Source organism: Pseudomonas sp. Ga0074129 (assembly GCA_001465025.1).
Classification (GTDB): Bacteria; Pseudomonadota; Gammaproteobacteria; order Pseudomonadales; family Pseudomonadaceae; genus Aquipseudomonas.
Window position 1 is genome coordinate 113812 of the sequence record LNDO01000079.1, and the last position, 57671, is coordinate 171482.

Genomic DNA, 57671 nt, shown 5'->3' on the forward strand with positions numbered 1-57671 from the left:
CTACGCCGTCGCGAATCCGCGCCAACTCATGCGCGGCTTCCTCTGGCGTATGCGCATCGGCATAGCGCCCGGTGTGCAGCTCGATGGCCGGTGCACCAACGCGTTTTGAGGCCTCGATCTGCAGCGGGTCCGGGTCGATAAACAGCGACACTTCGCAGCCGATCTTGCTCAGGCGCTCGACCGCTGCACGAATCCGCTCTTCCTGCCCTGCCACATCCAGGCCGCCTTCAGTGGTCAGCTCCTGGCGGGTTTCCGGCACCAGGCAAACGTGCTCAGGGCGAATGCTTTCGGCGAAAGCGAGCATTTCCTCGGTCACGCCCATCTCGAAGTTCATGCGGGTTTGCATGAGGTCTTTGAGCAGGCGTACATCGCGCTCCTGGATATGCCGGCGGTCTTCACGCAGATGCACGGTAATGCCGTCGGCACCGGCTTCTTCTGCATCCAGCGCGGCTTTCACTGGGTCCGGGTAACGCGTGCCACGGGCCTGGCGCAGGGTGGCGACGTGGTCGATGTTCACACCCAGCAGAATACGATTGGCATCAGTCACGGCTTGGCTCCTTGAGCGTCATAAACAATTCGCGGCTGACCAGTGGCCGACCGCCTAAATGAGGGGCAAGTGCTTGGCGCATAAGGCGTTTGGCGGCAGCTAAAGCACCAGGTACGGCCCAATCGGCAGCGGCCATGGCCAGCAACTCGCCCCCCTGAAAAATCCCCGGCTGCAACTGGCCAACCGGCACCAGCCCGGTTTCAGCGTGTAGGCGGTACAACCCCTGCTCGGCAATGGGTTGGCCTTGGCTGTCCAGATCCAGAGCGAAACCATAGCCCAGCTCATCGAGCAAACGCCATTCAAAAGAACGCAGTAAAGGCTCAATCGCACGGCCTTCGGCCAGCGCCAAGACTGTCAGGGCGTAGTGCTGGAAAATCGCCGGATGCGGATCTTCGGCGGGCAATACGCGAATCAGCAACTCGTTGAGGTACAGGCCACTGAACAGCGCTTCACCCATCAACAGATTGGGAATACCACCCGCCTCGAGGCGGCTGACATTCTTCAGTTCGCCACGGCCACGAAACTCAGCTTCCAACGGAATAAAGGGCCGCGCCAGGCTGCCAGCTTTTCCTCGCGCCCCACGCATGACTGCACGAAGGCGACCCTGCGGGGTGAGGAAGTCGACCAGCGCACTGCTTTCGCGATAGGCACGGCTGTGCAGAACATAGGCAGGCTGACTGGGGGCAAGCATTGGCTTACTCGCAAAACGGGCGCAAGAACGCGCCCGAAGGTAACTCAGATGTTGTCGTAACCCAGGGAACGCAGGGCGCGCTCATCATCCGACCAGCCGCTTTTGACCTTAACCCAGAGGTTGAGCATGATTTTGGAGTCGAACATCACTTCCATATCCTTGCGCGCCTCTTGGCCAATGCGCTTGATGCGCTCACCCTTGTCGCCAATGATGATTTTCTTCTGCCCGTCGCGCTCTACCAGAATCAGCGCGTGGATATGCAGGATGCGCCCGTCGCGCTTGAATTCCTCGATTTCCACGGTGATCTGGTACGGCAGTTCGGCACCCAGCTGACGCATGATTTTCTCGCGCACCAGTTCGGCGGCGAAGAAGCGGCTGGAGCGGTCGGTGACCTGATCTTCCGGGAAAAAGTGCACACCTTCAGGCAAACGCTCACCGACCAGTTTTTCCAGGGTGTCGAGGTTATGCCCGTGCTGAGCGGATACCGGTACGATCTCGGCATTCGGCAACTGGGTGGCCAGCCACTCCAGGTGCGGCATCAGTTCGGCTTTGTCTTCGATGCGATCGGTCTTGTTGATGGCCAGAATGACTGGGCCTTCAACATACTGGATACGCTCCAGAACCATTTGGTCTTCATCAGTCCAGCGCGTGCGATCCACCACAAAAATCACCACATCGACGTCTTTGAGGGCCGACGAGGCGTTCTTGTTCATGTAGCGGTTCAGCGCTTTCTCGTTGTTTTTATGCAGGCCGGGGGTGTCGACGTAGATGGCCTGCACCTCACCCTCGGTCTTGATGCCGAGCATGTTGTGGCGGGTGGTCTGCGGCTTGCGCGAGGTGATCGCCAGCTTCTGACCGAGAATATGGTTAAGCAGTGTCGACTTGCCCACGTTGGGCCGGCCGACGATGGCGACATAGCCACAGCGTGTAACGGGTAAATCAGTCATTGCCATTCTCCACACCCAGCGCAATCAGCGCGGCAGCCGCAGCCACTTGCTCAGCAATACGCCGGCTCGCACCTTGGCCCAGGGTTTTGTCGTTCAATAAGGCGATCTGACACTCCACAACAAAGGTGCGGCAGTGCGGTTCACCCTGAATATCCACCACTTCATAGCGTGGCAGTTCACACCCGCGTGACTGCAAGAATTCCTGCAGGCGGGTTTTCGGATCTTTGTTGGTGTCGACCAACGTCAGGCTTTCCAGCTCCGTGGTCAGCCAAGCCAACACGCGCTCGCGCGCCGCCTCCATGCCGGTGTCCAGATATATCGCGCCAATCAGCGCTTCCAAGGCATCGGCAAGGATCGACTCACGGCGAAAACCGCCGCTTTTCAGCTCACCAGAGCCGAGGCGCAGGTACTCGCCCAGATCAAAACCGCGCGCCAGGATTGCCAACGTTTCGCCTTTGACCAAGCGGGCACGTAGGCGTGACAACTGACCTTCTCGCGCTAGGGGGAAGCGCTCAAACAGCGCCTCACCGGCAACGAAGTTGAGAATCGCATCACCGAGAAACTCCAACCGCTCGTTGTTACGACCGGCGAAGCTGCGATGGGTCAGGGCCAGGATCATCAATTCCTGGTCTTTGAAGGTATAACCGAGCTGTCGCTCAAGACGGGCTAACGAAGTACTCACGGCATGCGCACACGAAATTCTTTATCGAAACGCACAACCAGATCGATATTTTCAATCAAGGGCTCGCGCTTTTCATACTTCAAGTGTGCACGAAACTCGTTGTTTTCCATCTTCACTTTCAGCGCGTCTTGCAGGTTCAGGTCACGAATGCTGTTGACCTGCATGCCTTTGCTGACATGGCCATAAAACTCGTTGATCGAACGAACATTGGCAGCCTTATCGGTTTCAACTGAGGTGATCAGTTTCTCCAGCGCCATGTTGTCGAAGTAATGCGGCAGCACTTTAAATGCCGCACTGGCAAAGAACGCCACCAGACCCAGCACAAGCAACCAACTCAGCAGCGACATGCCTTTTTGCGAATGCATAGACTTCATCGATGTCCCCAAATTCGAATGTTATTAACGCCATCAAGGCGTGCGACAGACTCTATGAAAGTAGCCCGCGGCCTTTGATTTGACAGAGGCCGCGGACTGATCAGTCCAATCAGTGGATCAAGCCCACGCGAGAGAAGTTGGGCACGTTGCTCAACTTAGGGCTTGGCCAACTCATCCAGACTGCGAAAGCCTTACCGACAATATTTTGGTCTGGAACCATGCCCAACAACTCTTTAGGAATAGCTGGATCGTTCCAATAGCGGCTGTCGTTGGAGTTATCACGGTTATCGCCCATCATGAAGTAGTGCCCTTGCGGCACCACCCACTCGCGGCCTGGCTCAATACGGTAACGCTGCATTTCTTTGCGAATCTGATGCTCAGCCTCACCGAGCTTTTCGGTGTAAAGCTTAGCGCTGCCGAGCGTGCCAGGCTCATCGCCAATCAATTGCTCTGCAACAGGCTGACCATTGATGGTCAGGCGTTTATCACTGCTGTAGGCGATGCGATCGCCCGCCAGGCCAACCACACGCTTGATGTAGTTGATGTTCGGGTCGCTCGGGTAGCGGAACACCATGACATCGCCACGCTGTGGGTCACCCACTTCGATCACTTTGGTATCCAGCACCGGCAGGCGAATACCATAGGCAAACTTGTTCACCAGAATGAAGTCGCCCACTTCCAAAGTTGGCTTCATCGAGCCCGACGGGATCTGGAACGGCTCGATCAGAAACGAGCGCAGCACCAGCACAATGGCCAGCACCGGAAAGAACGACTTGCCGTATTCCACCAGCAACGGTTCTTTATTGAGCTTCTCGACCACACTCGCATCAGGCGCGCTGACCTGCTGGTGGTAGGTGTCAATAGCTGCCCGCCGGCGCGGTGCCAGGAAGATCAGGTCAAATAAAGCCAGTGCGCCACAGACGGCGACAGCGATAACCAGCAACAGCGGGAAATTGATCGACATAAGCCTTAGCTATCCAACCTCAGTACAGCAAGGAAGGCTTCTTGTGGAATTTCCACGTTACCCACTTGCTTCATCCGTTTCTTACCGGCCTTCTGCTTTTCAAGCAGCTTGCGCTTACGGCTAACGTCGCCGCCATAGCACTTGGCCAATACGTTTTTACGCAACGCTTTGACGGTTGTCCGCGCCACGATTTGCCCACCAATTGCAGCTTGAATAGCCACATCAAACATTTGCCGCGGGATCAGCTCTTTCATTTTTTCGGTCAACTGGCGCCCTTTGTAGTGCGCATTGTCGCGGTGCACGATCAGCGCCAGGGCATCGACCTTGTCACCATTGATCAGCACATCGAGCTTGACCAGATTGGCCGACTGGTAGCGATCAAAATGGTAGTCCAGCGAAGCATAACCGCGGCTGGTGGACTTCAGACGGTCAAAGAAGTCGAGCACCACTTCGTTCATCGGCAGGTCATACGTTACCTGTACCTGCGAACCGAGGAAAAGCATGTCATGTTGCACGCCGCGCTTCTCAATACACAGGGTAATCACGTTACCCAGATGCTCCTGCGGCACCAAAATATTGGCGCGCACGATTGGCTCGCGCATGTCCTCAATCGACGACAAATCTGGCAGTTTCGACGGGTTATCGACGTAGATAGTCTCGCCGGTTTTGAGCAGCAACTCGAAAATCACCGTTGGCGCGGTGGTGATCAGGTCAAGATCGTACTCACGCTCCAGGCGTTCCTGGATGATCTCCATGTGCAACATGCCAAGGAAGCCGCAGCGAAAGCCAAAGCCCAACGCATCAGAACTTTCCGGGGTGTATTGCAGGGACGAATCGTTCAGCGTGAGCTTTTGCAGCGCATCGCGAAAATCTTCGAAATCATCGCTACTGACCGGGAACAAGCCGGCATACACCTGCGGCTGAATGCGCTTGAAGCCCGGCAGCACTTCCACATCCGGGGTGGCTGCCAAGGTCAGCGTGTCGCCCACAGGAGCGCCATGAATGTCCTTGATACTGGCGATGATAAAACCCACTTCGCCGGCTTTCAGGTCAGCCGTGGCGGTGTGCTTGGGGTTAAACACGCCCACGCTATCGACCAGGTGGATCTTGCCGGTGGATTTCACCAGCACCTTGTCGCCCTTCTTGATCCGACCATGGCGAACACGCACCAAGGAAACCACACCCAAGTAGTTGTCGAACCAAGAGTCGATGATCAGCGCCTGCAGCGGCGCTTCGATATCACCGGTCGGGGCCGGAATCGTGTGCACCAGACGCTCAAGCACTTCATCCACGCCCAAGCCAGTCTTGGCGCTGCAGGTCACGGCATCCGTGGCGTCGATACCAATGATCTTTTCGATTTCTTCCTTGACCCGATCCGGATCAGCCTGGGGCAGGTCGATTTTGTTCAGCACCGGCATGACCTCAAGGCCCTGCTCGATGGCGGTGTAACAGTTAGCCACCGACTGCGCTTCCACGCCCTGACCGGCATCCACCACCAACAGCGCACCTTCACAGGCCGCCAGGGAACGGCTGACTTCATAGGTGAAGTCCACATGCCCGGGGGTGTCGATGAAGTTCAGCTGATAGGTGATGCCGTCTTTGGCCTTGTAATACAGAGTGACGCTGTGCGCCTTGATGGTGATCCCGCGCTCGCGCTCAAGATCCATGGAATCCAGCACCTGGGCTTCCATTTCACGATCAGCCAGGCCGCCACACATCTGAATGAAACGGTCAGCCAGGGTCGACTTGCCGTGGTCAATGTGGGCGATGATGGAGAAATTGCGGATATGACTCAAATCACTCACGGATCAACACTCAAAAAGGTCGCAGGCGATTGCCCGCCGAAAATAGCCGCGAAGTGTACCCGAAAGCCGACTGACACGTCACCCAGAGCACGGTGTGAGCCCATGTAAAAGGGCGACCGAAGTCGCCCTTATTCGTTACTGATCGCGTCAGTCAGCCAGTTTGAAGGTAATAAAGCTGGCACGCCCCTGGCGCAATACGCGCATGGAGACCGAACGATTCTTCGGCAATGCCTGAGCCACTTCAGTAAAGGTCTTGGCAGAATTGATGGCCTGATTGTTCAGGTGCGTAATCACGTCACCCGGACGCAGACCAATCATTGCCGCCGGTCCTTCCTGCACCTCGGAGATAACAACACCGCCTTTGAGGTCCAGGCTCTTCTTCTGCTCAGCGGTCAACTCGACCACTTTCACACCCAAACGGTTGCTGCTGCGCTCAATCCCTGGCGCCGCACCAGCCACCACTTCGCCGTCTTCGGGCAAGGCGCCAATGCTTAATTTGAGCGACTTGCGCGAACCATCGCGGACAACATCCAACTCAACCTTGCTACCCGGCTTGAGCGCGCCCACCAAGTGCGGAAGGTCCGCTGACATGATGATGGGCTTGCCATCGAGGGCAAGAATCACATCACCCACCTGCAAACCGCCTTTGGCAGCTGAGCCCTCCTCCATCACCTGAGCCACCAGCGCGCCAGCGGGCTTATCCAGGCCAAAGGATTCGGCCAAATCTTTATTCACTTCCTGTATCACCACACCCAACCAACCGCGGCTGACCTTGCCATCAGCTTTGAGTTGATCAGCCACATCCATGGCTACGCTCATAGGAATGGCAAATGACAGCCCCATAAAGCCGCCAGAGCGGGTAAAAATCTGCGAATTGATGCCGACCACTTCACCTGCCAAGTTGAACAGGGGGCCACCGGAGTTACCGGGATTGATCGCCACATCAGTTTGAATAAACGGCACATAGCTTTCATTGGGCAGGCTGCGGCCCTTGGCACTGACAATGCCGGCGGTTACCGAGTGATCAAAACCAAAGGGCGAGCCAATGGCCAATACCCACTCACCCACCTTCAACTCTTCAGACTTGCCGAGCTTTACGGTTGGTAAGCCTTTGCCTTCTACTTTTAGCAAAGCCACATCGCTGCGGGGATCAGTGCCAACCAGCTTGGCTTCCAATTCACTGCGATCCGATAGACGCACGATGATTTCATCGGCATCGGCAATCACATGGTTGTTGGTGAGCACATAACCATCTGCCGAGATGATAAAGCCTGACCCCAACGACTGCGCTTCACGCTGGCGACCGCCGCCGGGGGCACGCGGCATCTGCGGAATACTGCGCTCGAAAAACTCTCGGAACATTGGCGGCAGACCTTCAAGGTCTGGCATGTTCTGCTGGCCATTGCTGGCAACGCTGCCCTCCGGCATTTTTTGCCGGGTACTGATATTCACCACCGCAGGCGAAGCCTGCTCAACCAACTCGGTGAAATCAGGCAGGCTTGCCTGAGCAACCAGCACCTGCCCTAACAGCAATACGGCAAGCACTGCAGACAACGACGATTTCAATCCTAGCTTCGACATATAACTCCCCATCAGGCCAGCAAAAATCTCAAAAGGCAGCAGCAGTACCGGTAAGCAAGGCCCGCAACACCACCGGTTGCAAAGAAGGGTCAGTTGCCACATTACGACTGCGCCAGCGCACACCCATGCACGTCACTGCAAAACCAATAAAAGCACTCACAATCACCCAAGGCTCAGTGAGGCCGAACTGCTCTGCTACTATCGCAGCTGCGAACAAGCCCAGCAAGGGTAATAGATAAACCAGCAGTGAGCCTCGTACCAGCAGATCTTCACGTACGCCAATCACCACGCTGTCGCCCACTTTCAGGTGCATATCGCAAAGTGCGCGAATCAGGCCGCGCCGACCACTCGCACCCAATTGTTCAAGCAAGCCCTGACCGCATCCTGCCTTAACGGAACAACTTGAGCAGGTGCTTTTGCGCACCGTTTCAACCCACACGGCACCGTGTTCGACTGCTACCACTCGCCCCTGCTCTTCGATCATGGCATTGCTTCGTCAGGCGAGCGAATGGATAGCGCAATACGTTCAGCCGTGCCCAGCGGAATCTCACCGATTACCGTCACCATCACATCGCCATTGTTGGTTTTCAGGCGACGTGACACAGCCACGGTAGGGCCGAGTTGGCTGCGCACATCTTCAGCCGTCGCGTCATTCAGCGGCTCAATGAACACAGAGAAACGCGCCAAGCCATCGTCATAAACCTGGCAGGCAACCGATTCATCAGAAGCAGGGCTTCGACGCGGCGAGGCAGAACTCAGGGTAAAGCCTGGTGGAAGCCACTGCGATGACCATACCTGAGCAGATTGAGTTGTAGCAGGAGCCGTGCGCACCGGCCGGCAACCCGCACCGGGTAGAAGCGCGTCGGTTGCCACATCACCGACTTGAATATGAGTGAACTGAAAACGCTCCAGCAACTGTCCTTTGTCATTGACCAGCAGCGACTTCACTGCGAGCCCGGTTTGCTGATCCAGATGCAACTCAATGCCATGGCGATATTGATCGCGCGGCACCAGCGCCAGCACCGTTGTGGCGCGCCCAGCCACACGGGACTCGCCCAAAATGCGCAGGTCATACCACTGCGAGAGCTTGGCAGGCTCCAACTCTCGACCAGGCCGCAACTGGGTTTCTGTGAGCTGATCGGCCAACATGCCACTGGCACACTGCACCTGCCCATCGACTCGCACCACTTCCTTGGCTGCGCCATCTAGCTGCAGCAGGCGTTCGCGAACTACGCCATCATTGGCTACCTGATGCCAAACGCTATGGGATGAGAAACTACCGTTACGTTCATAAACAAAGGTGCCACTGAAACTTTGTGTACGCTCGGCCTGCGCCAAGCGCTGCAACAATGCCGCACCATCACTCGCTACGGCAGACAGACTGAACAGCCCGCCCACCAGTAGACCGCCAAGGGATAAAAAGCGCATGCGACTCCTCAACAAGGACAGTTAACGGCTTTCCAGACTAGCAGCACGCGCATAAGGCAGCGCGCCCTCATTGGCGCCCATGGCACCTTGCTGAGCATGTTGGCGTAAGTAAGCCGGCAGACGCTGCTCATGCCAGCCTGGCTGGCCCTGACCGACCGCACTAACCTGTGAGGCGTTTTGCTCAGCGGTCGAGTTGAACCCGGCCAACATGGCAGGACCGCTGACTTGCGGAATGGTCAATACCGGCTGGGCAGCCTGCTGCGCCAACTGCACACCGGTGATTTCATCCTGGTTATAGAACCTCACACCAGCCAGCACCGCCACCGTGACAGAGGCCGCAACGGCCAAGCGGCCCACGTTGCGCCAAATGCCACGTTGTGGCGCCACTGCGGTGGGTACAGGATCGTCCGCCAACGCTGCCGATACAGCCGAAGCAATATCCAGGCGCGGCTCCAAGAGGTCCTTGTGCATGACCGCACGGGCGACTTGATAGCGCATCCAGGTGGCACGCAGCTCTGGGTCGCCATTGGCGGCCAGGACACGTCGCAACTCCAACTCATCTGCTTGGTTATCCATCACCGCGGACAGCGATTCCTGCAGGGTTTCACGACTCATGGTGGTTCCTCTCTTGGCTAACGCCGCTGTCTTAGGCTACTGCAGCAAAGGCTGCAGGGACTTATCGATGGCTTCGCGCGCCCGGAAAATCCGCGAACGCACCGTACCAACCGGACACTGCATAACACTGGCAATGTCCTCGTAACTCAGACCATCAAACTCACGCAAGGTTAGCGCCGTGCGCAAATCTTCCGGGAGCTGCTCAATACTGCGGTGCACCGTGGCTTCGATTTCATCGCGCAGCAGCGCACGTTCCGGGGACTCGATGTTCTTGAGAGCATGATCGCCGTCATAGAACTCGGCATCCTCGGCGCTTACATCGCTGTCAGGCGGTCGCCGGCCGCGCGATACCAAGTGGTTTTTCGCCGTATTGATCGCGATGCGATACAGCCAGGTGTAAAACGCACTGTCACCGCGAAAATTACCCAACGCCCGATAAGCCTTGACGAAGGCTTCCTGCGCCACGTCCTGCGCCTCATGGGTGTCATGCACAAACCGCACGATCAACCCGAGAATCTTGTGCTGATACTTGAGCACCAACAGATCAAACGCTCGCTTGTCGCCACGCTGAACGCGCTCGACCAGCTGCTGATCTTCTTCCTGGGCTAGCATGAAATCTCCTCAATAGGTTCGAAGGAGTGCAACGCCAACCCGTTAAACGGTCTGTAAACATAGACTTGGGCATTGCGCAAAAGTTCTCTCCTCCCAACAAGCTTCCTGCAGAACGCGCTACGAACTGCATGGAACAGCGCAGCAATGGGACTCCACTGTTGCGAAAACCAATCCCAGGCCAGCCATTAAGGCTGCTTTTTAGAACCCTGGTGCAACATATTTCCAATCAAACAACCGCCTATGGAACTTCAAATGCTTAAAAAGTTCCCGAGTAGTGCACTTGGTCATAAGCCAGCTATTGTGCCGCCCACCCCCTCTATATACTAGGGGCCGCTTTTTGCGGAATTCGAACATGAGCCAACATTACCAACACGACGTTCTGGTTATCGGCAGCGGTGCTGCAGGCCTTACTCTGGCGCTAACACTGCCGGGGCATCTGCGCATTGCCGTATTGAGCAAAGGCAACCTGTCCAACGGTTCCACCTACTGGGCCCAAGGCGGTGTAGCGGCTGTGCTGGATGATACCGACACGGTTGAATCACACGTTGCGGACACCCTTAATGCGGGCGGCGGCCTGTGCCGCGAAGATGCCGTGCGCTTCACCGTAGAACACAGCCGCGAGGCTATCCAATGGCTGATCGATCAGGGCGTTCCCTTTACCCGTGACGATCAAACAGCACGCGAAGATGGCGGCTTCGAATTTCATCTAACCCGCGAGGGTGGCCACAGCCACCGACGCATTATTCACGCCGCGGATGCCACCGGCGCAGCCATCTTTAATACGCTGCTGGAGCAAACCCGAGCCCGTCGTAATATCGAACTGCTCGAACAACGCGTAGCCGTTGACCTGATCACCGAGCGCAAACTGGGTTTGGCCGGCCAACGCTGCCTGGGCGCGTATGTGCTCAACCGTGACAGCGGCGAAGTGGACACCTTTAGCGCCCGCTTCGTGATACTTGCCACCGGCGGTGCCGCCAAGGTCTACCTGTACACCAGCAACCCAGACGGTGCCTGCGGTGATGGCATCGCCATGGCCTGGCGTGCCGGCTGCCGGGTGGGCAACCTGGAGTTCAACCAGTTTCACCCCACCTGCCTGTACCACCCGCAAGCCAAGAGCTTTCTGGTCACCGAAGCCCTGCGCGGTGAAGGCGCCTTGCTCAAGCTGCCCAATGGCGAACGCTTTATGCCGCGGTTTGATGAGCGCGCCGAATTAGCACCACGGGACATAGTTGCCCGCGCCATCGACCATGAGATGAAGCGCCTGGGGATCGATTGCGTGTTCCTCGACATCAGCCACCAACCGGCGGATTTCATCAAAGCGCACTTCCCCACCGTTTATGAACGCTGCCTGGAATTTGGCATCGACATCACCCAACAGCCGATTCCGGTTGTGCCGGCCGCGCACTACACCTGCGGCGGCGTGGTGGTTGACCAGAATGGCCACACCGACGTGCCGGGGCTATACGCCATCGGCGAAACCAGTTTTACCGGGCTGCACGGGGCCAATCGCATGGCCAGCAACTCGCTGCTTGAGTGCTTTGTCTACGCGCGCTCGGCGGCCGCCGACATTGTCGCCCAACTGGACCAGATTGAACTGCCAACAGCGCTGCCCGATTGGGACGCCAGCCAAGTGACCGATTCGGACGAAGACGTGATCATTGCGCACAACTGGGACGAGTTGCGCCGCTTTATGTGGGACTACGTCGGTATTGTGCGCACTAACAAACGCCTGCAACGCGCCGAACATCGCGTGCGCCTACTGCTCGATGAGATTGATGAATTTTACAGCAACTATCGAGTCAGCCGAGACCTGATTGAGCTGCGCAACCTGGCGCAGGTGGCCGAGTTGATGATTCGTTCAGCCATGCAACGCCATGAAAGCCGTGGCCTGCACTTTACCCTCGACTACCCGCAGCAACTGGCCGAAGCCCGCGACACTATCTTGCAGCCGCCCACCTATTGCGGCTGAACTTCAAGCGCACCCTGAGCCGTCGATGCTGATCGCGGCTCAGGCTGTCGCGCGCAATGCACAACGAACGCACACGACGCTGCCCAAGCAAACGAAACCGCAGCAGGATAATGGCCGGTAACGCCAAGCTGTCGGCATGCAACTCGATAACCTGCCAGCCAGCGGCGAGGCTATAAACCTGCCACCCCTCCTGATCACAGCGCAAGCCACGGTAAGCAAAAGGCGAGCTGAGCGACAGATAACGTGGCACTACCCACAGTGCATGGGCTATGCAAAACAACAGGCCCAGCGCCAGCGCCCAGAGCGGTAGATCTACCTGCCACAGACTGAGCAGCGCCAGCAACTGGACACCGCCATAGCCAGCCAGCAGCCAACGCGAGGGCTGCCACTGACACTCCAGGCCATCACTTAGGCTGGACACGATCCAGAATCATCCGAACCATGCGCTTGAGATCGTCGTCCTGCGGTTCATCGCGCTGCATAAACCAGCCAAACATGTCCTGATCTTCGCATTCGAGCAATTTGCGATAACGCTCACGATCATCCGCATCGAGGTGCGGATACACCTCACGCACAAAAGGCACCAGCAGCACATCAAGCTCCAGCATGCCCCGGCGGCTGTGCCAAAAAAGGCGATTGAGTTCAACCGAGTCGACCATGAGGTACTCCTTAAAAAAATGGTGCAAGGCCATTTTCAACGTCGCGCAGCGACGGCCCGAAGGGTGACCGCCAAGGATGGCAGGCCATAAATAAGGCCGGCAGTATACCAGCCAGAATTGCCCGCAAGCCTCAAGCTGCAAGGCATTAATCAACCCAGCAAGCATCTTTGCCAACACAATCGGTTTTTTCAGCGCATTTGCTTAAAGCTTGTAGCTTGCGCCGCGCAGCTGCTTTTATGATGCTCACCCTCATCTTTTATCCAGTGATACCCAATTCACCATGGCCGATAACGCGTTTTACTGCCCTCTCAGCCACGAAAGCATCCTTGCGGTGCGTGGTCCGGACGCCAACAAATTCCTCCAGGGTCAAGTCACCTGCAACCTTAATTACCTGAATGAATCTCACGCCAGTCTGGGTGCACGCTGCACGCCCAAAGGCCGTATGCAGTCGAGCTTTGGCATTGTCAGTGTGGCCGATGGCTACCTGCTGGCCATGGCCAATGAGTTGCTTGACGCACAGCTTAATGACCTGAAGAAATATGCCGCCTTCAGCAAGTCCAAACTTATTGACGAAAGCGCTGAGTGGGCACGTTTTGGCCTCAGCGGTGCGGATGACCTGCTGCGCCAACTCGACCTGACGTTACCCGCCGAAGCTGGCAGCGTGGCCCGGCACAACGACCTGATGGCCGTGCGCACCCACGACGGCCGTGCTGAACTCTGGGTGCCTGTAGCTCAGGCGCAAACAATCAAAGCGCAACTGGCCAGCCAACTGCCCGAAGCGCCGCTCAACACCTGGCTCCTGGCACAAATCCGTGCCGGTATTGGTCAAGTGATGGGGCCGACTCGCGAGTTGTTTATCCCACAGATGATCAATCTGCAGGCACTGGACGGCGTCAGCTTCAAAAAGGGCTGCTACACCGGCCAGGAAATCGTGGCGCGTATGCAGTACCTGGGCAAACTCAAGCGCCGCCTGCAACGCCTGGAAATGCATGAAGCCGTATTGCCGGAGCCAGGCACGCCACTGTTCTCCCCTGTGCACGGCTCCAGCGTGGGCGAAGTGGTGCTGGCTGCACACAGCGAGAGCGGCATTGAGTTATTAGCCGTGCTGCAAGATGACGCCACGCAGGATGGTCGCATTCACCTCGGCAGCCCCGAAGGTCCAGCGCTGAATATGCTCAGCCTGCCCTACAGCCTGGACGTTGATCGCGAAATACAGCGCTGACGCGACCACGCGACTGACTACACTCATTAAGCCGAACGCCTACAGAGAATTGCCCATGAGCAAGCTTGCTGAAAAAGTACAAAAGGAACTGATCCAGGCCATCGACAACGATGAACTGGTATTGCCGACCCTGCCGGAAGTCGCCCTAAAGGTTCGCGAAGCGGCAGAAGATCCTGATATCAGCATCCCGCAACTGAGCAAAGTCATCGGTAATGATGCAGCCCTGACAGCCCGCATCATCAAAGTGGTAAACAGCCCGTTGCTGCGTACCAACAAAGAAATCACCGACTTGCAAATGGCCGTCAGCCGCCTGGGCATCAACTACACCTGCAACCTGGCCACGGGCCTGGCGATGGAGCAGATGTTCCAAGCTACCAGCGACGTGGTAGATCGCAAAATGCGTGAAGTGTGGAACAAAAGCACGGAAATCGCCGGCATCTGCCACGTTCTGTGCAAGCACTACACCCGCCTATTGCCGGATCAGGCCACCCTGGCTGGGCTGGTCCATCAAATCGGCGTGCTGCCTATCCTCACTTACGCCGAGGAGCACAGCGAACTGCTGGCCGACTCGATCAGCCTCAACCATGTGATCGAGCAGATTCACCCAATCATCGGCGACAAAATCCTGCGCACTTGGGAGTTCCCCGAGCTGATATCCATGGTGCCTGGCCAGTACCTGGACTTCACCCGTGACAGCGCCAAGGTTGACTACGTCGACATCGTTCAGGTTGCCACCCTGCAAAGCTTCGTGGGCAGCGAACACCCCTACACGCAACTGGACTGGAGCCAGATTCCGGCCTTCCGCAAGCTGGGCCTCGACCCCAGCCAGAACCTGAATGACGACGAAGACCTTTCCGCCGCCATGGAAGCGGCCATGGGCATGCTGCAATAAAATGGCCGTGCGTGCGCATGCCGGCGCCAGCCACTAGGATGAGTGCAACCTTTGGGGGTATTCACACCATGCGTACACTGCTCTGTTCGCTGCTTCTCAGCCTGGCTGCTGCCAGTGGCGCGCACGCTGAAACAGTGCGACTGACCAACGGCGAATGGCCGCCCTACCTCGGCCAGCACTTACCCCATCATGGCGTTGCCTCACGCATTGTCAGCGAGGCTTTCGCCTTGCAGGGCATTACCGTGGCCTGGGAGTTTCACCCTTGGGCGCGTTCATTGCAGTTGGCACAAAGCGGAAACGTAACGGGACAGCGGTTTGGCTGAACAACCGCGAGCGCGAAGAGACATTCTTTGTCAGTGACCCTGTAGTAGAAAACGGCTTCTACCTGTTCCATCGCAAGGATTACCTGTTTGACTGGCGCCAAGTCAGCGACCTAGACAAACAACGCATTGTCGGCACCCGTGGCTACGACTACGGCGATGCCTTCCAACAAGCCGAAGCCAAAGGGCAACTGCGCGTCAACCGCGTCACCAGCGATGAAACCGCATTTCGCCAGTTGATCGCCGGGCGGGTTGATGTATTCCCAGTGGACAAGGTGGTCGGTTTTGACACGCTGCACCAATACTTCAACGCAGCCGACCGGGCCAAGCTGACCTTCCACCCTCAGCCCCTGCGCCTGGATAGCCTACACCTGCTGATGTCCCGCGAGGTGCCGGGCAATGCCGAACTGATGGCGCGATTCAACCAAGGCCTCGCGCAGTTGCGCGAGAGCGGCAAGGTGACGCAATACCTGCTGGAGATTCAGCAACCCCTCAGCCTGAACCCTTGAGCCTTTAAACTTCTGCAACGTTGAACTCCACGCGCACACGCAAGCCCTGCGGCTGAACCTGATGCAAGCTGATGGTTGCCTGATGCGCCCGGCAGATCTCGCCGACAATAGCCAAGCCCAACCCGGCGCCCGTCCCCTTGTTGCTGCCACGGTAGAAACGTTCAAACACGCGCTGGTATTCCTCGGGCGCAATGCCGGGGCCGTCGTCTTCCACTTCCAGCACAGCGTTGGGCAGCACCCGCAAGATCACGCCGCCGCCAGCGGCGGTATGGGCCAAGGCGTTATCCAGCAAGTTGCACAGCAACTCGTTTAGCAGAGTCGGCTCACCGCTGATCCACACAGCCTGCTCAGCCTCCAGAGCCAAGGCGATGCCGCGTGCGTGGGCCAATGGGGCCAAAGCCATACCCAGCTCACGGGCCAACTGACTGAGCTCAAGACGCTGCGCACCGCCCTCGGCAATGGCCCGTGCGCCGCTTTCAATGCGTGCCAGCGACAGCAACTGGTTGGCCAAATGGGTCAACTTATCGGTGCTCTGCGCCGCCTCCTCCAAGGTGGTGCGCCACACGGCAGGCTCTTGCGCGCGTAAGCCTAATTCAACGCGCGCCTTGAGCGCTGCCAAAGGGGTGCGCAGTTCATGGGAAGCATCGGCAATAAACTGCGACTGGCGCTCGAACAGGTGGCGTAAACGGTCATTGAATTGATTCAGCGCATCAATCAACGGGCGCAACTCACGCGGCATACCGGCATCCGACAAGGGCTGCAGATCATTACTGGCACGCGCAGCCACCCCACGACGCAGCGCCTCCAATGGCCGCAATGCAGCTGTAACGGCCAGCCACACCAGCAGCAACGCACTGAGTGCTAGCAACGCCATGCGCAACAGCGTGCCGAGCAATAACTCATGGGCCATGCGCTCACGTGCGCCCTGGGTTTCGGCCACACGAATCTCGGCAATGCCATTGACCCCCGGCTCACTCACCGGCTGCAACAGGCTGACCATGCGCACACCCTGATCGCGGTATTGGGCATCATAAAAATGCGCCAGCGCTGGGTAATCTTCGGTACGCGGCGTACCGGGCGGTGGCGGTGGCAAGTCGTCATAGCCAGAGACCAGCGCGCCCTGCACGTCCAACACCTGAAAATAGATACGCCCGGCGCTGTCGTAGGCGAAAGTGTCCAGTGCGACATAAGGCACGTTGGCATTCAAACGATCCGCCGTGGTGAACAAGCCATCGGCAATCGCACGGGCAGAGGCCAGCAGGGTGCGGTCATAGGCCGTATCGGCAGCGCGGCGCGCGCTCCAATAAGCGCTCAAGCTGCTCGCCAACAGAATCAGCGTCAACAGCAGAGCCAGACGGCGGAGTAGTCGGCCGCGCAGACTGCTCGCCTGCAGCGTTTCTGCCAGCTCAGACTCAGTCAACGACAGCCTCCAGCAGGTAGCCCAAACCCCGGAAGGTGACAATACGCACGCCACCGCCTTCAAGTTTTTTGCGCAGGCGATGCACGTAGATTTCGATGGCGTCGTTGCTGGCGTCTTCATCCAAGCCGAACACCTGAGCGGCCAGTTGCTCCTTGCTCATCACGCGCCCCGGCCGGGCAATCATGGCCTCCAACACCGCTTGCTCGCGGGAGGTCAGGGTCAGCAGGCTCTGAGCCAGGGTGAAGCGCCGGGTATCCAGATCGTAGTGCAAGTTGCCGCAACGCTGTTGCCGCTCACCGCCGAGCACGGTGCGGCGCAGCAGGGCTTTGACTCGCGCCTCAAGCTCACTCAGCTCGAAGGGTTTGGCCAGGTAATCATCAGCCCCCAGGTTAAGACCGTGCACCCGGTCCTTGACCTCGCCACGGGCAGTCAACATCAACACCGGCAGGGTTTTGCCGCGCTCACGCAAGCGGGCGAGCACCGCAAAACCATCCAGGCGCGGCAAGCCGATATCGAGAATGGCCAGCACGTATTCCTCGCTGCTCAACGCCAGATCGGCGGCCACGCCATCATGCAGCATGTCTACCGTCAGCCCGCTGCCACGCAGGGCCTGGGCCACGCTTTCAGCCAGGGGTAGATGGTCCTCAACCAGCAGGATTCGCACGGTAATGGCACTCCACAAAATTATTGTTATCGGCCCAGTGTAACGGGGCACCCCGGGGGCCGTCGCAAGTGACATGAAAAAAACTCTCCAGGTGTTTCTTTGTAGCCTGCCATCCCTGGCGGCCACCCTACGGGCCGTCGCAAGCGACGTCAAAAAACGCTCCAGGCGTTTTTTTCAACCTGAAAGCCTGGTGAAAGCTTGCCTCTTTAGGATCGGTTTCAGGTGGCTCGATCCACCGACCAGAACGCCTGATGCAGTGGTGCACGGGCGTGACAAAAACAACAATGGAGACCACAGATGCCATCCGCATCCTACCGGGCGATATCGCCTGTACATCTGCTCAGCCTCGCCATTAGCACTGCCTTCCTTACCCCAATAGCGCACGCTGATTTTGTCGCCGACAGCAAAGCCAGCCTGACCACCACCAACATTTACTTCAACCGTGATTTTCGTGAAGGCACCAGCGCCCAACAAAATAAACGCGAAGAATGGGGCCAAGGCTTCTGGCTTGACGTTCAGTCCGGTTACACCGAAGGCACCGTGGGTTTCGGCCTCGATGCACTGGGTCTGGTTGGGGTCAAACTGGACTCCGGCGGCGACCGTACCGGCACCGACCTGCTCCCGGTTCAAGATGACGGCGGTACACCTGACCAATTCGGCCGTTTGGGTCTGACCGCTAAGGTCAAAGTGTCTGCGACAGAATTGCGCTATGGCTCGCACGTCCCCGAGCTGCCAGTGGTCAAGGCCAGCGACAGTCGCCTGCTGCCACAGGTGTTCGAAGGTGGCTTGCTGACCTCTGGTGAAATTGACGGCCTGACCTTTACCGGCGGACGCCTGGACAAGGTGATCGACCGCGCCTCAACCAATTCAGAGGAGCTGATCCTCAACAGCAAGAACCGTCGTTTTGCCGCTGGCATCACGGCGGATCATCTCGACCTGATGGGCCTCGATTATGAGTTCGCCAAGGGTCTGAGCGGCCGTTATTACTTCGCCGACCTCAACGACATCTACCGCCAGCACTTCTTTGGCCTGCTTGCCAGCCAGCCTCTGGGCAGCGGCACCCTGAGCGCCGATGTGCGGATGATGCTGAGCAAGGACAGCGGTGCTGCAAATGCGGGCAAAGTCGACAACCGCGCGTTTAACGCCATGCTCACCTATGCGATCGAAGGGCACAAAATGGGCCTCGGCTTTCAGGACATGAGCGGCGACACCGGTTACGCCTACATTGATGGCAGCGACCCGTTCCTGGTGAACTTCGTACAGATCAACGACTTCGCCAACGCCGACGAGCGCTCTTGGCAGGCCCGTTATGACTATGACCTGGGCAAAGTCGGCATACCCGGCCTGAGCTTTATGACCCGCTACATCAAAGGCAGCGACGCGCAGATCGCCGGCAGCACAGACACCGGCGGCGAATGGGAGCGCAACATTGAGATCAAGTACGTGGTGCAGAGCGGCCCACTGAAAGATGTCTACGTACGCCTGCGCAATGCCAGTTTTCACTCCGACTTTGCCCGTGATGCGGACGAAAACCGCGTCATCGTCGGCTACACGCTGCCCATTTGGTAAATCACAATAAGAGTCCGGAGGAAAACATCCATGAAAACTGCCTTTACCCGTATCGCCCTGGCCACCGCCTGCATGGCCTTTGCTGGCCAACTGCTGGCTGCCGAACCGAAGCGCCCCGAGTGCATTGCCCCAGCCAAACCCGGCGGTGGCTTTGACCTCACTTGCAAACTGGCGCAGAGCGGCCTGAAAGACAGCGGCCTGCTGAAAGCACCGATGCGCGTCACCTACATGCCCGGCGGTGTTGGCGCAGTGGCCTACAACGCCGTAATTGCTCAACGCGCCGATGATGCGGGCACCATTACCGCATTCTCCAGCGGCTCGTTGCTTAACCTCGCGCAAGGTAAGTTCGGCCGTTACAACGAAAATGATGTGCGCTGGCTGGCCGCAGTGGGCACTGACTACGGCGCCATCACCGTGCGTGAAGACTCGCCTTACCAGAGCCTCGACGAGCTGGTGCAAGCCCTGAAAAAAGACCCCACCAGCATCGTTTTTGGTGCTGGCGCGACTATCGGCGGGCAGGACTGGATGCAAACAGCACTGATCGCCCGCCTGGCCGGTATCGACCCGAAAAACCTGCGCTATGTAGCCTTTGAAGGCGGCGGCGAAACCCTCACCGCCATGCTCGGCGGCCATGTGCACGTGACCTCCAGCGGTTTGGGCGAAGTCACCCCGCAGTTAGCAGCCAAGAAGGTGCGCATCCTCGCCGTACTGTCCGAAGAGCGCCTGCCGGGCAAACTGGCCGACATTACGACCGCCAAGGAGCAGGGCTACGACATCGTCTGGCCGGTGATTCGCGGCTTCTATATGGGCCCAGAGGTCAGCGACGAGCAGTACAACTGGTGGAAACAGCAGTTTGACACCCTGCTCACCCGTGAAGATTTCGCCAAGTTGCGCGAGCAGCGCGATCTGCTGCCGTTGTCAGTGACAGGCGACGAGTTGAAAGCCTTGGTCTTCAAGCAAGTTGAGGAATACAAAGCGCTGGCTGGCGAGTTCGGGCTGATGCAGTAACGCGTAATCCGCAATTCGTAGGATGGGTCAGGCCGCGCAGGTTGAGCGTCGCGACACCCATCACCCAGCACCCATTGATGGGTATCGCTGCGCTCAACCCATCCTACGGCTCCACGGTCTTTCCCTGACCCTCGACTAGGTAATCCACCATGTACGTTCGCCTGTTCGCCGCGAGCTGGCTGCTGTTTTGCGCCGTGCTCGCCGTCATCGCCTGGGGGTTCCAGGCACCCTTCGCCTACGACCCCGTTGGGCCGCGCGCCTATCCGCTGCTGCTGCTTAGCCTGATGGCCTTAGGCAGCCTGTGGCTGATATTCAAGCCCGGCCTGCTGGAAGAAACGCTGAATACCCGCGCCGCACTGCGTGCCACGCTTTGCGTGTTGGCACTGCTCGGCTATGCACTTTTGTTCGAACTGCTTGGCTTCATCATCAGCACCACGCTGGCCACCTTCGCCTTGGGCCTGCTGTTTACCGGTCGTCCACTGCCCTGCGCCATCAGCGCCGTGTTGATGGGCGTGCTGCTGTACGGCCTGTTTGATTACCTGCTGGATGTGCCGCTGCCCCTCGGCCTGTTCGAAGCCTTTGTGGAGAGCTGAAAATGGAAACCCTGAATTTTTTGATGCAAGGCTTCGAAGTCGCCGCGCGACCAGAAAACCTGCTAATGGCCTTGTTCGGCGCCTTTGTTGGCACCATCGTCGGCCTGTTGCCGGGCCTGGGCCCCATCAATGGCGTGGCGCTGTTGCTGCCGCTGGCCTTTGCCTTGGGCTTGCCGCCGGAAACCGCACTGATTCTGCTCGCGGCGGTATACCTGGGCTGCGAATACGGTGGGCGTATCTCTGCGATTCTACTCAACGTACCGGGCGACGCCGCTGCGGTGATGACCACCCTTGATGGCTACCCGCTGGCCCGTCAGGGTAAAGCCGGGATTGCCTTGTCGCTCTCGGCGGTCAGCTCCTTTACCGGCAGCCTGATCGCCACTTGTGGCGTAGTGCTGTTTGCCCCACTGCTGGCCAAATGGGCCGTGGCCTTTGGGCCGGCCGAGTACTTTGTGCTGATGATTTTCGCCATCGCCTGCCTTGGCGGCATGGTCGGCGACAAACCGGTGAAAACCCTGATGGCCGCCCTGATCGGCCTTGCCTTGGCTACGGTTGGCGTGGATTCAACCACCGGCGTGTACCGCTTCACCTTCGGCAGCGTGAGCCTGTCGGATGGTGTCCAGTTCGTCATCGTGGTGATCGGCCTCTTCAGTGTTAGCGAAGTGCTGCTGATGCTGGAAAAAACCCACAATGGCCAGAAAGCGTTTAAAGCCAGTGGCCGCCTGCTGTTCAACTTTAAAGAGCTTTGCTTCACCTTCGGCACCATGGTGCGCAGCTCCCTGGCAGGCTTCGTCATCGGCGTGCTACCGGGTGCCGGCGCCACCATCGCCAGTGCCATGACCTATATGACCGAGAAACGCTTGGCGGGCAGCTCGGGCAAATTCGGCGAAGGTGACCTGCGCGGTCTGGCAGCCCCGGAATCAGCCAACAACGCCTCGGCGTGCGGCTCGCTGATCCCCATGTTGACCCTTGGCGTACCGGGCTCCGGCACCACCGCAGTGATGATCGGCGCGCTGACGCTGTACAACATCACCCCCGGCCCGCTGTTGTTCGAACAGCAACCGGACGTGGTCTGGGGTCTGATCGCCTCACTGTTTATCTGCAACGTGATTTTGCTGGTGATGAACATCCCGTTGGTGGGTCTGTTCGCGCGCATGTTGAGCGTACCCAACTGGGTGCTGGTGCCAGCGATCACCGTGCTCAGTATGGTCGGCGTCTACGCCGTACACAGCACCACCTTCGACCTGGTACTGATGATTGGTCTCGGCGTGTTTGGCTATATCCTGCGCAAGCTGGACTTCCCACTGTCGGCACTGATCCTCGGCTTCGTCCTCGGTGAACTGATGGAAGACAACCTGCGCCGCGCTCTGTCGATCTCGGCGGGCGAGCTGGGCATCCTCTGGAGCAGCCCCATCAGCCTGACACTGTGGGCACTCACGGCGCTGATGCTCGGGCTGCCTGGCATTCGCTGGTGGCGTGCACGCCGCGCAGCGCAACTGGTCAATGCCTAAGTTGGCCCGGCTCACCAGCTGGCAAAGCTGGTGGGCTACCCCTCTGGTCGGCTTGTTAGGCGGCTATTTGGCCAGCCTGATCGGCTGGCCTCTACCGTGGATCATCGGCTCGCTGCTGGCGGTTATTGCCGCACGTTGCAGCGGCTGGCTGATCACCGAGCTACCGGGCGGACGCAAGACCGGCCAATGGCTGGTATCCAGCGCCATCGGCCTGCACTTCACCCAAGACGTGTGGAGCCAGCTACTCGGGCATTTTACCGTCATCCTGCTCGGTGCCCTGACCACCCTCCTGCTCAGCCTGATCGGCATCGCCTTGTTACGCCAAGCCGGGCTAGACCGGGCTACGGCTTTTTTCGCCAGCATGCCCGGCGGTGCCAGTGAGATGGTCAATCTGGCCCGACGGCATCAGGCCGAAACGGCCAAAGTCGCCGCCGCCCATAGCCTGCGCTTGCTCTTGGTGGTGCTATTGATTCCGGCCCTGTTCACCTGGAGCCTGCCACCGGTGACACCACCGCCAGCAGCCGCTGTCAGTTGGCCGTGGCTGGCATTGCTATTACCGGGCGGCGCACTGCTGGCCTGGCTGTGGGGCCGTTTCGGCCAACCCAACCCGTGGATGCTTGGCCCGCTAACGGTGTGCGCAGTGGCCAGCGTCAGCTTCGACTTGCACCTGAGCTTGCCCAGCGGCCTTGGGCAAACTGGGCAATGGCTGATTGGCTGCGCCTTGGGCTGTCACTTTGATCGCCACTTTTTCCGCAGCGCGCCTGCCTTTCTCGCGCGCGTACTGCTGTTTTGCCTGCTGACCATGCTCGCCGCCGGCGCACTCGGCCAAGCCTTGGGTTGGTTAGCCGGAGAAAACCAACCCGCGCTGATGCTGGGCATGATGCCGGGCGGCATCACCGAACTGTGCCTGACCGCCGAAGCCCTGCACCTCTCGGTTGCCATGGTCACCGCCTTACAGGTGTTGCGGCTGTTTCTAGTGATGTTTCTCGCTGAGCCGTTATTCCGGCTTTGGCAGCGGCACTGACCGCTTCATCGAGCGTTCACTCTCTGCGTCTAGCAGCACGCTTCGCGCACATTCCACCTCAGCGCTTTGCGAACAGTTTTTGTTTAACAAATATGTCGTTTGGCTCGACGTGCGTGGTGGCAGGAGTACCCTCAGGCCCTCAACCCCAGCCCCTTAACCAGGAGGCACGGTACATGACCTTTAAGCGCCAATCCCTTAAAACCATCGCCATGCTGCTCTGCGCCAGCGTGCTGCTAAGCGCCTGCAGCCGCATCGACCTGGCCTACAGCAACCTCGACTGGCTGCTGCCTTGGCGACTCAACAGCTACCTAAACCTCGACAGCCAACAACAAGCCTGGCTCAAGCCGCGCCTGCAAGCCCACCTGCAATGGCATTGCAGCCGCGAACTGCCCGACTACCTCGCGTGGCTGGACAGCACCCAAGCGATTCTGGCCGAAGCGCAGCCGGACAGCGCCCGCCTGTATAAGCAATTCGGCGAGTTTGACGGCGCACTCAAACGGATCAATGTCGAGATCACCCCCACCGCCATTGAACTGTTGCGCGGGCTGAGCGATGAGCAGGTCGAAGGCTTATTCGCCACCCTCGACGAAGACAACCTAGAAGACCGCCAAGACTTTCTCGACCCGCCCGTGGCAGTGCAAATCAGCGAACGGCAAACCCGTATGCAGGAGCGCTTGCGCCCCTGGCTGGGCCGTTTGAATGAGGCGCAGCAGCAGCATTTGGCCAACTGGGCCAGTGGCCTGGGGGAACAGAACAGGCTGTGGCTTGAGAACCGCGAGCTGTGGCAACAGGCCCTGCGCGAGGCACTCGCCTTACGTCACACAGCAGATTTTGCCGAACAGCTAACCCCGCTGCTGCAGACGCGCGAGCGCTTTTACAGCGACGCCTACCGCGCCAATTACAGCCGCTCACGCCAAGCCATCGCCACGCTGTTCAGCCAAGTGCTGAGCAGCAGCGACGCCAGCCAGCGCGAACGGCTGAACCACCGCCTGCGTGACATCCGCCAGGACTTGGCCGGGCAGTCGTGCAGCGCTTAGCTCAGGGCGGGTAAGCGCCAATCAATCGGCGCGAGGTCGTGCTGCCCAAGGAATTTATTACAGCGGCTGAAATGCCCGTTGCCGATAAACCCCCGGTGCGCCGACAGCGGCGAGGGGTGCACCGATTTCAAAATCAGGTGCTTGCTGCTGTCGATCAGCTTTTCCTTGCTCTGCGCGTGCGCGCCCCACAGCAAAAAGACCAAACGCGGCTGCTGCTGGCTGACCACCTCGATCACCTTATCGGTAAAAGTCTGCCAGCCCGCCTTGGCGTGGGATCCGGCAATGCCCTGCTCCACCGTCAGCGAGGTGTTGAGCAACAAAACGCCCTGCTCAGCCCAGCTTTGCAAGTAACCGTGCTCGGCCATGTCGATATTCAGGTCGCGCTTAAGCTCTTTGTAGATATTCACCAGCGACGGCGGCGTCTTCACCCCAGGCTGCACCGAGAAGCACAAGCCATGGGCCTGATCCGGCCCGTGATACGGGTCCTGCCCGATAATCACCACCCGCACTTGCTGCAACGGCGTGGAGTTCAACGCATTGAAGATCAACGGCCCCGGCGGAAAAATCACCTTGCCCGCCGCCTTCTCCGCCCGCAGAAACTCGCTCAACTGGCGCATATAGGGCTTGTCGAATTCCTCGTGCAGCGCGGCCTTCCAGCCGGCTTCGAGTTTGACGTTATCAGCGGCGCTCATGCCTGTGTCCTGCTTAATACCAACGGAAGCGGCACGCTAAGGAAGGCACCGGGGCAAGTCAAGGCTGTCAGCGCATGGCCGCATAGGTTGCGGTTGAGCGCAGCGAAGCCCAACAGCGGCTTGGTAAGGTTGACTCAGACGCTCAGAGGTACTTGGTAATCAGCTTGAAGTCTTCCAGCGCCGTGCGCTCACCCTGTTCACTGGCTGCAGTTAGCGCATGCTCAAGGCAGTGGTCGATGTGATCCTGGATCAAGGTACGTTTAGCCTGACACACGGCTTTCTCTACCGCATGCAATTGCTGGGCGAGATCAACACAAGAGCGACCGTCTTCGATCATGCAGACAATGCTGCGTAAGTGGCCCTCGGCACGCTTCAATCTTTTGACGATATCTCGATGACTGAGGTGCTGATGGGCGTGTGGTTGTTCGCTCATGCCTTGAGTCTCGTGCAGCGATGAATTACTCTCGCATGCTATCCCCCTGGGGGGGATATGGCAAACCTGTGGCCTTGCCAAAAGCCTCAGCATTCCGCCTTAACACAGAGCCCGCGCATGCTCAGCAAACCCGTCAGTGCCAAGGTGATTTTTGCCCTTGCCCTGGTCATCCTGATGACCTGGGCCGGGCATACCTCTGCGCTATTTGTTGGGTCTAGCCAGCCAGTATTGGCCGGCATTAACAACGCACATACGCATGTGCACGGCGACAGTATGTTTGTCTGCGCCGCCTGTGCCGATCACTTTCATTCCCCGCTCACTGCGGACCATGTCCATGAAACACCGCACGTACATACCTTGATTAGCCTTGCCCCCTTGCATGAGGCGAGCTTGCTGATATCGGCACCGCGCTCTTTCTTTCCTCCGCGCCCGATTTTTCTCATCGAGCGGCCTCCGCGGGCCGGTTTCACCTGCTGAAACTGGCCGCTTCGCGGCATAGAACTTCGTCATTTAGGAAACAAACATGCATTCACTTTTCATGCACGGGTTGGGCGCGTCCGCTGCGCGCTCACACCACCCGTTAATACTCTTACTCCTGCTAATTCTGTTGCTTGTTCTCGGCATGCCTGAGGCAATGGCTCACGCTGTCGCTGAAGGTGACAAGGGTTTTATTCAAGAAAGCTCCGGGGTGATGTTGCTGCCGTTCGTTTATATGGGCGCTAAGCACATGATCACTGGCTACGATCACTTACTGTTTCTCTTTGGTGTGATCTTCTTTCTCTACCGCCTGAAGGATGTTGGGCTGTACGTCACCCTGTTTGCCGTGGGCCATACGGTCACGTTGTTGTATGGCGTGCTGGCTGAGATCAGCGTCAGCGCTTATGTGATTGACGCGATCATCGGCTTCTCGGTGGTGTACAAGGCGCTGGATAACTTGGGGGCTTTTAAGCGCTGGTTCGGCTATCAGCCCAACACCAAAGCGGCCACGCTGATTTTCGGTCTGCTGCATGGCTTTGGCTTAGCGACCAAAATTCAGGAGTACGAGATCTCGGCTGATGGCCTGATTCCCAACCTGATCGCTTTTAACGTCGGCGTTGAAATCGGCCAACTTTTGGCCCTGAGCGCCATCCTGATTGTCATGGGCTACTGGCGACGCACAGCCAGTTTCTGGCGCCATGCCTACACCGCCAACGTTGCCATGATGAGCGCCGGTTTCCTCTTGATGGGTTACCAGCTCACCGGTCTGATCGTCTCTCAGTAAGGATTTTTTTCAACATGCTGAATAATCAATTTCCCACCCAGAGCGAATTGCCCACCAGTCGCCAGCTGCTGCGCTCGACTGTAATCGCCCTTATTGCCGCCCTGATTTTGCTGGTCACAGTGGTCATGCCAGCCGAATACGCCATTGACCCCACCGGGGCCGGTCGCTTGCTGGGCTTGACGCAAATGGCTGAAGTCAAATTGCAACTGGCCGAAGAAGCCGCTGCTGATGCAGCGGCACCTGTTGCTGCTCCTGCTCCAGTTGCTCAGCCTGCAGCGCAGACGGTTCCTGAACCTGTCGGGGTTGCCGAACCGGCAGTGGCCGCGACAGTGGAGTCCGAGCCCGCCGCGAAAGGACAAACGCATGAAATGACCTTTGCCCTCGCCCCCGGCCAGGGCGCTGAGATCAAGGTGGAAATGCTCAAGGGAACCGAGGTGAATTTCTTCTGGTCGGCCAATGGCGGCGTGGTGAACTACGACACCCACGGCGACCCCTACAATGCACCGCGCGGCTTTTATCATGGTTATGGGAAAGGGCGTGCCACACCCGAAGAAAAGGGTGTTTTAGTCGCCGCCTTCGACGGACATCATGGGTGGTTCTGGCGTAATCGTACGAACAAACCTGTAACCGTCACGCTGCGTACCGAGGGCAACTACATCGCCATCAAGCGGGTCATTTGAAGCATGCGGGGCCGGGATCAGCCTGACTCGGCCCCGCACGCCGTTGCCGGCCCGGTTGAATTAAGTGGCTGCAATGGCGAGTCGGTATGGGCAATTGCTGCACAGCGTTGAGCACGCCTTGTGACGTACCCAGAAGCCACCACACGGCGCAATGAAATATGTGCAGGACGCTTTTATCAGCTGTCCAAATTGCCCCTTCAGTAGAGTCAAGCCCGAGCAGCGCCATGGAAAACGCGCGCTGCTGAGCTTGCACAGTTAAACGCAGCTCACCGCAGGTCACTGAGTGCTGACCCTCCCAATCGCCTATGTGGTGCTGACCATGCGTTTGAATGCTGCGATTGTCGTGTTGCTGACCAGCCTGGTTGCGGCAACGTATGGCTTTGGGATTTACCTGTTTGCTCAGCTCGTACCTGACATGCAGGCCTCTTTGGGCTTCGATTTCTCCTATGTGGGCAGTATCACCGCCTCGGCGCAGTTGGGTTTTCTACTCTGCGCCCTGTTGGCCGTCTGGCTGACGCCGAAAATCGGCGGCGGTTGGATGATTGCAGTCTCCGGGGCTGTATGCGCCGTGGCATTGCTGCTGATACCACTGGCCAACGACATCCTGATAATCGGCGCGCTGCTGACCTTGCTGGCAGGCACAGCCGCCACGGTTTTTGTGCCGATGGTGGATGTCGTCGCCAGAGTCACGGCCTACCGCTACCGGGGGTTGGCCATGGGCCTGGTGTCCAGCGGAACCAGCTACGGCGTGGCGATCAACAGCTTGCTGGTGCCGTTGTATGCAGCGCCAGGTGAATGGCGCAACGTTTGGGGGTGGGTGGGGCTGCTCACGGTGGCCATGACGCTGTTGGTGCTGCTGGTATTCAAGAAAGGCGGCTTGCTCAGTGCCAACGTGCCACCCGCTGTAACGCCTATAACCGGCGCGCTCGTTGCACCCGAACCCCGCGCCAGGCTCATACAGCCCTGGGTATTGATGATCTGGACAATGAATTTCTTGATCGGGTTTGCCACCTTTCCGTTTCAAACCTACCTCTCGTCCTATCTGCGCATTGAATTGGGTTTTGACGTGCAATTCAGCGCTCAGGTCTGGGCCGTAATCGGTTTTGTTGGCATGTTCGCAGGGCTGGCAGTCGGTTGGTTCTCCGACCGTACGGGCTTGCGCACCGCCATGTTGCTGGTCTACGTCTGCGTCGTAACAGCGGCACTGATATTCGTCATAAACCCCTCGGGCTATTGGCCATTGATCGCGGCGGGCCTGTTCTCCATCGCCTTTTACCCCATCTTCGGCTTGATCCCCGCATACGTGTCCAAACTGGCATCCTCCAGTGCCATGGCGGTGTCCATATTTGGTGTCGCGAATGTCATGCAAGGCTCTGGCGGCATGCTCGGCAACTACGGTGCCGGCCTGCTGGCCAATCACAGCGGCAGCTTTGCTGGGGTATACGCCACCATTGCCGGCGTGGGTGCGGTGCTGATTATCTTGACCCTCAAGCTGCCGAAAGAAGTCCCGCCAATAGCATCTGCCGGTTTACCTGATAACCCGCAGGCGACGAGCACCTAGGCTGGGTTGGGCTCAGCGAAAACCGCGCACAAGAGTGTTGCCAAAACCTCTGGCTCACCCCTGATGCAGCGCCCGGTAATGACTGGGCGCCATGCCGACCACTTTGCGAAACAGCCGCGAGAAGTAATACACATCGTCATAGCCCAACTGCTCAGCGAACTGGCGAATGCTTTGCTGGCCCTCGTCGAGCAGGCGGCAGGCATGGGCCATTTTTTAGGGCGATCACATCCTGAATCGGCGCATGACCGGCCAACGCGCATTAGGTCTTGGCGACGTGAACCTGTGACCGTTTCATAGACCCCGCATCGCTTTCGCCATCGCTTGATCAACATGCTCTCGCCAGTCGCGGTCGCGCTTATCGTTGTCTCGCAGTTCCAGTTCAATGGCGCTGTCCAGTCCCTCTTTGCATTGACGGAAGCCGTCATCCCAGCCCTGGGCATACTCGGGTTGTTGCAGATAGCGCGGCACATCCTTGCGAAAGCGGTCGAGTGCACCCGCTGCTTGCCTGCCGCTGCCGCAACCCGCCTCGAAGCCGTCAATAAAGGGGGCTGGAAATCCCTCAGCCATCATTTGTTCACGGGTACTTTGACAGCCAACTAACACGGTTACGATGAGGCAGGTGGCAAGCAGTGCTGAGCAAACAGGCATACGTTTGCAAGGCTTGGCTGAATAGTCAAAAGGTATGCTTGTAGCGCTGTTCATGCCGCCTCTTCGCGCAGTTGATGCACTGCCTGCGGCATTTGCTCGACCTCGCTGGACGCTGCTGGCCGGTACAGCAGCCAACGGTAGCAAAGCATGCAGATCAACCAATCGAACAACAACGTCCACAGGTTATGCGAGAGAAAATGTGCGCCCTGCATCATGCGTCCGACGGAAAACAGCGTGCCCAGCCCAAGAGCAACAATCAGCGCTGCTCGCGCAAGGCGCGGACGTCTATCACGCAACGCAAAAAACAGCGCGATCAGTGAATACCCAGCAGACGCATGACCGCCCGGCCAACAGCGGCCTGGGCTGTCTGTTGCAGGCCGCTCACCAAGCAACGGACTGAAGGCCTGCGCTCCACCGAATTCACTCAGGCTCCAAGGGCATTGCACCGCAGTGAGCTTTTTCAGGGGGGTTACGATGCTAGTCGATAGGGCTAGGGATAGCACCAGATAGCCCAGCGGACGACGCCAAGCCCGCCACTTGACTAGCAGCAGGCTGAGCACAAAGCCTGCAATGGCCAGCACACCCAGAACAATCACCGCTTGTTTGGCGCGGTCATGCAGGATGTCTTCTAGCCAGAAACTATGCCGCCCTATGAATCCCAAGCCTGGTTCATAGAACAGCTGCGCCAGTGCGAAGTCCACGCCACTGGGATCAAGCAGCAAGAGCAACGCCATCAACGCCAGGGGAATCCCCAGGCCAAGACGAAAATCAAAGTAGCGGGTGATATTGGGCGAAGGTGCTACAGCCATGAATGACTCCGTACAGGTGAGTGCCTATGCAATGCTGGCATTAGCGTTTGCTGAGTTGCTCTTGGGTTGCGGCAGCAGGACTCCAGGCAATCAAGCGCTTTTTGAACGCATGGCTAGCGCCCTGGTAATAGGCAATGTTGCGTTGCATCAGGCTGTCACTGAGAGCGGTTGACGTCTCCTGACTCAGCCCCAGTGCATCATCGTGCCGGCGCATGCCACGACGCGGACTGAGAATGGCAAGGTTGGCCCCATCGAACAGGCCTAGGTGCTGATAATTGCCAATCAGCGCTCGCCCGGGTGCGCGGTCTTCACGCAGGACATTGCGACCAAAGAAGGTTGAGCTGTAGTCGACATTCAAGAGACCTAACAAGGTCGGCGCTAAGTCGATCTGGCTGGCAACCTCGTTGAACTCACGCGGTTTGATCAGCGCTGGCGCGTAGATAAACAGCGGAATGTGGTAGTTGGCGACAGGCAGGTCTTCCTGGCCCGCACTGCCTGCCGTGTGATCGGCCACAAAGACGAAGACGGTCCGGTCAAACCAGGGTTTTGCTCTGGCCTGCTGCAGGAACTGGCCGATCGCGTAGTCGGTGTACTTGACGGCGCCTTCGCGGCCCTCGCCGGACGGGATGTCGATACGCCCGTCGGGATAGGTGTACGGCCGGTGGTTGGAGGTGGTCATCAGTTGCAGGAAGAAGGGCTTACCTTGGGCATGATCGGCGTCGGCGACCTTGAGCGTTTGCCGGAAGAGGTCTTCATCGGACATACCCCAAGCGTTCTTAAAGGCCATGTCGTCTTCAGCCACGCTGCTCTGATCGACGACGCGGTAACCATTGCCACCAAAGAAGGCATTCATGTTGTCGAAGTAACCGCGCCCGCCATAAATGAATACGCTGTCATAACCGAGAGCGTTGAACTGTTGACCAAGGCTGCCATAGCCAGATTCACGGCCAATGCGTTTGACGATGGAGCGCCCCGGCGTTGGTGGGATGGATAAGGTAATCGCTTCCAATCCGCGGTCGGTACGAGTGCCCGTGGCGTAGAAGTTACTAAAGCTCAAGCTATGCGGGCGTAGCTCATCCAGGTTGGGGGTTAGGCCGCGTGTATCACCAAAGCTGCCCAGGTATTTGGCACTCAGGCTTTCGATGGTCACCAGCACTACATTGAGTGGCAACGGCTGGCCTGGGTTGTCGATCAGCCGGCGAATATCCTGAGGCTCACTACCAATAAAGTGGGCATTGGACTCGCTCACCTCATCGCGCAGCAATCTGACCACGGCTTGCTCGGGCAAAGTGGCGTAAAACTGCTGGTAGTCCAATTCGTTATTGCGAAAGGCCGCGAAAAACTGAAACGGGCCATTGCTTGCCAATTCCCGTTGATAGGCATTACCGCCCAAGCCACGTGGTGTGTCCTGACCAATCGAAAACCCGTTCAGCCCGGCCAGCAAAAACAGTATTGCCAGGTTTGCCAAGGCACGCGCGCGGGGTAATAACGGCGCGTTGAATGCCGCCTGCAGAGGCCTATACAGTGCAACGCTGATAGCTGCGGCGATCAGCACCAGCAATGCAATCAGGGGGTAAATCGGGTAGGACTCAAGGATGTTGTTGATCACCTCTTCCGAGTAAACCAGGTAATCCACGGCAATAAAGTTGAAGCGCACGCCAAACTCATCCCAGAACAACCACTCGGCAACGGCTGTGAACAACATCGCGAACAGGCTCATGCCCAGCAGTCCGACGAGCAGCCATTGATGCCCGCGCCGCTGCCATAACCGAGCCGGACACACGAGCAGATACAGCGCCAACGGTAGGATGGCGTAAAGCAGAAAGCCAAGGTCGTAGATCAGGCCGATGCCATAAACGCCGGCCAGTTGCAGCAGACTTAGGTTGGCATCCGCCAAATGGCTGGCAAGCAATAAGCTACGCGTAAGGCAGAACACCGCCAGCCATGACAGCACGATGATGGACAGGTAGCGAAGTTGAGCGTAATGGAGCTGAGGCATCGTATGATCCTTGTTGGATGAACGTGCCGCAGTCTGTTGCGGGGCCTGTGAGCCGCGCGTCAACGCGATGTGAAAAAAGTGTCAAAACCAGAGAAAGAGATAACCCTGTGCGCATCCTCGTCATCGAAGACAACCGCGATATCCTCGCCAACGTGCTCGACTATCTGCAGCTGAAAGGCTTTAGCGTCGACTGTGCACAAGACGGACTTACCGGCCTGCACCTGGCCAGTACCGGGCATTATGATCTGATCGTGCTGGACATCATGCTGCCCGGCATCGATGGCTATCAGGTGTGTAAACGCCTGCGCGAAGACGGCCGCAATGAGGTACCGATCCTGATGCTCACCGCCCGCGATGCACTGGATGACCGACTACAGGGCTTAAAAGCAGGCGCTGACGATTACCTGATCAAACCGTTTGCGCTGTCTGAATTGGTGGCGCGAATCGAGGCGATCCTGCGCCGCAGCCAGGGCAGCCGCAAACGCCAGCTGAAGGTCGCCGACCTCGTATATGACCTCGACACCTTGCATGTCAGCCGAGCAGGCCAGCCACTCAAACTCAACCCGCTGGGGCTGAAGCTGTTGGCGGTGCTGATGCAGAAAAGCCCAGCCGTGGTTCGGCGCGAAGCCTTGGAGGAGGCGTTGTGGGGTGACGACTGCCCGGACAGCGACAGCTTGCGCAGCCACATTCATCAGCTGCGCCAAGTGCTCGACAAGCCTTTTGCCCAGCCGTTACTGCACACCTTGCATGGTGTGGGCTACCGATTGGCGGAGCAGACCGATGGTGTCTAAACAACCTTTTGCCCGCCGCATTTTAATTGCCTTCGTGCTGATGACCACGCTGGTCAGCGGCGTTTTTTCGCTGAGCATTGTGGCGCTGGTGCATTTCATCGAAGAAGACCTGGTATCCAAGGAAATGGACCGTGAGCTAAATAAGGTGCTGCATGAGGATATCCAGCAAGAACAGCCACCCAGACTGGACTCAATGACCCGATTTTTTAGCTCCGCGCAGCCGCAATACGCTATTCCAGAACTATTTTCCGGATTGCCGGAGGGCTTTAACGAAGTGGTCGACGGCACGAATGCGTTCTATGTCTATAGCCGCAAAACCAATGGTCAGACCTATCTGCTGGCGCAGGAGCAGCATGAGTTCGAGGCACGTGAACAAGCACTATTTTATGTAGTACTGGCGGGCTTTCTGCTCACTGTAGTGGGCGCTTGGGGATTGGGTCTGATAATGGCCAGAAAAGTCATGGCGCCCTTGAGCCGCTTAGCGCAGCAGGTACGCCATCGTGATCAGTTACATCCGCTGGCGCCACCACTTGCCCCTGAATACCCTGATGACGAAGTGGGCCAGCTGGCTGCGGCCTTTGACAGCACCCTGGGCCAAGTGCGTCAGTCGCTGGAGCGTGAACGCTTATTCACCAGTGACGTCAGTCATGAATTGCGCACCCCTCTGATGGTGATTGCAACCTCATGTGAGCTGTTGGTCGAAGGTGACTTGCAAGTACACCAGCGCGAGCAGATTGAACGTATCGGCCGCGCCAGCGCAGAAATGCGCGACCTGGTGCAAACCTTCCTGCAACTGGCGCGGGATAAAGCCAACGAGAGCGCCTTTGTTGGCAACAGCAGCCTGGCACAGGTGGCCACTGATCAATCCAGCCGCTGGGAGCCACTGATGCACCAGAAGGGGCTGGCGTTCAAACGCAGCCTGGAAGGGGCTGATGAGGGGCTTTACAACCCTGTGTTGCTTAATACGGTAATGGCCAATTTATTACGCAATGCGCTGCACTACACCGAGCTTGGGTTTGTCCGCCTGGTACTTGCCACCGACGGTTTTCGCGTAGAAGACAGTGGCATGGGCATTGCGCCAGACCAACACGAGCAGATCTTTCAGCCTTTTGTGCGCGGTTCTGAAGTACGCGGCGAAGGTTTGGGTCTCGGCCTCTCGTTGGTGAAACGGATTTGCAGCAAACAGGGCTGGACGATTTCGGTACACAACCTGCCGCAAGGTGGCAGCTGTTTCACCGTGGTATTCAATAACGTCAGATAACGATTTTTTCACATTCTTTTGACAGAGCCTTGATGCCTGCATCTCTAGTGTGGCGAGCGTATCTTCTAAGGACGCCTCGCCATGCAAAGCCCTATCGAACTCGAATTCTCTCGCAAGTACGACCGCACCCACGCATACGAGTACCTGCAAAAGCATCAGGATGGTCCCGCCCGCCGTCTCTCGCATTGGCGCGATGAACAGATGGCTCGCCATGCACTGAAGCTGGCAGGCGATCCGGGCTTGGTGCTGGATTTACCGTGCGGAGCAGGCCGATTCTGGCCACTGTTGGCTGAAAACCCCAACCGACTGATCTTTGCGGCAGACAACTCCGCCGACATGCTCGACATCGCCCAAGCCTCTCAACCCATGGAGGTCCTCAAGCGGATCGAAACCTTCCGCACCTCGGCGTTCGCCATTGACCTGGCCGCAAATGCCGTCGACTGCATTTTCTGCATTCGCCTGCTGCATCACATCGAGCAACCTGAACATCGTTTAGCCATTCTGCGTGAGTTTCATCGGGTCAGCCGCGACACGGTGATTGTTTCACTCTGGGTCGACGGCAATTACAAAGCCTGGAAACGCAAACGCCTTGAGCAGCGCCGCGCAGCCGAAGGACGTGCCGGAGAAAATCAGAATCGCTTTGTAGTCGCCCGCGAGGCTATTGAAAGCGAATTCCGCCAGGCCGGATTCAGGATCATCGGCCAACAGGATTTTCTGCCTGGGTACCACATGTGGCGCACCTACGTGCTGCGCAAGGAGGACTGAGCATGGTTGCAATTACCAGTGGCTCACCCGCACAGTCCTTCACCACGCATTTTGATCGCTGGTGGAACAGCACAGGGATCTGGGTCGAGCCGGTTAATCAGCGCCGCGGTGGCGAGAGCGGCGTGCAGCTACTAACCCGCAACGACGCCAGTCAGCTGCCGTTGTATTGCAAGCGACAAGTCGGGCATCTCTATCGTTCAGTCCGATACCCGTTCGGTCGCCCCACCGTGCTACGTGAGTGCGATGCATATCGGACACTCGCGCGCCTGGGCATCAAGACACCCAACATCGTCTACTGCGCCACTCGCCGAAAAGACCAACAGTGGCAGTCCCTCTTGGTGACCGAGTCACTGCACGGCTTTGTAAGCCTCACGCAATGGTACGAGGAGAGTGATTCTCCAGAGCTCAATCAGCGCGTGATGCACCAGGTCGCCGTAACACTGGCACGCATGCACCAGGCCGGCTTTCAACATGGTTGCTGCTACCCCAAACACATCTTTGTGAAGCTTCATTCGGGTATCGCGAGCCAAGCAGACATAGAGATTGCCTTGCTCGACTTAGAGAAAAGTCGCCATCGCTGGCGCGCCAAAGACGCATCCAGGCACGACTTGCGGCAGTTGATGCGTCACCGAGGATCGGTTCCAGAAGCGGATGTGCTGTTGGTTAATCAGATCCATCAGCAGGTTCTTGACGGGCCTGTTGAGTCATAGCGGCCCTCGCTTTAAACAGCCCTGAAGATGGCTAACTCACCCCTGATGCAGCGCCCGGTAATGACTGGGCGCCATGCCAACCACTTTGCGAAACAGCCGCGAGAAGTAATACACATCGTCATAGCCCAACTGCTCAGCGACCTGGCGAATGCTTTGCTGGCCTTCGTCGAGCAGGCGGCAGGCGTGGGCCATTTTCAGTTGGATAAAGTCCTGAATCGGCGCATGGCCGGTCAATGCGCGGTAGGTTTTGGCGAAGTGAAAACGCGACAGCTTGAACTGCGCGGCCAACTCGTCGAGGTTGAGCGAATCATGCAGGTGAGCGCGCATCACAGCGTGCACGGCGTCTACATCGAGCACCCGCCCGGACTTCAAGGTGGCCCGCGCCGGCAGCACGGCCAGTGAGGTCAGTAACACCTGCAGCTGGTGAGCGGCATGGATGAAGTGCACCAGGTTCAAGCCCTGTTTACGCAGCCCGAGCAACGCATCGAACTCGGCCAGCAAACGCGGTTGCACGCCAATGCGTAACAACGGTCTCGGCCCGAGCTGCTTGAGGTAATCGGCTACGTGCTCACCGGCGAAGTGCACCCAATACAGCGTCCAGGGCTTGTGTTCATCGGCACCGTAGGTGTGTGCCTGCCCTTTGGGCAACAGCAGCAGATCGCCACCGCTGACGTCTAATCGTCCATCCGCCGTCTCCAACCAGCCCTGCCCCGAGCGGCAGTAAATCAGCAAGTAATCCTCCGGCTGCGGACGATGCATGCGGTGCCCCTGGGCTTCGGGGTAGTACCCCAAGGCCAGGGGATAACAGCCCTGCCCTAGGGGATGCTTTGCCAGCAGGCGGCGCAGCCGGGGCGGTGTGATAAAGCGCACACCATTGGCCGGCAAAGGCCAGTTGGAGGTATCAACAAAAGCGCGCATGGCGATGCTCAAGTAGCCCGGATGCAAGCCGGGTGAACGGGTCCCGGATTGCATCCGGGCCACAGATTAAATCCCAAGATAGTCCATCCGCAGACCAAGATCGTCAATCCACAAAGCCGAGTAAGGCGGCTATAACACTGACAAAACAACAATTGAGCCGGAGAAAAGCATGGCCAAGGCAATCCCACAGTTGATCGACGGTGAATGGCGCGAAAGCCGCGCCCGCGAATTTATCGAAGTCACCGACCCGGCGACCCAGGAAGTACTCGCGTTGGCCCCCAAAGCCACCGCCGAGGAAATCGAAGCGGCGATTGCCAGCGCCAAAGCCGCGTTCATCACCTGGCGTGAAGTGCCGGTCTCCGACCGCGCGCGCGTCATGCTGCGCTATCAGCACCTGCTCAAAGAACATCACGACGAGCTGGCGGAAATCCTCGCCGGGGAAACCGGCAAAACCCTGGCCGATGCCAAGGGCGATGTCTGGCGCGGTATCGAGGTGGTGGAACAGGCCTGCAACATCGCCAGCCTGACCATGGGCGAAACCATGGAGAACGTCGCCCGCGACATCGACACCGCCAGTTGGATTCAGCCACTAGGCGTGTGCGTGGGCATCACCCCGTTCAACTTCCCGGCGATGATTCCGCTGTGGATGTTTCCCCTGGCCATCGCTGCCGGCAACACCTTTATCCTCAAACCATCAGAACAAGACCCACTGACGCCCAACCGCCTGGCCGAGCTGTTTATCGAGGCCGGCGCGCCCAAGGGCGTGTTGCAGGTGCTGCACGGCGCGCGCGAAGTGGTCGATAGCCTGCTGACGCACCCGGATATCCGCGCCATTTCCTTCGTCGGTTCAGTGCCGGTGGGCCAGCACATCTACCGCACCGGCACCGCCCACCTCAAGCGTGTGCAGGCCTTTGCCGGGGCGAAGAACCACATGGTGATTATGCCTGACGCCCATAAACAGCAGGTATTGAGCAACCTGGTGGGGGCCAGTTGCGGCGCGGCCGGGCAGCGCTGCATGGCGATCAGCGTGGCGGTGTTTGTCGGCGAGTCGAAACAGTGGATCAACGAGCTGCAGGCGCAGATGGCTGATTTACAACCGGGTTACTGGACCGACGGCCACGCCGCGTTCGGCCCGCTGATCAGCCAGCAGGCCAAGCAACGCGTGCTGCGCCTGATCGCCGAAGGTAAAGCGGAAGGCGCCGAATGCTTGCTGGACGGGTCGCACTGCGCAGTCGAAGGCTACCCGAAGGGCAACTGGGTAGGCCCAACGCTGTTTCGCGGCGTGACCCGCCACATGAGCCTGTACCGTGAAGAGATCTTCGGCCCGGTGCTGGTGTGCATGGAGGTCGATACGCTGGAAGAAGCCATCGAGCTGGTCAACGCCAGCCCGTTCGGTAACGGCACCTCGATCTTCACCCGCTCCGGCGGCGCGGCGCGGCATTATCAACATGCGGTGGAAGTCGGTCAGGTCGGCATCAACGTACCGGTGCCGGTGCCGCTGCCCTTCTTCTCGTTCACCGGCTGGAAAGGCTCGTTCTACGGCGACCTGCACGCCTATGGCAAACAGGGCGTACGCTTTTTCACTGAAACAAAAACGGTCACCAGCCGCTGGTTTGATGAGGATGCCGTGAGCGCGGCCGCCAACATGACGATTCAGCTTAAATAACGACCCGTAGGCTGATCACGAGTCGGCCTGCCAAACGCCGGGACACCCCTCCCGTAAGGATGCGCAATGGATTTTGAACTGACGGAAGAACAACGCCTGCTGGTCGACAGCGCCCGCGCCTTTGCCAGCAAAGAGCTCGCGCCTCACGCCGCCGACTGGGACCGTAACCATCACTTCCCCGTGGAGGTGATCAAACGCGCCGCCGAGCAGGGTTATCTGGCCCTTTACCTCAAGGAAGAGGACGGTGGTCTGGGCCTGTCGCGGCTGTCGTCATCGCTGATTTTCGAACAACTGTCGGCCGGCTGCGTGGCCACCACGGCGTTTTTAACCATTCACAACATGGCCAGTTGGATGCTCGCCAGCTTTGCTGATCAAGCGTTGAAAGACGCTTGGTTACCGCGCCTAAGCAGTGGCGAGTTGCTGGCTTCGTATTGCCTGACCGAACCGGATGCCGGCTCCGACGCCGCCAACCTGCGCACCCGCGCCCGGCGCGACGGCGACGACTACGTGATCGACGGCAGCAAATGCTTTATCTCCGGCGCGGGCAGCACGCAGGTGTTGATTGTGATGGCGCGCACCGGCGAAGAAGGCGCCAAGGGCGTGTCGTGTTTCCTCGTGCCGGGCGATGCCGAGGGCGTCAAGTACGGCCGCAATGAATTGAAGATGGGCTGGCGCGCTCAGCCCACGCGCACCATCAGCTTTGAAGGGGTGCGCATTCCGGCCGACAACCGCATCGGCCCCGAGGGTCAGGGCTTTGTCTACGCCATGAAAGGGCTGGACGGTGGGCGTATCAATATCGCCAGTTGCTCGCTCGGTGCAGCTCAGGCGGCGCTGGAGCAATCGCTGCGCTATGTGGAAGAGCGCAAGCAGTTCGGCAAAGCGCTGAGCACATTCCAGGCATTGCAGTTCAAACTGGCCGACATGCTCACCGACCTCACCGCCAGCCGGCAAATGGTGCGCCTGGCTGCGCACAAGCTGGATCAAGGCCACGGCGAAGCCAGCCTGTATTGCGCCATGGCCAAGCGTTTTGCTACCGATCACTGCTTCACCGTTTGCAACGAGGCGCTGCAACTGCATGGCGGTTACGGGTATCTGAATGACTACCCACTGGAACGCTGGGTGCGTGACAGCCGCGTGCACCAGATACTGGAAGGCACCAATGAAATCATGCGGGTGATCATCGCGCGCCGTCTGCTCGATCAGGGCGGCATGTTGGATCGCCTGCTCTGAGCAAATCATCGAACCTGTAGGAGCCAGCTTGCTGGCGATACTTTAGGCCATTTGATCGCCGGGACGCCGGGCCGCAGCAAGCAGGCTCCTACACACATTCAGATATGAGGACACCCATGAGCACTGCCATCGAACCCTACAAGCCCGGTGTATTCGACCTGACCCACAAGCTCACCGTGGAGAAGCACGGGCATACCGCGCTGATCACCATCAATCAGCCGCCGGCCAACACCTGGGACCGCGATTCGTTGATCGGCCTCAAGCAACTGGTCGAGCACCTCAATCACGACGATGACATCTATGCCTTGGTCATCACCGGACAAGGCGGCAAGTTCTTCAGTGCCGGTGCCGACCTCAAGCTGTTTGCTGATGGCGATAAAGCCCGCGCCCGCGAAATGGCCCGCCGTTTTGGTGAAGCCTTTGAGGCGCTGCGTGATTTTCGCGGCGTATCGATTGCCGCAATCAACGGCTACGCCATGGGTGGCGGGCTGGAATGCGCCTTGGCCTGCGACATCCGCATTGCCGAACAGCATGCGCAACTGGCCCTGCCCGAAGCCAGCGTGGGCCTGCTGCCCTGCGCCGGCGGCACCCAGCACCTGAGCTGGCTGGTGGGTGAAGGCTGGGCCAAGCGCATGATCCTCTGCGGCGAGCGGGTGAACGCGGAAACCGCCTTGCGCATCGGACTGGTCGAACAAGTGGTCGATACAGGCGAAGCACGCGGCCATGCCCTGCTGCTGGCGAGCAAAGTGGCGCGACAAAGCCCGGTGGCCGTGCGCACCATCAAGCCGTTGATCCAAGGCGCGCGTGAGCGCAGCCCAAACACCTGGCTGAGTGAGGAGCGTGAGCGTTTTGTCGACCTGTTCGACGCCGACGATACCCGCGAAGGGGTCAACGCCTTCCTGGAAAAACGCGACCCGCAGTGGCGCAATAAATAAGCATGAGCTGCAAGCTGCAAGCTGCAAGCTGCAAGCGGTTCAGTGTGCTGGTCAGCCGGTCAGGCTCGCCAGCCATACCGTAGCGCTTTTTCTTTTAGCTTCAGGCTTGCCGCTTGAAGCTCAACCGAAGGTTGCCCATGAACGTGCAATTTGAAGAACGCCCCGCCCAGCATGGCTATCGCATCGGCATTGCCAGCCTGGACGCGGAAAAGAGCCTCAACGCCTTGTCGCTGCCGATGATCGAAGCGCTGGATGCCCAGCTCAAGGCCTGGGCCGACGACCCGAACATCGCCTGCGTGCTGCTGCGCGGCAACGGCCCGAAAGCCTTCTGTGCCGGCGGCGACGTGGTGCAGCTTGTGCAGCAGTGCCGTGAACACCCCGGTGAAATACCGCCCCTGGCGCGGCGCTTCTTTGCCGATGAATACCGCCTCGACTACCGCATCCACACCTACCCCAAGCCGTTTATCTGTTGGGCACACGGTCATGTACTGGGCGGCGGCATGGGCCTGATGCAGGCCGCTGGTATTCGCATTGTCACCCCAGGCAGCCGCCTGGGCATGCCGGAAGTGAATATCGGCCTGTACCCCGATGTGGGCGGCAGTTGGTTCCTCTCTCGCCTGCCGGGCAAGCTCGGCCTGTTTCTCGGCTTGACCGCCAGCAGCATCAACGCCCGTGACGCGTTGGACCTGAACCTGGCCGACCGCGCCCTGCTCGACAGCCAACAGGATGACCTGCTCAACGGCCTGGCGCAGCTGAACTGGCAACAACAGTCCGAACAACAACTGCACAGCCTGCTCAAAGCGCTGGAAAATCAGGCGCTGGACGCCCTGCCCGCAGCTCAATGGCTACCCCGCCGCGCGCGCATCGATGCGCTGCTCGACACCGCTGACCTGCCCCAGGCCTGGCACGCACTGAGCGCTTTACAGGAAGACGCCGACAGCCTGTTGGCCCGTGCCGGTAAAACCCTGGCCGGCGGCTGCCCGCTGACGGGGCATCTGGTGTGGGAGCAAATCAAACGGGCCAAGCACCAATCGCTGGCCGAGGTGTTCCGCATGGAATACGCCATGAGCCTGAACTGCTGCCGTCACCCGGAATTCCCCGAAGGAGTACGCGCACGGCTGATCGACAAAGACCAGACACCGCACTGGCATTGGCCGGACGTAGCGAACATCCCGAACGAGGTGATCGAAGCCCACTTCGCCCCAGCCTGGGAAGGTGAGCACCCACTGGCGAATTTGTAGGATGAATGACGCTTTTTTCGTCCGCCGATAAAACCGCAGCCGGTGGATGGGTAAAGCGCCATCCACCCTACACAACTACCCCCTCGTAGCCCGGATGTAATCCGGGATGGGTTGATTGAACAACCTGCCCGGACAGCATCGAGCACGAAGTACGTAGGGTGGATGACGCCTTTTTCATCCACCCAAAAGAGCACAGCCGGTGGGTGGGCGAAGCATCACCCACCCTACGCCTGACGCACCCTACAAGGAGAACAATAACAATGACCACAATCGCGTTTATCGGCCTCGGCCATATGGGTCTGCCCATGGCCCGCAACCTGCTCAAAGCCGGTTTTAACCTGCAGGTGTTCGACCTGGTGCAGCGTGCTATGGATGAATTGGCCGCTGAAGGGGCGCAAGCGGCCAGCATTGCGCTTGAGGCCGTTCAAGGGGCGCAGGTGGTGATCAGCATGCTGCCCGCCAGCCGTCACGTTGAAGGGTTGTACTTGGGCGCTGATGGTCTGCTGGCCGCGCTCAAACCCGGTACCTTGGTGCTGGAGTGCTCAACCATTGCCCCCGAGGTTGCCCGGAGCGTGCATGCCGCCGCCCATGAGCGCGGCATCGAACTGCTCGATGCGCCGGTATCCGGTGGCACGGCTGGAGCTGCCGCCGGCACCCTGACCTTTATGATCGGCGGCCAACCTGAAACCCTGGCCAAGGCACAGCTCTTCTTTCAGGCCATGGGTAAAAACATCTTCCACGCCGGCCCCGAGGGTGCAGGCCAGGTGGCCAAAGTGTGCAACAACCAGGTACTCGCCGTGCAGATGATTGCCACCGCCGAAGCCATGGCCATGGGCGTGGCCAACGGCCTTGAACCGGCGGTGCTGGCCGAAATCATGCGCCAGAGCTCAGGCGGCAACTGGACACTGGAGAAGTACAACCCCTGGCCCGGCGTGATGGAAAACGCCCCGGCGTCCAAAGGCTACAGCGGCGGCTTTATGGCCGAACTGATGGCCAAAGACCTCGGCCTGGCCCAACAAGCCGCACAAAGCAGCGGCAGCAGCACGCCCATGGGCGCTTTGGCGCTGCAGTTGTACCGCCTACTGCTCAAGCAAGGTAAGGGCAAGCAGGACTTCTCGGTGGTGCAGCAACTGTTCGTCGAATAGCCACGGCTTTTGTAGCCCCGATGCAATCCGTGAACAGATGCTGCACCCGGCACAGCCTCCCGGATTACATCCGGGCTACGCACTCTGCTCAAACAAGGCAAGGGCAAGCAGGACTCACCCGTGGTGCAGTGGCTGGTCATTGATTAAGCACAAAACATGAGTAGCCCGGATGAAATCCGGGGATCGCGGTTGAGCCGAATACAGCCCCGGATTACATCCGTGCTACGTGTTGAGTAAAAGGTATGCGGTCGCCAACTGAGCGCATCACTCCAGCCGCACGCGGTACACCTCGCCCAGCGAAATCAGTCGGTCGCGGGCCAAGGCCAAAGCGCTTTGCGTCAAGGGACGCATGCCGTCCGCAATCGCTTGTTGCTCAATCGCCTGAGCGGCAACAGCGGGTTGGATCAAGGCGCGCAATGCAGGCGTCACCTCCAACAACTCATACGCGGCGATGCGCCCGGCAAAGCCTTTGCCGTGGCAATGCTCACAGCCGCGCCCAGCATAAAACACCTCATCGGCCGACAGGCCAAACGCACGCCGCACGTGCTCCGGCACCTGTTCAGGTTCCAGGCAATGCGGGCAGTTACGGCGCACCAAGCGCTGGGCCAGAACACCCAGCAAACTGGCATTGAGCAAGTACGGCGCGATGCCGATTTCCAGCAGGCGCGTCACGGTGGTGGCCGCACTGTTGGTGTGCAGGGTGGACAACACCAAGTGCCCGGTCAGGGCACTCTCGGTGGCCATCATGGCGGTCTCTTGGTCGCGAATTTCGCCCACCATGATCACGTCCGGGTCGTGGCGCAGGATATGCCGCAAGGCGCGGGCAAAGGTGTAGCCAATCTGCGGCTTAACCTGAATCTGCCGAATACCGTCGATTTGATACTCCACTGGATCTTCCACGGTAATCACGTTAACGCCGCTGTCTTTGATGCCATTGAGCGCGGCATACAAGGTGGTGCTTTTGCCCGAACCTGTCGGCCCGGTGACCAGCACAATGCCCTGGCTATGACTGGTGAGCGCACGGAAGCGCTCGGCATCACTGTCATTGAAACCGATCTGGCTGAGATTCTTCATGCTTTGCTGGGTATCAAGAATCCGGATAACCACGCTTTCGCCATGCACCGTGGGCATGATCGACAAACGCAGATCGATGCTGCGCTCACCCATGCGCACCAAGTGACGACCGTCCTGCGGCAGGCGGCGCTCGGCGATGTTCATGCCGCCGATGATTTTAATGCGACTGACAATAGCCGCCAGGTTGCCGGGTTTGATCCGCCGTATTTCGCTCAGCACCCCGTCAATACGAAACAGAATGGCCACATCATGCTTGCCCGGCCGCAAGTGAATGTCTGACGCGCGGCGGCAGATGGCATCCTCCAGCAAGCTGTCGACAAAGCGTACCGTGGGCTTTTCTTCAGCCAATTGCTTGATCCGGTGCAGGCTCAGCTCCGGCTCATGGCTCTCGCTCTCGGGTAATTGCAGTGCCGCTTCGGCCCCGTAGAAACGGTTGATGGCCCGATCCAATTGTTCGTCATAAGCCTGGATGGCCTCAATTTGCTTGCCGGTGATAAAGCCCACCAAATGCAGCAGGTCACAGTCCGAAGGATTCGGCGTGGCCACCACTAACGTTTCACCCTGCACCAACAAAGGCAACACACGGCGATCGCGGGCTAAATTCTCGGGCAATAACTGCACCACCTGCGGCTCAACCTTGAAGGCATCGAGATTGACCTGAGCAATATCCAGTTGCTCGACCAAGGCGCAGGCCAGGTTGTGTCGGCCTACCAGTTCCTGCTTGAGCAGAATCTGCCCCAAACGCCCGGATTGCTCATTGGCCTGCTGATGGCTTAGCGCATCCTGCAATTGCAGCGCACTGATGTGCCCTTGGTTAATCAGCACCTCACCCAAACGTCGGTGCCGGCGCGGGGACTCGGTACGCTGCTGTAGATAGGCGGATAGTTGCTGCTGATCACTGATGATGGTTGTCAAAACCAGACTCCTCGACGACTGATATAGCCAGCATATGGCCATTAGCGCGCGGCCAATTGCCCTGCATCAATGTCTGTCGAGGTGTCGAATGAGAGTCGTCAGCTCGCCCCACTGGGGCGAGTGTTGAAGGGTGAATGCCGGCGAACTGCGGACCAACCGTGACACATTAGCGCTCGCGTAACGCCTCGCTGCGAGCGCGGATGATCGGTTTGAGCAGGTAGCTGAGTACGCTTTTCTTGCCGGTGATGATGTCCACCGATGCCACCATGCCCGGGATAATCAGCAGCGGATGCTCCTCGGTGCCCAAGTGGCTCTTGTTCGTGCGCAACTTGATCTCGTAGAAGCTATTGCCGTCGTCGTCGGTCACGGTGTCGGCGCCGATTTGCTCCAGTTCCGCTTTGAGGCCGCCGTAGATGGTGAAGTCATAGGCGGTGAACTTGACCATGGCTTCTTGACCGGGATGCAGGAACGCGATGTCTTGCGGGCGAATACGCGCCTCAATCAGCAGGTTCTCGTCCAGCGGCACGATTTCCACCAGATCACTGCCGGGCTGGATCACTCCGCCGATGGTGTTGACCAGTAGTTGTTTGACGATGCCACGCACTGGCGAGGTAACCAGGGTGCGGTTGACTCGGTCTTCCAGCGCCCGTCCTGTTGATTGGATTTTGCTCAGTTCAGTGCGCGCTTCGTTTAATTGAGTGAGTGCCTCACTACGAAAGCGCCCACGGGTCTCGTCGACTTTGCGCTCCACTTCCTTGATCGCTGCCTCAGCACGCGGTATGGCCAAGGTTGTAGCTTCCAACTGGCCGCGTGCTTCCACTTCGGCGCGCTTTAGGCGCAGCACTTCCACTTGAGAAATCGCCCCCTCCGCCACCAGCGGCTCAGACATGCGGATTTCCTGACGCAGCAGGTTCAGGCTGTTGCTGAACTGGCTCTGCTTGGATGCAAACTCACGCAACTCCTGACGGCGCTGGGTGAGCTGCTCCTCCAAACCCGCCACTTCGTCGAGCAGTTGCTGCTTGCGGCTTTGGAACAGTTGAATCTCGTTATCGGCCTGACCTGGGGCTTTCTCGCGCACTTCATCACTGACCAACAGTTCGCGTGATTCGACTTCCGCGCTCAGGCGCTCAACACGCAGCAACAAGGCCAGACGATCGGCTTCAGTCTCGCCGACGTTGGATGCAAAACGGGTGTCATCCAAGCGCAGCAGCGGATCGCCCGGATCGACAATCTGCCCCTCGCGCACAAAGAGCTCCGCGACAATGCCGCCTTCGAGGTTCTGGATTTTTTGCAGGCGTGAAGACGGGATCGCCTTGCCATCGCCTCGGGTTACTTCATCAACCACTGCAAAATTGGCCCACAACAGGCAGAACAGGGTAAAGGCAATCATGCCCCAGATGGTCAGACGCACCACCCGCGGCGCGTCCTCAATCAAGGCCTTATTGACTTCGGGGAGCGGCTCATCACCCAAATCATCCTGACTGCCGAAATAGGCCGCCACGGCCTGGCGCAGGCTCTTTTTCTCAGGTGCTTTAGCTGACACTGATCTGCCCCTTCTTCAGTGCTTCCATAACGCTGCCTTTTGGACCATCGGCAATGATCTGCCCGCGATCAACAATGATCAGACGATCAACCAGCGACAGCATGGAAGCGCGGTGCGTGACCAGCAGCAGGGTCTTGGTGCCGATGACCGCCGATAGACGCTGCTTAAGACGTTCTTCGCCGGTGTTGTCCATGGAGCTGGTGGGTTCATCGAGCAGCAGTATGGGCGGATCAAGCAGCAGCGCCCGAGCCAAGGCGACGTTCTGCCGTTGCCCGCCGGACAGGTTCTGGCCGCGCTCGCCCACTTGCAACTCGTAGCCTTTGGGATGCAGACGGGCAAATTCGTGCACACCCGCCAACTCGGCCGCCTGCAACACCAACTCGTCCTCAACGTAGCGCGCGCCGCTGACCAAGTTATCGCGCAGGGTGCCACTAAACAGCTGAATGTCCTGCGGCACATAGCCGATGTTGTGGCGCAAATCGCTGACGTCCAACTGGCGCACATCAATACCGTCCACCAGCAAACTGCCGGCATCGGCCTGATACAAGCCAACAATCAGCTTGGCCAGCGAACTTTTGCCTGAACCGCTGCGCCCAATAATGCCGATCTTTTCCCCCGGGCGAACGCTCAGGTTGATGCCCACCAACGCCGCCTGCTGTTGATCGGGGTAGTGGAAATCCAACTGGCGAAACTCAATCGCACCCTGCAGTGACTGGCGCTTGAGCGGGCGCTCATCGGCGTGGCGCTCCTGCGGCAATTCCATCATCTGGTTGACCGAATCCAGGGTGACGCGCGCCTGCTGGTAGCGGGTCAGCAACCCAGAAACCTGCGTCAAGGGCCCTAGGGCGCGACTGGTGAGCATGTAACAGGCGATCAAACCGCCCATGCTCAAGTTACCCGCCATGATCTGGTACACGCCCAGCACGACCACCACCACGCCCGCCAATTGCTGAACCAGCAGGGTGGCGTTCATCGCCAGACTCGACAGCATGCGCGCGCGCAGTTCAAGGCGACTCAAGGTGCCAATGGTCTGCTCCCAGAGGTACTGACGCTCACTTTCAGCATTGTTCACTTTGACCGCATCCAACCCGGCCAGGCTCTCGATCAGGCTCGACTGGCGCTCACCGGCCAGGGCCATGGTGCGCTGCATGGTCTCGGCCAACGGACGCTGCAAGGCCCAGCCGATCAACGCCACCAACGGAAAGGCCAGCACCGGAATCCACACAAGATGCCCACCAATCATGGCAATGACGGCCAGAATCAGCAGGGTAAACGGCAGGTCAATCACGCTGGCTAAGGTCAGCGAAGCGAGAAAATCGCGCAGGCTCTGAAACTCGTGGATGTTCTGCGCAAAGCTGCCAACCCGCGCCGGGCGAAATTTCATGGCCATGCCGACGATGCGTTCGAACAGCGTGGCGGAGATGATCAAGTCGGTCTTTTTACCGGCCAGGTCGAGGCATAAACCGCGTAAGGTTTTCAGCAGCAGATCGAAGAAAAACACCCCGGTGATACCAATCGCCAAGACCCACAGGGTGGCTTCGGCTTGGTTGGGCACCACGCGGTCGTAGACGTTCATGACAAACAGCGGCGTGGCTAAACCAATCAGGTTGATCAACAGACTGGCAGCAATGGCATCGATGTACAGCCAGCGCGAACGTTTGAGGGTGTCGCGAAACCAGGACGTGGCGCGCGGGATCATCTCTCCGCGATTGAAGTCAAACTTATGCTGAGGCTGAGCAAAGAACACACGGCCGCTGTAATCCTCAGCGAGCACCTCGGCGCTCACATGCACCTCGCCGCCTTCACTTTCACTGAGCATGATGCGCGCCTGGCCTTGCTCATCCCACCCCAGCAAGATGGCGCTGCGCCCTTCTTTGAGCAGCAACAAGGCGGGCATGGCCAGCGGCGGGATCTTGCCCAACGCACGACGCAACCAGCGGCCTTGCAACCCCGCACGTGCAGCCGCACGAGGGAGTAACTCAGCACTCAAGCGTTGTTCAGGAAGCGGCAGCCCAGCCGTCAACATAGCCCGGCTGACGGACTTCTGATGCAGGCTGCACAGGGAAAGCAGGCTATCGAGTAGAGGATCGTCGTAGCGGTCACGTGGGTCGCTACGGGTTTGCATCGGGCTTGGCTCTACTGCCACAGGATTCACTCGCACTCAATTAACACTGTTGACGGTTAGGCACAGCCTAGGCGCACACCACTGGGCATAGCAGGCTGCGGCTGATATCGACCTGCTTAAACATAACGCAGGTTAAGTGATTGATCAGCTTAGCCCCATAACCACAGGATTTTACGCACAAAACACGCAGCTACAGGCCTAAGCACTGCATGCTGCGTGTCCCGATACTAGCCCGTCAACCGGACGCGCATTAATTCAAGCTTGGCAAGCTTGCCTGAGATTTAACTTCGTCCAGCGGTGCAGCGGCCATTGGCGCAACTACACCATGCGCCTTGAGCAGAGAACCCGTGGTCGCCTTGATGCGGTATTGAGTGAACTGCTCAACAAAGCGCACCTCTTCAAGACGGCGCGAAGCGGTAAACAATTCATTCTCACTGTCGAGCAGGTCGAGCAGCGTGCGGTCACCGAGGGTGAATTGCTTCTGGTAAGACTCACGCACGCGGGTGCTGTAATCAACATACTGCTGCGCAATCGGCAACTGCTGGCGGGCGTTGTCCATGGCGTTCCAGGCCAAGCCAAGCTCTTCGTTTAATACGCGCAGGGCGTTATTGCGAATATCCATGGCCTGATTGGTCTGGTAAGCCTTGGACTGCAAGTCTGCTTTATTGCTGCCACCGGCAAACAAGTTGTAGCGCATACGCAACATGGCTTGCCATTCATTGCTGTGGCCACTGGTGCCGTCCAGGTTGTTGTCCATACCACGCGACAGTTCAGCATCAACACGCGGATAGAAACTTGACTTGGCCGCCTCGTATTGCTGTTCGGCCGCTTGAACATCCGACTCGGCCGAACTCAGCAACGGATTATTGACGAGCATTTCCTGTCGAGCGACCTGCAAAGTGTCCGGTAATTGCCCCAGCAGACTGGCAGGACGGATGAGCTGGCCAGGATCATTCCCCACCACACTGAAATAATTGACACGCGCATCCGCCAGATTGGTCTGCTCGGTGATCAAATTGTTGCGCGCCTGGGCCAAGCGGGCCTCAGCCTGGTCGAGGTCAGCAGTGCGGCTTACGCCACTCTGGCTACGCAGTGTGATCTGGTCATAAATGCGCTCGTGGCTGGCCAGGTTATTCTCAGCCAAACGCACCAACTCCTGGCGAGTCAGCATATCCAAATACACCTGTGCGACCGTCAAAGCTGTGCGCTCCGCTGTACCCAGCAACTCATAGGCGCGCGCATTGACTGTTGCACGCTGACGACCTACTTCGCTGCGGGTGGCGAATCCATCAAAAACCATTTGCTGCAAGCGCAAGCTGGACTCGCCACGCGTCAAGGTTTCAGTGTTGTGCGTAAGGCCACGCGTACCGGGGCTATCAGTGCCTTCGCGGCCATAGCCGGCCAATAGATCGACCTGCGGCAAGTAACCGCCTTTGGCTGCCTTCATCTGCTCCTCAACCGACAACCGTGCATGAATGCCGGCCTGGATCTCTGGATGCACCTCTAAAGCACTCTGCATCGCTTCATTTATAGTTTGACCATGGGCAGCCAACGAGACAGCCAAAGCAAGAGGAAACAGTGCTAGAAAACGCATGTAAATGAAGCTCCTTTCAGACGATCCAGAAACGTGGCGCAATTTAAGACGCAACGCGCTTGACGCAGGGTGGCACAGAATACATAAACAACTTACAAACGTGACAGCCATCACAAAGCACAGCAGCCAATATCAAAGTGACATCAGCACGCGCATTGTTTATTATCGCGAACACTTGGTCAATAGTTTGGCATATGGTTAATTCCATAGCGTTATAGCCAAAAAAGTGACGGCATAAATTTGTCAGCCTTGTAACGCCACAAACAACAAATGGCGTCACTATTACTCAACGATTTTACGCGCCTAGTTCGGAGCCCGATTTATGAGCACTTTCATCGCCATTGTTAAAAGCCTTGTTGGTCAGGTTTTCGCCGTATCTTTGGACGGTATCAAGCGCCAGGTATTTGAAGGCGAGCGCCTGCTCAAAGGTGAGCAGATCCTGACCGGGCTGGGCGGTGAAGTCACGCTGGAACTGGCTGATGGTGAAATCGTAACCGTGGGGCAAAACAGCGGCTGGCAAGCAGCCCCTGACACCGAACAAACTGCATCAAATGAAAGCGCTCCAGACACCGATTTAGAACAAGCCCTCGCCGCCGGCTTCGACCCCACCACCGATCTCGAAGCACCAGCTGCTGGCCCAAGCGCGGGTGGCAATACCGGTGGTGCGGCTGGTGGCGGTCATAGTTTTGTATTGCTGAATGAAACTGGCGAACAACTGGATCCGACCATTGGTTTTGAGACGGCGGGGACGGGGTTTGGCGGGACGACGCAAACTGAACTCATTGGAGCAAACGAGCAGATAACCGTTAACGCTCTTCCGGACACGACCTCGCCGATAGCCCCTAACGTTGTTCTTGCCATCGATAGTGGCGCCAATACAACTGACCTCATCACTAACAATGGCAACCTTATTATTGGCAACACTGAGCCAGGAGCACTCGTTGAGTACAGCACCGATGGCGGTGCTACGTGGACCAACTCCTTCACTCCGATTGAGGGGGTTAATTCAGTATTGGTTCGTCAGACTGACCCGTCAGGCAATGCATCACCCTCAGCATCTATTGTTTTTACGCTCGACACTCAAGTAATAGCTCCCACACTCACACTCAATTCAGATAGTGGTACGCCTGGGGATCGGATTACTAACGATGGTACGTATAACGTCGGCGGCGCAGAGCCCGGCGCGGTTGTTGAGTTCAGTACTGACGGAGTTACATGGAGCCCCGCTGCACCGGTAGCAGTGGAAGGTAGCAACACCATTCAAGTGCGCCAGACTGACATAGCTGGCAACACTTCACCGACTTCAAGCCTCACTTTTATCCTAGACACTACTCCGCCCGTCATCACTGTCAACGCCCCAGATAACGTTAACGATGCAACACCCGCTATTAACGGCACCACAGATGCCGCAGACGGAAGTACGATTACCCTAACCATCACCCAAGGCTCGAACACGTTTACCTTCACCACCGTGGCTAACGGCGGCACATTCAGTGTTGATGTACCTTCTGCTCTAACTGACGGACCATACAATGTTACGGCCAGCGTGACCGATACAGCCGGAAATACCGGTAATGCCGCCGATAACGGAACCATCGACACCAGCGCGCCAAGCGTGCCGGTGGTCAACACCCAGATCACCAATGACACCACCCCGGTGATCACCGGTACCGCCACCCTGGCCGCCGGCGAGACCCTGACCGTGGTCGTCAATGGCGCCACCTACACCAATGTTGCGGTCGTCAACGGCGCCTGGAGCATCGACACCGGCTCGGCCGTGCCCGCTTCCGGCACCTTGGGCCAGTTCGTTAATGGGCAGGCCTACGACGTCACCGCCACCGTGACCGATGCCGCCAGCAACACCGCCACCGACATCACCAATGGTGAAGTCACCATCGACACCACAGGCCCAAGCGTGGTCATCAGTACCATCGACAGCAATCTGTCGGCCGGTGAAACAACTACGCTGACCTTTACGTTCAACGAAGTGGTGACCGGTTTTACTGCAGGCGATATCGTCCCAACGGGCGGTACGATCAGCAATCTGGTTCAGTCGGCTGGCAATCCAGCTGTCTGGACAGCTACGTTCACCTCGACGGGGGGGGGCTCGCCGAGTGTCAGTCTGCCTGCAGGCAGCTATACCGATCTGGTAGGTAACGTAGGCAGTGCGGGCAGCCTGAGTCTCAATAGCGATCCGATAGCCATCAATGACACCTATCTGATCTCCGGTTTGGTAGGTCAGTACTTTGGCTATAACGAAGGAACAAACGGGACCAACCTAACCAACCTGAGCCAGGTTGAAGCCTTTGCCAATGGCAATGCACCTTCTGCCACCTTTATCGCCACCAGCTTGAATTATGGCGGTTCGTTCAGCACTGGCTTGGGGGTTGGCACCAATTTGCAAGCCTTCCTCAACAGCGACGCCGGCAGCTTGTCGACTGATCCTGGTACTACTTCCGATGCCATTATCAAACTTAATGGCATCGTTAACCTTGCAGCCGGTACTTATCAGTTCCGTGTAACCGCTGATGATGGCTATAGCATCCGGATCAATGGCCAGACAGTTGCCGAGTTCAATGCCAACCAAGGGGCTACCCCCAGAGAGTCGCTGGCCTTCACCATTACACAAGGTGGAGCGCAACAGGTTGAGATTATTTACTGGGATCAAGGCGGTGCAGCACGTTTAAACGTTGAACTGCGCCCAGCAGGCGGTACCTACAGCGTATTGGGGGGAAGTTCGTTACAGCATGAAAACCCGGCGTTGGTGACCAACGAAGATCAAGCGCTGACTATCACTCCAGCCACACTACTGGGCAACGACAGCGACCCGGATGGCAACGCAATCAGCATTGTGAGCGTGCAAGGGGCGACTAATGGCACGGTCGCGTTGGTTGACGGTAATGTTCGATTCACGCCAAGCGCTGACTACAACGGTCCCGCCACCTTTACTTATACGGTCAGTGACGGCCGTGGTGGACTTTCTACAGCCACTGTAACGCTTGGCATTAAGGCGGTGAACGATGCGCCAGTGGCGGTTGTCGATAACATTACGACCAATGAAGACACGGGTATCACCATAAACGTGTTAACCAATGATCGCGATGTTGACGGCGATAGCCTGAGCGTTACCAGTGCTACAACCAGCAACGGCACTGTTGTGATCAATGACAACACCTTGATTTTTACCCCTGCCATCAATTTCAGTGGTACAGCGCAGATCCAGTACAGCATCAGTGATGGTAAAGGCGGCACTTCGAATGCCCAAGTTAACGTGACGGTCGCACCACAGGCTGATGCTCCGCTGATTTCTCCTGTGGCCAATATATTTGTGCTGAACCCTGGTGCTACGGTTATCTCAACGGGTAACACTGACACCCCAGTCAATACGGTGGCAATTGACGTTGGAGAGGGTATCTCGCAAGCCAACTTGGAATCAGAACTTGGCCTGACTGCAGGCTTTCTTGATGACCGTTTTGACCCCGCGGGCACACAGGTCAATGACCCTGGTTTCGTTAACGTACAGGACGGGAAAGTCACTTACGCCAACTACAGTTTGACCAGTGGTACAACTGTTAACTGGAGCTATTCCTTCTCTAATGGCGAGAACGAAAGCGGGGAAGTATCTAGCGGCTTTAACGACTTAGTCGTGTTGATCGTGACCGATCCTTCAGGGGCTCGAAATGCCTTCTTGGTGGACTCTTCGGAATCGAAGTTCCCAGCTTTCACCAGTAACGGTACCTTTAATTACACCGCTACCCAGACCGGTAACTACAGCTTCAGCTGGTTGGTACTTAATGGCGGTGACAGGATCAAAGACTCATCTCTGTCTTTAACAAATACCTCTTTCACTCAGAGTGGTAACGCCACGCTTTACGGCGCACCTATAGCCCTGTCTCTCGCAGCCCAACTGGCCGATCGGGACGGATCTGAATCATTAAACTTGGTGCTGTCAGGACTGCCGACTGGCGCAGCCTTGAGCGCTGGCACTAACAATGGTAACGGCAGTTGGACCTTAACCGCTGGCGACCTGAGCAACCTGCACCTGCTTCCGCCTGCTGGCTTCACCGGTACGCTCAACCTCACACTGACGGGGACTGCCACAGAAACAGCAATCAACCAGACGGCCAGCAGTTCGCAGTCGTTCAGTGTCACCATCAACGCGACCAGCAATACACTCACCAACGCCACTGTTGCAGACAACACGCTTACCGGTACAACAGGTAATGACCTCATACGTGGGTATAACGGCAATGACACCCTTAGCGGTGATGGCGGTAATGACCTGATTTACGGGGGTAGTGGTAACGACACGCTCAACGGCGATGCTGGTAACGATCATCTGTATGGTGGGATTGGCAACGACACCCTCAATGGAGGGATTGGTATCGACTTCCTCAACGGCGAAACCGGCAACGATATTCTCAATGGTGGTGCAGGCGATGACATCCTGCGGGGTGGTCTCGGTAACGATACTCTGAATGGGGGTGCTGATCGGGATCTCTTTGTATGGCAGCGGGGCGACCTGAACACGTCTGGCGGTAGGGATGTCATTCAAGACCTAAACCCCACTCAAGGCGACCGCATTGATCTGAGTGATCTGCTACAAGGTGAAAACGACGGCAACATCCTCAACTACCTGCGTGTGGATACCACCACCTCCACGCTGTTGGTGAGCACCACGGGCGGGCTCAACGATACTGGCAGCAATGCTGATGTAACCATCGAATTGGACAACGGCAGCGGCGGTAACTTCAATATCAACCCAAACAACCTCAGCCAGGCTGACTTGGTTAACTCGTTGATAGCCGGTGCTGATCCGCTGATCAAAATCGACCATAGCTGATACCAACCACCCCGCTACCATGAGGTAGCGGGGTTGTTTGGGGTGGCCACAGAGGCAAGGAGCGGTAGATGTTGTATGTAAAACGAGATGCCTGGGGTAACCTGCAACAGGTGGAGGCCGCCCCGTTTGAGGGGATGGACGATGAACTGCTGGCCGATAGCCAGGAGGCTCAGGCGTGGTTTGCCAATCAGTCGGTCGAAAGCAGCCTGCTCAAGCTCAAGCAGAGCGACCTGGACATGATCCGGGTGCTGGAAGACTTGATTACCGTGCTGATTCGCAAGGGTGTGGTGCGCATTACTGATTTGCCGGAAGCGGCGCAAAGCAAGCTGGTCGGCCGCAGCAAGGCGCGCGATGCGTTGGGTGGGCTGCATCGATTGATCAACGACGACGAGTCGGGGCTGATCTAAGTATTCTGCCGCCTTGCACGCGGGATCAGGAATATTGGTCGGCTTATCGATCGCGCCCCGGATTACGTTGGCGCTAATCCAGACTACAGACTGCCACCCTGCACACAGGATGAGACCGTTCATTTTGTGAGCACGCCCACTCCCAGGGGCTGGGAGTTCGGATTAAATCCGGAATCATTCTGTCAGCAGAGCCATCGCAACCCGGATTACGCTGCGCTAATCCAGGCTACGGTCTACGACATGATCAACGACGACGAATCGAAGCTGGTCGGACTTTGCGATGCGTCACGCTCAAACAACTCGCGAGCAGTCACGCACCTACTACAAAAATCTGCTGTTAACGCCAAGGGGCTGGTTCGCCAAACAAGCGACCTTGAACGCCGCTAATACCCATTGAACGCAACACTTGGCATTCGCCTTCGGTTTCCACACGCTCGGCAATCAGCGGCAGGTCGATGCTGTTGGCCGCGCGTTGCATGGCTTCGATAAACAGGCGTTTGTCGTTTTCCTGATCGATGCCGCGGATGTAGCTGCCATCGACCTTGAGGTAGCCAAGGCCAAGCTTGGCGAGGTTACCGATCATGCTGAAGCGTCCGCCAAAATGCTGCAGGCCCAGGCCGAAACCCAGTGTGCGCAGGCGTTGGGTCAGGTTTTCCAGCGCGGCTTGATCCGGCAGTTGGTCTTCATCCAGCTCCAAGGTGAGATAGGCGCTGAGGGCGCGATGGTTCTGCAACTGGGCATACAAACCAGCCAGCGCCTGGGGTTCGCGAATACAGCTGCCAGAGAGGCTGAGGGCCACCTTCATGGGTTGCTGCTGCAGGTTTTTCAGGACCAACTCAAGCATCACGGCGTCCAGTCTGGCGGCCCAGCCAAAGCGCTCCAGCCAAGGCAGGAAACGCCCGGCGGGGATCACCACGCCTTGCTCATCCAGCACCCGCGCCAGCACTTTATGGTGCAGCACGCACGCTGGATCAGCAGTGGCCACCACAGGCTGGAAGTACAACTGAATACGCCCCTGTTCCAGGGCTTGATCAAGCAAACGGTACCAGCCCTGCCCTTCATCCACCGAGGCTGACTGATCTGTCAGTTCACTGAAGGCCCAGCTCGGCTGCGCTTGGCTGGCGGCCTGCGTCAGGGCGCTGTCGAGGGTGCGATACAGTTCGTCTTCAGCATCGCCTGGGGCAAAGCGGGTCAGGCCCATGTAGGCGACCGGCGTGCAATCGCTGGCTCCGGTTTGTTGCAGACTATGCAGCATCTGCTCCAGTTGCTCGGCCAATTGCTGCGCCTCTTGACGCTCAACGCCCGGCGCAAGCAGGGCAAATTCACCGCCGCGGTTGCGCGCCAGAATGAAACGGCCCCGACTGAGTTGTTGCAGTTGCTCGGCAATGCCTACCAATAACTGATCGGTGCGTGGCCCGCCCAAACGTTGGTTGAGGCCGCTCAGGTCGTTCACGCGCAGCAGCAGCAAGTAACCGCTGCAGGCCTGCTCTTCAACATTAAGGCGGGCATGCAGTTGTGAATCAAAATAGCGGCGGTTGGCCAAGCCGGTCAGGCTGTCCTGATAGGCCTCGGCGCGCAGCACTTCACTGCGTGCGGCTTCTTCGGCGAACAAGGCTTTGAGTTTGCCGACCATCTGGTTCATGGCGTTGACCACACGGCGAAACTCCGGGGTTTTCGGCAATTCAGGCAGGCTGAGAAACTCGCGCCGGGCGATGGCATTGGATTGCTCGACCATGTAGTCCAGCGGGCGCAGTTGGCGCTTGAGAAGCAAGCCGCCCAAGG

53 protein-coding genes and 1 pseudogene (2 of these 54 only partly in view) are annotated in these 57671 nt (G+C 58.2%); 26 read left to right on the top strand and 28 right to left on the bottom strand.

What is annotated here, in order from left to right; all coding sequences use genetic code 11:
* From pdxJ to rpoE, 12 genes are all read right to left on the bottom strand, one after another.
* On the bottom strand, positions 1–547 hold the 5' portion of the coding sequence (gene pdxJ, locus AUK77_RS10480; protein ID WP_296129219.1) for a pyridoxine 5'-phosphate synthase. Its footprint begins 200 nt before the window's first position; only the first 547 of its 747 coding nucleotides appear in the window; its start codon is at positions 545–547; the stop codon falls past the left edge of the window.
* Positions 540–1238, bottom strand: a complete 699-nt coding sequence (gene recO / locus AUK77_RS10485) for a DNA repair protein RecO (RefSeq protein WP_296129222.1) — start codon at positions 1236–1238, stop codon at positions 540–542. The genes pdxJ and recO overlap by 8 nt, the downstream gene beginning before the upstream one ends.
* Before the next feature lie 44 nt (positions 1239–1282).
* Positions 1283–2185, bottom strand: coding sequence for a GTPase Era (era, locus tag AUK77_RS10490; RefSeq protein ID WP_296129224.1), 903 nt, complete (start codon positions 2183–2185; stop codon positions 1283–1285).
* On the bottom strand, positions 2178–2867 hold the full coding sequence (rnc, locus tag AUK77_RS10495; RefSeq protein WP_296129227.1) for a ribonuclease III: 690 nt from the start codon (positions 2865–2867) through the stop codon (positions 2178–2180). The genes era and rnc overlap by 8 nt, the downstream gene beginning before the upstream one ends.
* Positions 2864–3241 (bottom strand): DUF4845 domain-containing protein, encoded by a 378-nt coding sequence (locus AUK77_RS10500; protein ID WP_296129230.1) that lies wholly within the window; start codon positions 3239–3241, stop codon positions 2864–2866. Before AUK77_RS10500 ends, rnc begins: the two co-directional genes overlap by 4 nt.
* A 109-nt stretch (positions 3242–3350) precedes the next feature.
* Positions 3351–4205: a signal peptidase I gene (gene lepB / locus AUK77_RS10505; RefSeq protein WP_296129233.1), complete on the bottom strand. Its 855-nt coding sequence runs from the start codon at positions 4203–4205 to the stop codon at positions 3351–3353.
* Between the two features lie 5 nt (positions 4206–4210).
* Positions 4211–6010 carry a translation elongation factor 4 gene (lepA, locus tag AUK77_RS10510; RefSeq protein WP_296129235.1) on the bottom strand — a complete coding sequence of 600 codons (1800 nt, stop codon included), beginning with the start codon at positions 6008–6010 and terminating at the stop codon, positions 4211–4213.
* A 147-nt stretch (positions 6011–6157) separates the two neighbouring features.
* Positions 6158–7591: a DegQ family serine endoprotease gene (locus AUK77_RS10515; protein WP_296129238.1), complete on the bottom strand. Its 1434-nt coding sequence runs from the start codon at positions 7589–7591 to the stop codon at positions 6158–6160.
* Positions 7592–7619: 28 nt separating this feature from the next.
* Positions 7620–8075, bottom strand: a complete 456-nt coding sequence (locus tag AUK77_RS10520; RefSeq protein WP_296129242.1) for a SoxR reducing system RseC family protein — start codon at positions 8073–8075, stop codon at positions 7620–7622.
* Positions 8072–9019, bottom strand: a complete 948-nt coding sequence (locus AUK77_RS10525) for a MucB/RseB C-terminal domain-containing protein (protein ID WP_296129245.1) — start codon at positions 9017–9019, stop codon at positions 8072–8074. The genes AUK77_RS10520 and AUK77_RS10525 overlap by 4 nt, the downstream gene beginning before the upstream one ends.
* A gap of 21 nt (positions 9020–9040) precedes the next feature.
* Entirely contained in the window at positions 9041–9634 is a 594-nt protein-coding gene (locus tag AUK77_RS10530; protein WP_296129247.1) for an anti sigma-E factor RseA C-terminal domain-containing protein, read from the bottom strand.
* A gap of 36 nt (positions 9635–9670) precedes the next feature.
* Positions 9671–10246, bottom strand: coding sequence for an RNA polymerase sigma factor RpoE (rpoE, locus tag AUK77_RS10535; protein ID WP_296129249.1), 576 nt, complete (start codon positions 10244–10246; stop codon positions 9671–9673).
* Between the two features lie 352 nt (positions 10247–10598).
* On the opposite strand from rpoE, the gene nadB reads away from it, so the two are divergent.
* Positions 10599–12215 carry an L-aspartate oxidase gene (gene nadB, locus AUK77_RS10540; protein ID WP_296129255.1) on the top strand — a complete coding sequence of 539 codons (1617 nt, stop codon included), beginning with the start codon at positions 10599–10601 and terminating at the stop codon, positions 12213–12215.
* Here the strand turns inward: nadB and AUK77_RS10545 are convergent.
* Both AUK77_RS10545 and AUK77_RS10550 read right to left on the bottom strand, forming a co-directional pair.
* Complete coding sequence (locus AUK77_RS10545) at positions 12184–12636, bottom strand: protein YgfX (protein ID WP_296129258.1); 453 nt, start codon at positions 12634–12636, stop codon at positions 12184–12186. The genes nadB and AUK77_RS10545 overlap by 32 nt on opposite strands.
* Positions 12620–12874, bottom strand: coding sequence for a succinate dehydrogenase assembly factor 2 (locus tag AUK77_RS10550; RefSeq protein WP_296129260.1), 255 nt, complete (start codon positions 12872–12874; stop codon positions 12620–12622). Before AUK77_RS10550 ends, AUK77_RS10545 begins: the two co-directional genes overlap by 17 nt.
* Before the next feature lie 280 nt (positions 12875–13154).
* On the opposite strand from AUK77_RS10550, the gene AUK77_RS10555 reads away from it, so the two are divergent.
* From AUK77_RS10555 to AUK77_RS10570, 4 genes are all read left to right on the top strand, one after another.
* Complete coding sequence (locus AUK77_RS10555; protein ID WP_296129263.1) at positions 13155–14096, top strand: folate-binding protein YgfZ; 942 nt, start codon at positions 13155–13157, stop codon at positions 14094–14096.
* A 55-nt stretch (positions 14097–14151) separates the two neighbouring features.
* Positions 14152–14988: an HDOD domain-containing protein gene (locus tag AUK77_RS10560; protein WP_296129265.1), complete on the top strand. Its 837-nt coding sequence runs from the start codon at positions 14152–14154 to the stop codon at positions 14986–14988.
* 68 nt (positions 14989–15056) lie between these two features.
* Complete coding sequence (locus tag AUK77_RS10565; RefSeq protein WP_296129267.1) at positions 15057–15311, top strand: hypothetical protein; 255 nt, start codon at positions 15057–15059, stop codon at positions 15309–15311.
* Entirely contained in the window at positions 15251–15817 is a 567-nt protein-coding gene (locus AUK77_RS10570) for a transporter substrate-binding domain-containing protein (RefSeq protein WP_296129269.1), read from the top strand. The genes AUK77_RS10565 and AUK77_RS10570 overlap by 61 nt, the downstream gene beginning before the upstream one ends.
* Positions 15818–15821: 4 nt before the next feature.
* Here AUK77_RS10570 and AUK77_RS10575 read toward each other — a convergent pair whose 3' ends face one another.
* Complete coding sequence (locus tag AUK77_RS10575; protein ID WP_296129395.1) at positions 15822–17222, bottom strand: sensor histidine kinase; 1401 nt, start codon at positions 17220–17222, stop codon at positions 15822–15824.
* A 7-nt stretch (positions 17223–17229) separates the two neighbouring features.
* Positions 17230–17901 carry a response regulator gene (locus AUK77_RS10580; protein WP_296129271.1) on the bottom strand — a complete coding sequence of 224 codons (672 nt, stop codon included), beginning with the start codon at positions 17899–17901 and terminating at the stop codon, positions 17230–17232.
* Between the two features lie 297 nt (positions 17902–18198).
* Between AUK77_RS10580 and AUK77_RS10585 the strand changes: the two genes are divergently transcribed.
* The 6 genes from AUK77_RS10585 to AUK77_RS10610 all read left to right on the top strand — a co-directional run bounded on the left by AUK77_RS10585 (position 18199) and on the right by AUK77_RS10610 (position 24643).
* Complete coding sequence (locus tag AUK77_RS10585; RefSeq protein WP_296129273.1) at positions 18199–19470, top strand: OprD family porin; 1272 nt, start codon at positions 18199–18201, stop codon at positions 19468–19470.
* Positions 19471–19500: 30 nt separating this feature from the next.
* The gene (locus AUK77_RS10590; protein ID WP_296129276.1) at positions 19501–20478 is read left to right on the top strand and encodes a tripartite tricarboxylate transporter substrate binding protein; all 978 of its coding nucleotides are present in this window, start codon (positions 19501–19503) and stop codon (positions 20476–20478) included.
* Positions 20479–20627: 149 nt separating this feature from the next.
* Entirely contained in the window at positions 20628–21071 is a 444-nt protein-coding gene (locus tag AUK77_RS10595; protein WP_296129279.1) for a tripartite tricarboxylate transporter TctB family protein, read from the top strand.
* Positions 21072–21073: 2 nt separating this feature from the next.
* Entirely contained in the window at positions 21074–22582 is a 1509-nt protein-coding gene (locus tag AUK77_RS10600; RefSeq protein WP_296129281.1) for a tripartite tricarboxylate transporter permease, read from the top strand.
* Positions 22575–23606 (top strand): AbrB family transcriptional regulator, encoded by a 1032-nt coding sequence (locus AUK77_RS10605; RefSeq protein ID WP_296129283.1) that lies wholly within the window; start codon positions 22575–22577, stop codon positions 23604–23606. Before AUK77_RS10600 ends, AUK77_RS10605 begins: the two co-directional genes overlap by 8 nt.
* A 173-nt stretch (positions 23607–23779) precedes the next feature.
* Positions 23780–24643 (top strand): DUF6279 family lipoprotein, encoded by an 864-nt coding sequence (locus AUK77_RS10610; protein ID WP_296129285.1) that lies wholly within the window; start codon positions 23780–23782, stop codon positions 24641–24643.
* Here AUK77_RS10610 and ung read toward each other — a convergent pair.
* Complete coding sequence (ung, locus tag AUK77_RS10615) at positions 24640–25335, bottom strand: uracil-DNA glycosylase (protein WP_296129287.1); 696 nt, start codon at positions 25333–25335, stop codon at positions 24640–24642. The genes AUK77_RS10610 and ung overlap by 4 nt on opposite strands.
* A 142-nt stretch (positions 25336–25477) precedes the next feature.
* On the bottom strand, positions 25478–25768 hold the full coding sequence (locus AUK77_RS10620) for a metal-sensing transcriptional repressor (protein WP_296129289.1): 291 nt from the start codon (positions 25766–25768) through the stop codon (positions 25478–25480).
* A gap of 117 nt (positions 25769–25885) precedes the next feature.
* Here AUK77_RS10620 and AUK77_RS10625 point away from each other — a divergent pair, with 117 nt between their 5' ends.
* From AUK77_RS10625 to AUK77_RS10640, 4 genes are all read left to right on the top strand, one after another.
* The gene (locus AUK77_RS10625; RefSeq protein WP_296129292.1) at positions 25886–26245 is read left to right on the top strand and encodes a hypothetical protein; all 360 of its coding nucleotides are present in this window, start codon (positions 25886–25888) and stop codon (positions 26243–26245) included.
* Positions 26246–26291: 46 nt separating this feature from the next.
* Complete coding sequence (locus AUK77_RS10630; protein WP_296129294.1) at positions 26292–27029, top strand: HupE/UreJ family protein; 738 nt, start codon at positions 26292–26294, stop codon at positions 27027–27029.
* A 14-nt stretch (positions 27030–27043) separates the two neighbouring features.
* Positions 27044–27709, top strand: coding sequence for a transmembrane anchor protein (locus AUK77_RS10635; protein ID WP_296129297.1), 666 nt, complete (start codon positions 27044–27046; stop codon positions 27707–27709).
* A 283-nt stretch (positions 27710–27992) separates the two neighbouring features.
* The gene (locus AUK77_RS10640) at positions 27993–29270 is read left to right on the top strand and encodes an MFS transporter (protein ID WP_296129300.1); all 1278 of its coding nucleotides are present in this window, start codon (positions 27993–27995) and stop codon (positions 29268–29270) included.
* 54 nt (positions 29271–29324) lie between these two features.
* Here AUK77_RS10640 and AUK77_RS10645 read toward each other — a convergent pair.
* The 4 genes and pseudogenes from AUK77_RS10645 to AUK77_RS10660 form a co-directional block, all read right to left on the bottom strand.
* Positions 29325–29562: pseudogene (locus AUK77_RS10645) on the bottom strand (helix-turn-helix domain-containing protein); the annotation flags it as partial.
* On the bottom strand, positions 29562–29972 hold the full coding sequence (locus AUK77_RS10650) for a hypothetical protein (RefSeq protein WP_363079381.1): 411 nt from the start codon (positions 29970–29972) through the stop codon (positions 29562–29564). The pseudogene AUK77_RS10645 and the gene AUK77_RS10650, both read right to left, overlap by 1 nt.
* Complete coding sequence (locus AUK77_RS10655) at positions 29969–30727, bottom strand: phosphatase PAP2 family protein (RefSeq protein WP_296129302.1); 759 nt, start codon at positions 30725–30727, stop codon at positions 29969–29971. Before AUK77_RS10655 ends, AUK77_RS10650 begins: the two co-directional genes overlap by 4 nt.
* Before the next feature lie 40 nt (positions 30728–30767).
* Entirely contained in the window at positions 30768–32726 is a 1959-nt protein-coding gene (locus AUK77_RS10660; RefSeq protein WP_296129305.1) for an LTA synthase family protein, read from the bottom strand.
* Between the two features lie 107 nt (positions 32727–32833).
* Here AUK77_RS10660 and AUK77_RS10665 point away from each other — a divergent pair, with 107 nt between their 5' ends.
* The 4 genes from AUK77_RS10665 (at position 32834) to AUK77_RS10680 (ending at position 36253) form a co-directional block, all read left to right on the top strand.
* Complete coding sequence (locus AUK77_RS10665) at positions 32834–33517, top strand: response regulator transcription factor (RefSeq protein ID WP_296129307.1); 684 nt, start codon at positions 32834–32836, stop codon at positions 33515–33517.
* On the top strand, positions 33507–34778 hold the full coding sequence (locus AUK77_RS10670) for a HAMP domain-containing sensor histidine kinase (protein ID WP_296129309.1): 1272 nt from the start codon (positions 33507–33509) through the stop codon (positions 34776–34778). Before AUK77_RS10665 ends, AUK77_RS10670 begins: the two co-directional genes overlap by 11 nt.
* A gap of 81 nt (positions 34779–34859) precedes the next feature.
* Complete coding sequence (locus AUK77_RS10675) at positions 34860–35543, top strand: class I SAM-dependent methyltransferase (protein ID WP_296129312.1); 684 nt, start codon at positions 34860–34862, stop codon at positions 35541–35543.
* A gap of 2 nt (positions 35544–35545) precedes the next feature.
* Positions 35546–36253: a lipopolysaccharide kinase InaA family protein gene (locus tag AUK77_RS10680; protein ID WP_296129315.1), complete on the top strand. Its 708-nt coding sequence runs from the start codon at positions 35546–35548 to the stop codon at positions 36251–36253.
* A gap of 36 nt (positions 36254–36289) precedes the next feature.
* On the opposite strand, the gene AUK77_RS10685 is transcribed toward AUK77_RS10680, so the two are convergent.
* Positions 36290–37171, bottom strand: a complete 882-nt coding sequence (locus tag AUK77_RS10685; RefSeq protein WP_296129317.1) for an AraC family transcriptional regulator — start codon at positions 37169–37171, stop codon at positions 36290–36292.
* 169 nt (positions 37172–37340) lie between these two features.
* Here AUK77_RS10685 and AUK77_RS10690 point away from each other — a divergent pair, with 169 nt between their 5' ends.
* The 5 genes from AUK77_RS10690 (at position 37341) to mmsB (ending at position 43388) form a co-directional block, all read left to right on the top strand.
* On the top strand, positions 37341–38837 hold the full coding sequence (locus AUK77_RS10690; protein ID WP_296129320.1) for a CoA-acylating methylmalonate-semialdehyde dehydrogenase: 1497 nt from the start codon (positions 37341–37343) through the stop codon (positions 38835–38837).
* Positions 38838–38903: 66 nt separating this feature from the next.
* Entirely contained in the window at positions 38904–40067 is a 1164-nt protein-coding gene (locus tag AUK77_RS10695; RefSeq protein ID WP_296129323.1) for an acyl-CoA dehydrogenase family protein, read from the top strand.
* Positions 40068–40183: 116 nt separating this feature from the next.
* Positions 40184–41002 (top strand): enoyl-CoA hydratase, encoded by an 819-nt coding sequence (locus AUK77_RS10700; RefSeq protein ID WP_296129326.1) that lies wholly within the window; start codon positions 40184–40186, stop codon positions 41000–41002.
* 137 nt (positions 41003–41139) lie between these two features.
* Positions 41140–42243, top strand: coding sequence for an enoyl-CoA hydratase/isomerase family protein (locus AUK77_RS10705; protein WP_296129328.1), 1104 nt, complete (start codon positions 41140–41142; stop codon positions 42241–42243).
* A gap of 260 nt (positions 42244–42503) precedes the next feature.
* Positions 42504–43388: a 3-hydroxyisobutyrate dehydrogenase gene (gene mmsB / locus AUK77_RS10710; protein ID WP_296129330.1), complete on the top strand. Its 885-nt coding sequence runs from the start codon at positions 42504–42506 to the stop codon at positions 43386–43388.
* A gap of 264 nt (positions 43389–43652) precedes the next feature.
* Here the strand turns inward: mmsB and AUK77_RS10715 are convergent, their stop codons facing one another.
* From AUK77_RS10715 to AUK77_RS10730, 4 genes are all read right to left on the bottom strand, one after another.
* Positions 43653–45377, bottom strand: a complete 1725-nt coding sequence (locus tag AUK77_RS10715) for a GspE/PulE family protein (protein WP_296129333.1) — start codon at positions 45375–45377, stop codon at positions 43653–43655.
* A gap of 166 nt (positions 45378–45543) precedes the next feature.
* A complete protein-coding gene (locus tag AUK77_RS10720; protein WP_296129401.1) occupies positions 45544–46890 on the bottom strand; it encodes an HlyD family type I secretion periplasmic adaptor subunit in 1347 nt (448 codons plus the stop codon).
* A 19-nt stretch (positions 46891–46909) separates the two neighbouring features.
* Positions 46910–49045 (bottom strand): type I secretion system permease/ATPase, encoded by a 2136-nt coding sequence (locus tag AUK77_RS10725; protein WP_296129336.1) that lies wholly within the window; start codon positions 49043–49045, stop codon positions 46910–46912.
* 250 nt (positions 49046–49295) lie between these two features.
* On the bottom strand, positions 49296–50639 hold the full coding sequence (locus tag AUK77_RS10730) for a TolC family outer membrane protein (protein WP_296129338.1): 1344 nt from the start codon (positions 50637–50639) through the stop codon (positions 49296–49298).
* A gap of 322 nt (positions 50640–50961) precedes the next feature.
* On the opposite strand from AUK77_RS10730, the gene AUK77_RS10735 reads away from it, so the two are divergent.
* Positions 50962–55482 (top strand): retention module-containing protein, encoded by a 4521-nt coding sequence (locus AUK77_RS10735; RefSeq protein ID WP_296129339.1) that lies wholly within the window; start codon positions 50962–50964, stop codon positions 55480–55482.
* Positions 55483–55550: 68 nt separating this feature from the next.
* Positions 55551–55889, top strand: coding sequence for a tryptophan synthase subunit beta (locus AUK77_RS10740; RefSeq protein WP_296129342.1), 339 nt, complete (start codon positions 55551–55553; stop codon positions 55887–55889).
* A 337-nt stretch (positions 55890–56226) separates the two neighbouring features.
* On the opposite strand, the gene lapD is transcribed toward AUK77_RS10740, so the two are convergent.
* Positions 56227–57671: the 3' portion of a cyclic di-GMP receptor LapD gene (gene lapD, locus AUK77_RS10745; protein WP_296129344.1), read on the bottom strand. It continues 490 nt past the right edge of the window; the window shows 1445 of its 1935 coding nt (coding positions 491–1935); its start codon lies off the right edge, out of view — the gene reads right to left on this strand; the stop codon is at positions 56227–56229.

Bases quoted from the DNA above. Each gene is read 5' to 3' on its own strand.
- recO (WP_296129222.1), bottom strand. From the start codon at position 1,238: ATGCTTGCCCCCAGTCAGCCTGCCTATGTTCTGCACAGCCGTGCCTAT.
- era (WP_296129224.1), bottom strand. From the start codon at position 2,185: ATGACTGATTTACCCGTTACACGCTGTGGCTATGTCGCCATCGTCGGC.
- AUK77_RS10500 (WP_296129230.1), bottom strand. From the start codon at position 3,241: ATGAAGTCTATGCATTCGCAAAAAGGCATGTCGCTGCTGAGTTGGTTG.
- lepB (WP_296129233.1), bottom strand. From the start codon at position 4,205: ATGTCGATCAATTTCCCGCTGTTGCTGGTTATCGCTGTCGCCGTCTGT.
- AUK77_RS10515 (WP_296129238.1), bottom strand. From the start codon at position 7,591: ATGTCGAAGCTAGGATTGAAATCGTCGTTGTCTGCAGTGCTTGCCGTA.
- AUK77_RS10520 (WP_296129242.1), bottom strand. From the start codon at position 8,075: ATGATCGAAGAGCAGGGGCGAGTGGTAGCAGTCGAACACGGTGCCGTG.
- AUK77_RS10525 (WP_296129245.1), bottom strand. From the start codon at position 9,019: ATGCGCTTTTTATCCCTTGGCGGTCTACTGGTGGGCGGGCTGTTCAGT.
- AUK77_RS10530 (WP_296129247.1), bottom strand. From the start codon at position 9,634: ATGAGTCGTGAAACCCTGCAGGAATCGCTGTCCGCGGTGATGGATAAC.
- rpoE (WP_296129249.1), bottom strand. From the start codon at position 10,246: ATGCTAGCCCAGGAAGAAGATCAGCAGCTGGTCGAGCGCGTTCAGCGT.
- nadB (WP_296129255.1), top strand. From the start codon at position 10,599: ATGAGCCAACATTACCAACACGACGTTCTGGTTATCGGCAGCGGTGCT.
- AUK77_RS10550 (WP_296129260.1), bottom strand. From the start codon at position 12,874: ATGGTCGACTCGGTTGAACTCAATCGCCTTTTTTGGCACAGCCGCCGG.
- AUK77_RS10555 (WP_296129263.1), top strand. From the start codon at position 13,155: ATGGCCGATAACGCGTTTTACTGCCCTCTCAGCCACGAAAGCATCCTT.
- AUK77_RS10560 (WP_296129265.1), top strand. From the start codon at position 14,152: ATGAGCAAGCTTGCTGAAAAAGTACAAAAGGAACTGATCCAGGCCATC.
- AUK77_RS10565 (WP_296129267.1), top strand. From the start codon at position 15,057: ATGCGTACACTGCTCTGTTCGCTGCTTCTCAGCCTGGCTGCTGCCAGT.
- AUK77_RS10585 (WP_296129273.1), top strand. From the start codon at position 18,199: ATGCCATCCGCATCCTACCGGGCGATATCGCCTGTACATCTGCTCAGC.
- AUK77_RS10590 (WP_296129276.1), top strand. From the start codon at position 19,501: ATGAAAACTGCCTTTACCCGTATCGCCCTGGCCACCGCCTGCATGGCC.
- AUK77_RS10595 (WP_296129279.1), top strand. From the start codon at position 20,628: ATGTACGTTCGCCTGTTCGCCGCGAGCTGGCTGCTGTTTTGCGCCGTG.
- AUK77_RS10600 (WP_296129281.1), top strand. From the start codon at position 21,074: ATGGAAACCCTGAATTTTTTGATGCAAGGCTTCGAAGTCGCCGCGCGA.
- AUK77_RS10605 (WP_296129283.1), top strand. From the start codon at position 22,575: ATGCCTAAGTTGGCCCGGCTCACCAGCTGGCAAAGCTGGTGGGCTACC.
- AUK77_RS10610 (WP_296129285.1), top strand. From the start codon at position 23,780: ATGACCTTTAAGCGCCAATCCCTTAAAACCATCGCCATGCTGCTCTGC.
- ung (WP_296129287.1), bottom strand. From the start codon at position 25,335: ATGAGCGCCGCTGATAACGTCAAACTCGAAGCCGGCTGGAAGGCCGCG.
- AUK77_RS10620 (WP_296129289.1), bottom strand. From the start codon at position 25,768: ATGAGCGAACAACCACACGCCCATCAGCACCTCAGTCATCGAGATATC.
- AUK77_RS10625 (WP_296129292.1), top strand. From the start codon at position 25,886: ATGCTCAGCAAACCCGTCAGTGCCAAGGTGATTTTTGCCCTTGCCCTG.
- AUK77_RS10630 (WP_296129294.1), top strand. From the start codon at position 26,292: ATGCATTCACTTTTCATGCACGGGTTGGGCGCGTCCGCTGCGCGCTCA.
- AUK77_RS10635 (WP_296129297.1), top strand. From the start codon at position 27,044: ATGCTGAATAATCAATTTCCCACCCAGAGCGAATTGCCCACCAGTCGC.
- AUK77_RS10650 (WP_363079381.1), bottom strand. From the start codon at position 29,972: ATGAACAGCGCTACAAGCATACCTTTTGACTATTCAGCCAAGCCTTGC.
- AUK77_RS10655 (WP_296129302.1), bottom strand. From the start codon at position 30,727: ATGGCTGTAGCACCTTCGCCCAATATCACCCGCTACTTTGATTTTCGT.
- AUK77_RS10660 (WP_296129305.1), bottom strand. From the start codon at position 32,726: ATGCCTCAGCTCCATTACGCTCAACTTCGCTACCTGTCCATCATCGTG.
- AUK77_RS10670 (WP_296129309.1), top strand. From the start codon at position 33,507: ATGGTGTCTAAACAACCTTTTGCCCGCCGCATTTTAATTGCCTTCGTG.
- AUK77_RS10675 (WP_296129312.1), top strand. From the start codon at position 34,860: ATGCAAAGCCCTATCGAACTCGAATTCTCTCGCAAGTACGACCGCACC.
- AUK77_RS10680 (WP_296129315.1), top strand. From the start codon at position 35,546: ATGGTTGCAATTACCAGTGGCTCACCCGCACAGTCCTTCACCACGCAT.
- AUK77_RS10685 (WP_296129317.1), bottom strand. From the start codon at position 37,171: ATGCGCGCTTTTGTTGATACCTCCAACTGGCCTTTGCCGGCCAATGGT.
- AUK77_RS10690 (WP_296129320.1), top strand. From the start codon at position 37,341: ATGGCCAAGGCAATCCCACAGTTGATCGACGGTGAATGGCGCGAAAGC.
- AUK77_RS10695 (WP_296129323.1), top strand. From the start codon at position 38,904: ATGGATTTTGAACTGACGGAAGAACAACGCCTGCTGGTCGACAGCGCC.
- AUK77_RS10700 (WP_296129326.1), top strand. From the start codon at position 40,184: ATGAGCACTGCCATCGAACCCTACAAGCCCGGTGTATTCGACCTGACC.
- AUK77_RS10705 (WP_296129328.1), top strand. From the start codon at position 41,140: ATGAACGTGCAATTTGAAGAACGCCCCGCCCAGCATGGCTATCGCATC.
- mmsB (WP_296129330.1), top strand. From the start codon at position 42,504: ATGACCACAATCGCGTTTATCGGCCTCGGCCATATGGGTCTGCCCATG.
- AUK77_RS10725 (WP_296129336.1), bottom strand. From the start codon at position 49,045: ATGCAAACCCGTAGCGACCCACGTGACCGCTACGACGATCCTCTACTC.
- AUK77_RS10730 (WP_296129338.1), bottom strand. From the start codon at position 50,639: ATGCGTTTTCTAGCACTGTTTCCTCTTGCTTTGGCTGTCTCGTTGGCT.
- AUK77_RS10735 (WP_296129339.1), top strand. From the start codon at position 50,962: ATGAGCACTTTCATCGCCATTGTTAAAAGCCTTGTTGGTCAGGTTTTC.
- AUK77_RS10740 (WP_296129342.1), top strand. From the start codon at position 55,551: ATGTTGTATGTAAAACGAGATGCCTGGGGTAACCTGCAACAGGTGGAG.